The organism is Anaerobacillus sp. 63XJN7_5_ISO-PGPR-S23-430, from assembly GCF_056173695.1.
Genome location: NZ_CM149686.1, coordinates 3,626,368 through 3,684,038 on the forward strand (window position 1 = coordinate 3,626,368; position 57,671 = coordinate 3,684,038).

44 protein-coding genes (2 of these 44 only partly in view) are annotated in these 57,671 nt (G+C 41.7%); 8 read left to right on the forward strand and 36 right to left on the reverse strand.

Annotated features, from left to right (window positions below; translation table 11 throughout):
• The 8 genes from AC0VYJ_RS18915 to AC0VYJ_RS18950 form a co-directional block, all read right to left on the reverse strand.
• A protein-coding gene (locus AC0VYJ_RS18915) for a sugar phosphorylase (RefSeq protein WP_475365884.1) crosses the window boundary here: on the reverse strand, positions 1-1,091 show its 5' portion. The gene continues 637 nt to the left of window position 1, outside the view; 1,091 of the gene's 1,728 nt are visible here — the first part of the coding sequence; the start codon lies at positions 1,089-1,091; the stop codon falls past the left edge of the window.
• Between the two features lie 142 nt (positions 1,092-1,233).
• Positions 1,234-2,427: a CdaR family transcriptional regulator gene (locus AC0VYJ_RS18920; protein ID WP_430245788.1), complete on the reverse strand. Its 1,194-nt coding sequence runs from the start codon at positions 2,425-2,427 to the stop codon at positions 1,234-1,236.
• Between the two features lie 157 nt (positions 2,428-2,584).
• A complete protein-coding gene (locus tag AC0VYJ_RS18925; protein WP_303534152.1) occupies positions 2,585-3,451 on the reverse strand; it encodes a transglutaminase family protein in 867 nt (288 codons plus the stop codon).
• Positions 3,448-4,413 carry an alpha-E domain-containing protein gene (locus tag AC0VYJ_RS18930; RefSeq protein ID WP_475365885.1) on the reverse strand — a complete coding sequence of 322 codons (966 nt, stop codon included), beginning with the start codon at positions 4,411-4,413 and terminating at the stop codon, positions 3,448-3,450. The genes AC0VYJ_RS18925 and AC0VYJ_RS18930 overlap by 4 nt, the downstream gene beginning before the upstream one ends.
• Positions 4,394-5,872 carry a circularly permuted type 2 ATP-grasp protein gene (locus tag AC0VYJ_RS18935; RefSeq protein ID WP_475365886.1) on the reverse strand — a complete coding sequence of 493 codons (1,479 nt, stop codon included), beginning with the start codon at positions 5,870-5,872 and terminating at the stop codon, positions 4,394-4,396. Before AC0VYJ_RS18935 ends, AC0VYJ_RS18930 begins: the two co-directional genes overlap by 20 nt.
• 243 nt (positions 5,873-6,115) lie before the next feature.
• Positions 6,116-6,937 (reverse strand): carbohydrate ABC transporter permease, encoded by an 822-nt coding sequence (locus AC0VYJ_RS18940; protein ID WP_475365887.1) that lies wholly within the window; start codon positions 6,935-6,937, stop codon positions 6,116-6,118.
• The gene (locus tag AC0VYJ_RS18945) at positions 6,937-7,902 is read right to left on the reverse strand and encodes a carbohydrate ABC transporter permease (protein WP_475365888.1); all 966 of its coding nucleotides are present in this window, start codon (positions 7,900-7,902) and stop codon (positions 6,937-6,939) included. Before AC0VYJ_RS18945 ends, AC0VYJ_RS18940 begins: the two co-directional genes overlap by 1 nt.
• A gap of 59 nt (positions 7,903-7,961) precedes the next feature.
• Entirely contained in the window at positions 7,962-9,260 is a 1,299-nt protein-coding gene (locus tag AC0VYJ_RS18950; RefSeq protein WP_475365889.1) for an ABC transporter substrate-binding protein, read from the reverse strand.
• A gap of 206 nt (positions 9,261-9,466) precedes the next feature.
• Here AC0VYJ_RS18950 and AC0VYJ_RS18955 point away from each other — a divergent pair, with 206 nt between their 5' ends.
• Positions 9,467-10,066, forward strand: a complete 600-nt coding sequence (locus tag AC0VYJ_RS18955) for a YdcF family protein (RefSeq protein WP_475365890.1) — start codon at positions 9,467-9,469, stop codon at positions 10,064-10,066.
• A gap of 30 nt (positions 10,067-10,096) precedes the next feature.
• Here the strand turns inward: AC0VYJ_RS18955 and AC0VYJ_RS18960 are convergent, their stop codons facing one another.
• The 8 genes from AC0VYJ_RS18960 to AC0VYJ_RS18995 all read right to left on the reverse strand — a co-directional run bounded on the left by AC0VYJ_RS18960 (position 10,097) and on the right by AC0VYJ_RS18995 (position 23,389).
• A complete protein-coding gene (locus tag AC0VYJ_RS18960; protein ID WP_475365891.1) occupies positions 10,097-11,653 on the reverse strand; it encodes a response regulator in 1,557 nt (518 codons plus the stop codon).
• A complete protein-coding gene (locus AC0VYJ_RS18965; RefSeq protein ID WP_430245774.1) occupies positions 11,646-13,094 on the reverse strand; it encodes a sensor histidine kinase in 1,449 nt (482 codons plus the stop codon). Before AC0VYJ_RS18965 ends, AC0VYJ_RS18960 begins: the two co-directional genes overlap by 8 nt.
• On the reverse strand, positions 13,091-14,089 hold the full coding sequence (locus AC0VYJ_RS18970; RefSeq protein ID WP_475365892.1) for a sugar-binding protein: 999 nt from the start codon (positions 14,087-14,089) through the stop codon (positions 13,091-13,093). Before AC0VYJ_RS18970 ends, AC0VYJ_RS18965 begins: the two co-directional genes overlap by 4 nt.
• A gap of 214 nt (positions 14,090-14,303) precedes the next feature.
• Positions 14,304-17,690, reverse strand: coding sequence for a hypothetical protein (locus AC0VYJ_RS18975; protein WP_475365893.1), 3,387 nt, complete (start codon positions 17,688-17,690; stop codon positions 14,304-14,306).
• A 172-nt stretch (positions 17,691-17,862) separates the two neighbouring features.
• Positions 17,863-19,629: an ABC transporter ATP-binding protein gene (locus AC0VYJ_RS18980; RefSeq protein ID WP_475365894.1), complete on the reverse strand. Its 1,767-nt coding sequence runs from the start codon at positions 19,627-19,629 to the stop codon at positions 17,863-17,865.
• Positions 19,604-21,340, reverse strand: a complete 1,737-nt coding sequence (locus AC0VYJ_RS18985; protein WP_475365895.1) for an ABC transporter ATP-binding protein — start codon at positions 21,338-21,340, stop codon at positions 19,604-19,606. Before AC0VYJ_RS18985 ends, AC0VYJ_RS18980 begins: the two co-directional genes overlap by 26 nt.
• 147 nt (positions 21,341-21,487) lie before the next feature.
• Positions 21,488-22,450, reverse strand: coding sequence for a mannose-6-phosphate isomerase, class I (manA, locus tag AC0VYJ_RS18990; protein WP_475365896.1), 963 nt, complete (start codon positions 22,448-22,450; stop codon positions 21,488-21,490).
• 12 nt (positions 22,451-22,462) lie between these two features.
• A complete protein-coding gene (locus AC0VYJ_RS18995) occupies positions 22,463-23,389 on the reverse strand; it encodes an ROK family protein (RefSeq protein ID WP_430243446.1) in 927 nt (308 codons plus the stop codon).
• Positions 23,390-23,673: 284 nt separating this feature from the next.
• Here AC0VYJ_RS18995 and AC0VYJ_RS19000 point away from each other — a divergent pair, with 284 nt between their 5' ends.
• Positions 23,674-24,264 (forward strand): DUF5317 domain-containing protein, encoded by a 591-nt coding sequence (locus tag AC0VYJ_RS19000; protein ID WP_430243444.1) that lies wholly within the window; start codon positions 23,674-23,676, stop codon positions 24,262-24,264.
• 177 nt (positions 24,265-24,441) lie between these two features.
• On the forward strand, positions 24,442-26,280 hold the full coding sequence (locus tag AC0VYJ_RS19005; RefSeq protein WP_475365897.1) for a diguanylate cyclase: 1,839 nt from the start codon (positions 24,442-24,444) through the stop codon (positions 26,278-26,280).
• A gap of 64 nt (positions 26,281-26,344) precedes the next feature.
• Here AC0VYJ_RS19005 and AC0VYJ_RS19010 read toward each other — a convergent pair whose 3' ends face one another.
• From AC0VYJ_RS19010 to AC0VYJ_RS19020, 3 genes are all read right to left on the reverse strand, one after another.
• Positions 26,345-26,644: a TIGR04104 family putative zinc finger protein gene (locus AC0VYJ_RS19010; protein ID WP_475365898.1), complete on the reverse strand. Its 300-nt coding sequence runs from the start codon at positions 26,642-26,644 to the stop codon at positions 26,345-26,347.
• Between the two features lie 58 nt (positions 26,645-26,702).
• Positions 26,703-27,320, reverse strand: coding sequence for a pyroglutamyl-peptidase I (pcp, locus tag AC0VYJ_RS19015; protein ID WP_194218684.1), 618 nt, complete (start codon positions 27,318-27,320; stop codon positions 26,703-26,705).
• A 106-nt stretch (positions 27,321-27,426) separates the two neighbouring features.
• Complete coding sequence (locus AC0VYJ_RS19020; protein WP_430243437.1) at positions 27,427-29,100, reverse strand: sigma-54 interaction domain-containing protein; 1,674 nt, start codon at positions 29,098-29,100, stop codon at positions 27,427-27,429.
• A 363-nt stretch (positions 29,101-29,463) separates the two neighbouring features.
• Here AC0VYJ_RS19020 and ahlS point away from each other — a divergent pair, with 363 nt between their 5' ends.
• From ahlS to AC0VYJ_RS19035, 3 genes are all read left to right on the forward strand, one after another.
• Complete coding sequence (gene ahlS / locus AC0VYJ_RS19025) at positions 29,464-30,309, forward strand: AhlS family quorum-quenching N-acyl homoserine lactonase (protein WP_194218682.1); 846 nt, start codon at positions 29,464-29,466, stop codon at positions 30,307-30,309.
• Positions 30,310-30,322: 13 nt separating this feature from the next.
• Positions 30,323-31,525 (forward strand): iron-containing alcohol dehydrogenase, encoded by a 1,203-nt coding sequence (locus tag AC0VYJ_RS19030; protein ID WP_475365899.1) that lies wholly within the window; start codon positions 30,323-30,325, stop codon positions 31,523-31,525.
• Between the two features lie 100 nt (positions 31,526-31,625).
• Positions 31,626-31,790 (forward strand): hypothetical protein, encoded by a 165-nt coding sequence (locus AC0VYJ_RS19035; protein WP_475365900.1) that lies wholly within the window; start codon positions 31,626-31,628, stop codon positions 31,788-31,790.
• An 89-nt stretch (positions 31,791-31,879) separates the two neighbouring features.
• On the opposite strand, the gene AC0VYJ_RS19040 is transcribed toward AC0VYJ_RS19035, so the two are convergent.
• From AC0VYJ_RS19040 to AC0VYJ_RS19085, 10 genes are all read right to left on the reverse strand, one after another.
• Entirely contained in the window at positions 31,880-32,788 is a 909-nt protein-coding gene (locus AC0VYJ_RS19040) for an AEC family transporter (protein ID WP_283153556.1), read from the reverse strand.
• A gap of 97 nt (positions 32,789-32,885) precedes the next feature.
• Positions 32,886-34,319 carry an aldehyde dehydrogenase family protein gene (locus AC0VYJ_RS19045; protein ID WP_475365901.1) on the reverse strand — a complete coding sequence of 478 codons (1,434 nt, stop codon included), beginning with the start codon at positions 34,317-34,319 and terminating at the stop codon, positions 32,886-32,888.
• A 20-nt stretch (positions 34,320-34,339) separates the two neighbouring features.
• Complete coding sequence (locus tag AC0VYJ_RS19050) at positions 34,340-35,230, reverse strand: class II fructose-bisphosphate aldolase (RefSeq protein ID WP_475365902.1); 891 nt, start codon at positions 35,228-35,230, stop codon at positions 34,340-34,342.
• A 15-nt stretch (positions 35,231-35,245) separates the two neighbouring features.
• Positions 35,246-35,977: a GntR family transcriptional regulator gene (locus tag AC0VYJ_RS19055; protein WP_283153553.1), complete on the reverse strand. Its 732-nt coding sequence runs from the start codon at positions 35,975-35,977 to the stop codon at positions 35,246-35,248.
• On the reverse strand, positions 35,967-37,130 hold the full coding sequence (locus AC0VYJ_RS19060) for a diphosphate--fructose-6-phosphate 1-phosphotransferase (RefSeq protein WP_475365903.1): 1,164 nt from the start codon (positions 37,128-37,130) through the stop codon (positions 35,967-35,969). The genes AC0VYJ_RS19055 and AC0VYJ_RS19060 overlap by 11 nt, the downstream gene beginning before the upstream one ends.
• 14 nt (positions 37,131-37,144) lie before the next feature.
• Positions 37,145-38,488 carry a sulfoquinovose isomerase gene (sftI, locus tag AC0VYJ_RS19065; protein WP_475365904.1) on the reverse strand — a complete coding sequence of 448 codons (1,344 nt, stop codon included), beginning with the start codon at positions 38,486-38,488 and terminating at the stop codon, positions 37,145-37,147.
• 93 nt (positions 38,489-38,581) lie between these two features.
• Positions 38,582-40,624, reverse strand: a complete 2,043-nt coding sequence (locus tag AC0VYJ_RS19070; protein ID WP_475365905.1) for an alpha-glucosidase — start codon at positions 40,622-40,624, stop codon at positions 38,582-38,584.
• Positions 40,625-40,650: 26 nt separating this feature from the next.
• On the reverse strand, positions 40,651-42,432 hold the full coding sequence (locus AC0VYJ_RS19075) for a solute:sodium symporter family transporter (RefSeq protein WP_475365906.1): 1,782 nt from the start codon (positions 42,430-42,432) through the stop codon (positions 40,651-40,653).
• A 14-nt stretch (positions 42,433-42,446) separates the two neighbouring features.
• Complete coding sequence (locus AC0VYJ_RS19080) at positions 42,447-43,112, reverse strand: DUF4867 family protein (RefSeq protein WP_475365907.1); 666 nt, start codon at positions 43,110-43,112, stop codon at positions 42,447-42,449.
• Between the two features lie 164 nt (positions 43,113-43,276).
• A complete protein-coding gene (locus AC0VYJ_RS19085) occupies positions 43,277-44,680 on the reverse strand; it encodes a zinc ribbon domain-containing protein (protein ID WP_475365908.1) in 1,404 nt (467 codons plus the stop codon).
• Positions 44,681-44,877: 197 nt separating this feature from the next.
• On the opposite strand from AC0VYJ_RS19085, the gene AC0VYJ_RS19090 reads away from it, so the two are divergent.
• Together AC0VYJ_RS19090 and AC0VYJ_RS19095 are read left to right on the forward strand one after the other, a co-directional pair.
• Entirely contained in the window at positions 44,878-45,363 is a 486-nt protein-coding gene (locus AC0VYJ_RS19090; protein ID WP_430243409.1) for a zinc ribbon domain-containing protein, read from the forward strand.
• Positions 45,364-45,378: 15 nt separating this feature from the next.
• Positions 45,379-46,938 (forward strand): zinc ribbon domain-containing protein, encoded by a 1,560-nt coding sequence (locus AC0VYJ_RS19095; protein ID WP_475365909.1) that lies wholly within the window; start codon positions 45,379-45,381, stop codon positions 46,936-46,938.
• A 107-nt stretch (positions 46,939-47,045) separates the two neighbouring features.
• Here AC0VYJ_RS19095 and galE read toward each other — a convergent pair whose 3' ends face one another.
• From galE to AC0VYJ_RS19130, 7 genes are all read right to left on the reverse strand, one after another.
• Entirely contained in the window at positions 47,046-48,029 is a 984-nt protein-coding gene (galE, locus tag AC0VYJ_RS19100) for a UDP-glucose 4-epimerase GalE (RefSeq protein WP_475365910.1), read from the reverse strand.
• A 58-nt stretch (positions 48,030-48,087) separates the two neighbouring features.
• Positions 48,088-50,100, reverse strand: coding sequence for a beta-galactosidase (locus AC0VYJ_RS19105; RefSeq protein WP_475365911.1), 2,013 nt, complete (start codon positions 50,098-50,100; stop codon positions 48,088-48,090).
• Positions 50,101-50,176: 76 nt separating this feature from the next.
• Positions 50,177-51,709, reverse strand: a complete 1,533-nt coding sequence (galT, locus tag AC0VYJ_RS19110; protein WP_475365912.1) for a UDP-glucose--hexose-1-phosphate uridylyltransferase — start codon at positions 51,707-51,709, stop codon at positions 50,177-50,179.
• A gap of 25 nt (positions 51,710-51,734) precedes the next feature.
• Positions 51,735-52,913, reverse strand: coding sequence for a galactokinase (locus tag AC0VYJ_RS19115; protein WP_475365913.1), 1,179 nt, complete (start codon positions 52,911-52,913; stop codon positions 51,735-51,737).
• Positions 52,914-52,932: 19 nt separating this feature from the next.
• Complete coding sequence (locus tag AC0VYJ_RS19120; RefSeq protein ID WP_283153541.1) at positions 52,933-53,922, reverse strand: LacI family DNA-binding transcriptional regulator; 990 nt, start codon at positions 53,920-53,922, stop codon at positions 52,933-52,935.
• A gap of 15 nt (positions 53,923-53,937) precedes the next feature.
• Complete coding sequence (locus AC0VYJ_RS19125) at positions 53,938-56,142, reverse strand: alpha-galactosidase (RefSeq protein WP_475365914.1); 2,205 nt, start codon at positions 56,140-56,142, stop codon at positions 53,938-53,940.
• Positions 56,143-56,155: 13 nt separating this feature from the next.
• Positions 56,156-57,671: the 3' portion of a glycoside hydrolase family 35 protein gene (locus tag AC0VYJ_RS19130; protein ID WP_475365915.1), read on the reverse strand. The gene runs 203 nt beyond the window's last position; 1,516 of the gene's 1,719 nt are visible here — the last part of the coding sequence; the start codon falls outside the window, past its right edge; its stop codon occupies positions 56,156-56,158.

The window sequence follows — 57,671 nt, forward strand, 5'->3', positions numbered from 1 at the left end:
ACTTTATCCGCCATTCTCTGCACTTCAGATGCTGATAGGATACCTTCTACAGGTCGAACACCTACTCCATCATGGGAAGCTAAAAAGTTAAAATAAGTGGTTGTTTCCGTAGTAGCTTCAAGGGATTTGGCCCATTTCGTTAACTCCGATGCATCGCCAGTTTGAAAGGAATGGAGCGTCAATGGAGGTAAAGGGAATTGATAAACAAGATGGGCTTCGTTTGAACCGTCCCCAAAATAACTAATGTTATCTTTATGGGGAACGTTGGTTTCTGTAATTACGATCGTTCCCGGTGCTGCTTCTTCAAGTACTTCTCTCATAACCTGCACTAGCAAATGAGTTTCCTCCAGGTGAATCGATGTCGTACCTAGTTTTTTCCACATAAAGCCAATCGCATCTAATCTTAAAAAGCGTGCTCCTTTCTCAACATAAGTGAGAAGAATATCAAGGACTTCAAAGAGCACACGATCACTTTCGTAATTTAAATCAATTTGATCTTCACTAAACGTCGTCCAAATGTGCTTCTCTCCATTGTTCGTTTCAACTTTTGTTAAAAGAGGAAGTGCGCGAGGACGCGTCACTTTGCTATAATCCGCTTCAGGATCAGCTTCAATAAAGTAATCCTGATAAGCCTCGTTTCCTTTCAAATATTCTTTAAACCAATTACTTTCACTTGAAATATGATTTATAACAGCGTCAAACATTAGATCCGTTTGATTAGAAAGCGCTTGAATATCGTCCCAATTACCAAGCTCTTCATTTATTGTTTTATAATCCATTACTGAAAATCCGTCATCGCTCGTATAAGGATAGAAAGGAAGAATATGCACCGCATTGATTTCATTAGTAAGGTGATCAGATAAAAATTCTCGAAGCGTTCTAAGAGGAACTTCCCCCTCTTCTTTTATAGAATCACCATAAGTAATCATCATAATATCTTTTTCATCTACCCATTTTTTCTCAGGCTCTATTTGCTTTCGCTTATATGATTTAATTAGTTCCATTACTTCAGATGTCACAGAAAGCGCTCTTTGTTCTCCGTATAGTCGCTCTAACTTGTTGTATATGCTCCCTTGAATTGATGTTCTCATCTGTTATGCCTCCCGAATTATGTTCTACTATTAGTTTATTAAATCTCACGAAAGCTTTCTATGTTACAGAGAACTAAAAAAATGCGTATTACACATATGTTTTTAGTACACATAATAAAAGACACTTTTTTCAAAGTGTCTTTTACGTAGGGTTGGATTTATAAAAAGCAAGAGCTACTTGCAGAAGAACAGCATCCTCATAATTTCTAGGGTCATATCCAGTAAATTCACTAATTTTCTTTAAGCGGTACTGAAGAGTGTTCTTATGGATATATAAATCACTCGATGCTTTTTGAATGGAGCCATTTGCTTTATAGAAAGCTTCAAGCGTTTCAATCATTTGATCTTTTTTCTCTAATTGTTCTAAAGGGAGAACCCGTTCAACAAAATCTAATCTCACTTCTGGGGCGAGATCATACACAAAAGATTCAATGCCAAGTTGATCATAGAAAAACAAATTACTCTGCTTTCTGGAATGAAGCAAGGCTTTCTCTGCTTCTTGTACAGACCTTGATATTTCTCGTGGCGTTGTATACATCCTTCCAATACCCGCAGCCATTGTGAAGGGGTAAGAAGATTCGATAGCTTGCTGGATTTGTTCCAGTCGAAATTGAATCTTTCCTTTACGATTCACCTCGGCCACTTGATCATTAACGGATAATAAAAGAATATAACGTGTACTTCCTGTTGGTATGATCACATGCTGACTATTGGGTGGAAACCTCGATTGAATCTCTTGAAGAATATCTCGACGAAAACGCTGAATTTCAAGTTCTCCTTTAACATCAGCTTGGTAGCTTGATAATTTATTATAAATAAGATCATTCATCCCGATCATATCAAGAATGACAGCGACTCTCGGAATATGGACATTGATGCCAAGAATCCATCCTCTTGATGCAAATAATTTATCATTTTCCCACTTTCCATCGATCCATTCATCAATAAACGCTTCTTTCGCTCGATCTTCTAGTTCGAGCTGTTCATCAAAGTAAGCTTCCTTTACAAGAATTTCAGTCATTTTTTGGATTACCTCGCCCATCTGTTTGATTTCTTCAGGGGCTCCGGTAATACCGATCACACCAATAATCTGGTCATGCAAAAAAACGGGGAGGTTTATGCCTTTTCTCGTTCCTTCTAACTCATCATCCTCTTCGATCACTAAACTTTGTTGCCGTTGCAGAACATTATAGGCTCCTTCATGGAAGTGCCCGATACGATTTGGATCAGTACTAGCAATAATTTTTCCTTCACTATCCATAAAATTAATATTGCGACTAATGATCCTCTCTGTTTCTTCTACGATTGATTGAGCTAGCGGAGGTGAAATAATCAACCATTGTCGCCTCTTTTCTGTTTGATTAGCGGTAAAGGTATCGCTTAAGAAAAAAATATCTAATAAACAAAACCTTACATGAATGCTACTACTATTTCCATGCTTTCAAGCTGTTTTAGTGATGGAAGAATTTCTAATATAAAAAACGGGCAGCTTCTTACCCGCTGACCCGTTCTTCTAAATTCTTTACACCTACACTAACGTTAAGCGTGTGAGCTCCGCCGATATATACCCCTTTTAGAGGAGAAATATCACGATAGTCTCGGCCTACTGCAATCCGAATGTGCTGTTCGCGAGCTACGGCATTATTCGTTGGATCAAGGCCAATCCAGGCTAGGCCCGGCACTTTTACTTCAAGCCACGCATGAGTTGCCGCGTCCCCACGGTAAGCGGAATTCTCCCCAATATAAATATATCCACTAACATAGCGAGCTGGAATTCCTCGATGCCTACAGAGCGCAAGCATTAGATGAGTATAATCCTGACAAACGCCTGTACGATGAGTGAGAATTTTTTCAGCGGTCGTTTCAACATTTGTGGCTCCTGACACGTACTCCATCGTGTTATAAATATGTTCATTAAGCTTCACTGCGAAGTCAAGTTCATCTCTAGCATTTGCCCAAAGCTCTCGCGTTTCTTCTTCCATCACGTGCTTGGAGATTGTCGTATAATCCGTTTCGATCATATATTCGGCATGTGCTTGCTTAAAAGATTCTGAATGAAGTTCAGCTAGCTGGTTATCCGTAAGTGGTAAAGTAACATCCAGCGCAAGTGGATGAATTTCAATCGTTGAAATCGTTTCAATTTCAAGATCTTGATGTTCACCCCATAGATAGAACGTTTCAACATAGTTGCCCCAATAGTCGGTATGTCCGTAAGTCTTACTTTCAGGTTGGATGCGAACGCGATAGTCATGAAGCGTTTGTTGCACATCATGAAGTGGTCGCAATCTGAACTGATTAATACTCTGCCTTACTGGCAGCTCATAGTGATAAGTGTTCGTTTGGGTAACTTCATATTTCATGGTATCACAACTTCCCCCAGGTAGTAGGTTTTCGTAATGTGCATGCCGATCGTCATACATCTGTGTTGAAAACTCTGAAGAAACGCATGAGCTCCTTGATTCAAAATTTCTTCGATTGAAAAATCATAAAGATCATTGGCAAGGTGCTCGAGCTCTTGTGCAAGTGATTCTGAATAATGTTCGACATGACCATCTTCAAGCGCGACAAATGCATTTCGCACTTTTTGAATACAGTACATCATTGACCTCGGAAACTCAGCATTTAAAATGAAAAACTCAGCGACATTGCGACTTTTAATCAACGGTCGATACGTTTTAATGTAAGCTTCATGTCCACTCACAGATTGAAGAACTGACCACCAGTGATGATACTCCACAATTTCTGTATTCTGGTAGCTCTCTAAATTTTTGTGATAATAAACATCTAATATGCGAGCTGCCTTCTCAGCTCTTTCCAGGTGTTTACCCATCTCCATGAAAAGATAAGCATCTCCTCGCGGCATTGTTGCTTCAACAATCCCCTGAAATAGAAGAGATTCCTTCTTAACAAATTCACAAATATCGCTAACTTCTTCCATCGTCCATGGCGTGTGGCTTTGTTGCTTTAATTTTAAATAAAAAGAATTAATACTTTCCCATAGTTCATTGGGAATAATTTCTCGAACAGCGCGTGCATTTTCCCTAGCAATAGTTATTGTATTGAGTACTGAATTAGGATTTTTTCCTGAAAACAGTAGAAACTCCATCACATTTCGATCCATCGATCGATCATGTTCTTCATCAAAAACTTCTTGAAATCCGCTTATTTCAATCAGTTCATACCAGTTCTGATTCGTCTCTTCGATTGGATTGGCATTCTCAAGACGACTCGTTAACTTAACCGCGATCAATCGCGCATTATTCTCTGCTCGTTCGACATTTCGGGTTAACCAATAAAGCGAATCAGCTACTCTGCTTAGCATGGTTGTCACTCCCCCCCGTTACAATTGGATTCTCTTCTAGTACCCACGTATCTTTCGCTCCGCCTCCTTGTGAAGAATTGACAACAAGAGACCCTTCCTTGAGAGCGACACGTGTTAACCCACCAGGAAATACGTGAGTCTTCTCTCCACCAAATATAAACACGCGAAGATCAACGTGACATGCAGCAAAGCGGTCTTCTTTAAATGCTGGGAGGCGAGATAATTTAATTGTCGGTTGAGCAATAAATTCAGATGGATTTTTTAAAATTTGCGCTCGATAGGCTTCAATCTCCTCTTCCGTAGCATGAGGACCGATGAGCATGTTATAACCGCCTGAAGCGTTCGTGTGTTTGACGACTAACTCTGACAAATGATCAAGAACATATTCCAACTGATCGTCATATCTCAGAAGATATGTATCGACATTTTTCACTAGTGGCTCTTCCTTTAAATAATAGCGAATCATATCAGGAACAAAATGATAGATCGCTTTATCATCGGCAACTCCATTACCAATACCATTTAATATCGAAACATTTCCCGCACGATACACATCAATGAGCCCTGGAACCCCAAGAAGCGAATCTTCACGAAATTCCAGTGGGTCAAGAAACTCGTCGTCTATTCTACGATAGATCACATCTACCTTCTTCAATCCACGAGCAGTTTTCATAAACACCTGTCGCTCCCTCACAACAAGGTCTCTGCCTTCTACGAGTTCAATTCCTGTTCGCTGAGCAATAAAAGAGTGGTCGTAGTATGCTGAATTATGAACACCAGGTGTTAATAATACAATCGTCGGTGATGTGCTATCATCAGGAGCAAGCGAGGCCATTGCTGAGTGAAGATATGAAAATTGCTGTTCAAGAGATTGAACAGAATATTGATTGAAAAATTCAGGGTAAACTTTTCTCATTACATAACGGTTTTGAAAAACATAAGAGAGGCCAGAGGGATTACGAAGATTATCTTCTAGAACGCGATACTCCCCATTATCATCCCGAATTAAATCAATTCCTGCCATAAAAATATGCTGCCTTCTCGGAAGATCAATCCCTGCCACTTGTTCGAAAAAATGCTGGCAATTGACGATCAGATCCCGTGGAATAATGCCGTCTTTAAGAATGTTTTGTTCGTGATAGACGTCATCAAGAAAAGCATTGAGCGCATCAAATCGCTGCATGAGTCCTCGCTCAAGATGTTGCCATTCGTCTGGTGGAATTATTTTGGGAACAAAATCAAATGGCATTGTCCGTTCTGTACCCTCATTGTCACTATAAACGGTAAACGTAATGCCCTGGCGAAGAAAATCGCTTTGCGCTAGTTCATACCTCGACTGTAATTCTTCCGGAGCTACCTCGTTTAATTTCTCATGGAACGGTTTGCAATGTCCCCTTGGTTTCTTGCCTTCTTCAAGCATTTCATCAAAGTAACCATCTACTTTATACGAATGAAACATCAGCACTCCCCCTCCACTATTATAAGATCACTTATTAATTTTACCATTTTTCTAACTATTCTAACAAATTTCAAGATAAAGCATCGAAATCCCTCTATTTAAGACACTCATTCAAATAAAAATAGCAATGTTATCTCATGATGTTGTTTTCTCGATTTTTGAATCATCCATGTGAAAGGTCATCACAGAACGTAAATGAGTAAAAAAAAGAACAGCATGAGCTGCTCTTATCAAAAGTGGATTTCACCCTTTTACTGATCCCGCAAGTAATCCTTTTACAAAAAACTTACCTAAGAAAATATAAACGAGTAGAGTTGGCAGTGCAGCAAGGAGTGCACCTGCCATTTGTACATTCCATTGAACGATTTGACTGCCGGATAAATTCTGAAGAGCAACCATAACAGGTTGTTGATCAGATGTTGTGATCGTGACAGCAAATAAAAATTCATTCCAGATGTTCGTAAACTGCCAGATTGCGACTACAACAAACCCTGTAATTGATAAAGGCATCATGATGAAACGGTAAATTCCGATAAACCCTGCCCCATCTATTTTGGCAGATTCAATCATCGAATCAGGAATGCTAGCATAGAAATTGCGAAACATAAGTGTCGTAATCGGAATCCCATACACAACGTGAACAAAGATAAGCCCTGCAATAGAATTATATAATCCGATTTCTCTAAGAAACTGAATGAGCGGGATAAGGATACTTTGATAGGGTATAAACATTCCGAACAAAATAACCGTAAATAGCGTATTTGCGCCTTTAAACTTCCACTTTGAAAGTACGTAGCCGTTAAGTGATCCTAATAACGCTGATAGCAATGTAGCTGGGATAACAAGATAGAAACTATTTAATAAGTTTGGAGCAAGCTTCGTAAACGCTACTGAATAACTACTAAAATCAAGTGTTGAAGGTAACTGCCACATTTGACTTAAGGTCACTTCTTCAAGAGGCTTCAGGCTCGTTATGATCATGACGTAAACTGGCATTAAATAAAAGCATGATAAAGCAATAAGGAGAGCATAAAGAAGCGGACGGGTGATCGTTCTAATCGCCATCAAGTTTCCCCCTTTCGACTCGACCACAGATATGGAACGATAAAGATAGCAACAGCGAGAAGCATGACCACAGCAATGGCTGCTCCGTTTGCGTAATAATTACCACGGAACGTCGTTTCGTACATATATACACCTGGAACATCGGTTACAAAGTTCGCTCCAGGACCTGTCATTGCGTAAATCAAATCGAAAATTTTAAGTGAAATATGAGCCATAATAATAATGACACTAACCGTAATCGGGCGAAGGATCGGCATGATGATTTTCCAATATACTTGGAATTCATTCGCTCCATCCATTCTCGCTGCTTCTCGCACTTCTTCAGGCACCCCACGTAAACCGGCAAGATACATGGCAACAGAGAAGCCCGTCATTTGCCATACTGCAGCAATCACAACGGCAATCATCGCTACCGGAATCCCGAATTCAATCTTTCCCCATCCAATTGCAGGGAAAATGGTTGTATCCGTGTACCATTTTGAATCAAGACCAATCTTTTCAAGAAATAGGTTAACACCTGTCGAAGGGTTTAATAGCCATTGCCAAACTACACCCGTTACAACAAACGAAAGCGCCATCGGAAAGAAAAAGATATTTCGAAAGAGTGACTCCTGCTGGATTTTTTGATCAAGAAGAATGGCAAGAAACTGCCCCACCACAATCACGACTAGAATGAAGAGAATCGTAAAAAATAGTGTATTTCGTAAGTCAGCTTGAAAACGAAAATCACTAAACAAGTAGATGTAATTTTTCAATCCAACAAATGAAAAGTCTGGTACAAGTGAATTCCAATTACTCAAAGAGACATAGCCAGTCCATCCGATAAAACCATAAACAAAAACACCTACTAATAGGATGGATGGAATAAGGAATGCAATGGCGATTATGTGATCTTTCGTAAGTGAACGTCTTTTTCGAGTTGTTACAGCTTTAACAGATTGGTTTATCATTGTTTCAGTCTTCATCCTCATCCCCCTTACGATAGAAAAAGGGAGAAGAGCAATCCCTCTCCCCCCATCCTCTTTTACTTAAGATCGCCTGAAGCATCTTCTAGCGAACTAATAAATTGATCCACATCCTGCTGTGTAACAAAGATATTAATCGCCTGGTTCACTTTTGTGACAAAGCCTTCAGGTGCAGCCGATCCGTGGGCAAGACTTGGAGCAAGACTAGCATTTTTAAAGTCTTCAATTGTTTCTTTCCCATACTCATCATAGTTCGAGAGATCGGCATCAACACGAGCTGGAATAGAGCCTTTTAATGGGTTGAACGCATCCTGTCCTTCAACAGAACCAAGAACAGATAAGAATTTCTTAACGTCTTCAGGATTTGAAACTCCCTTTGGTAGACCAAATGTATCTGTAATGACCATAAACATACCGTCTGTTCCAGGTGTTGCCACCCAACCAAAGTCTTCTTTCACCTTTAAGTTAAGGTCGTTCACAAAATAACCCTTTGCCCAGTCTCCCATAACGTTCATCGCCGCTTCTCCATCTGCAACAAGCTGGGAAGCATCCTGCCAATTTCGTGAGCTATGGTCTTCATTCACATAGCTGAGCATCTTCTTAAAGTTCTCAGCGGCTTCCTTTACTTTCGGATCACTAAACGACATTTCTCCAGTGAAAAGCTTTTTGTAATCATCTGCTCCAAGCGTTCCTAAGAGCGCAGTCTCAAACAAATGAGTTGCTGTCCAGGGCTCTTTGTCTCCAAGAGCAAGCGGCGTAACACCAGCTTCTTGTAATTGGTCAGCAGCAGCGAAGAATTCATCAAACGTCGCTGGCGGCTCGACACCGTTCTCTTCAAAAATGCTCGTGTTATACCAAAGAACATTTCCGCGATGAATATTCACAGGAACCGAATAGATATCTCCATCTTTACTAACAAGATCAATTAAATCTTCAGGAAACTTATCTCCCCAACCTTCGGATTCATACAGGTCGTTAAGCGTTTCCATTTTGTCAGCCGCAACCCATCCATCGTTCAATTCAGAACCACCATGAACCTGGAACGTTGCTGGTGGATCATCACCCTGCATGCGACTTGCAAGCACGGCTTTCGCGTTCGTTCCTGCTCCGCCCGCAACTGCTGCGTTTTCTACTTCAATATCAGGGTATTCTTCTTTAAATAAGTCAATTAGCGCATTCAATCCATCCTCTTCACCAGCACCTGTCCACCAGCTAAAAATATCAAGCGTTTCTTCTTTACTAGCACTTCCTTCACTACTGCTATTCGTTTCCCCAGAGTTTGAACAAGCAGAAAGTGGTACAAGAGCGAGGACAAGAACGAGAATCCATCCCGTAAGTTTTTTCAACGTTCCCTTCATACAATCAATCCCCCCGTTTCTTTTATTATATTTACTTTATCAAATTGAATGGCTCCCAACCCATGTAAGCGCCTTCATATTTTTGTTGTTATCTTCACTTTTTTGTGGTCTTGCTCATAAGCTAGTACAGAACTACGAAAGAAAGGATCTCTTGATTAAAAGGAGAAGAGAGTTACTAAGAAATGTCCTAACGAGGTGAAAGAGAAATGATGTTTTCTGAAGTTAATCTGGACAATCTCTCAAGGCAACAAATTACTTCTTTCATGTTCGATAGCATTGTAGATGATGGAAAAGAGGGAGAGTGCATTCTCGTTTTTGGTGCAAAAACGATCCATCGCGTTCAAAAAGCAGCCAGACTATATCATAACGAGCGCGCTCCAAAAATTTTAGTTTCCGGATCTGCAGCAAGATGGGGTAAAGAAGAAGAGTCAGAAGCCATTTGGATGAAAAACCACTTACTTAACTTTGGCGTACCCGAGGAAGATATTCTTCTCGAACTCGAAGCAGCGAATACGACAGAAAACGTCATTGCTTCACTTATGGTACTTCAACGCTCATTTGGGCTGAATCACATCAATAGACTTCTAATTGTGAGCTCCCCCTATCACATGAAAAGGTGTCACTTAACTCTCACCACCTATATGCCGGACTGGATCTCCTATACTCTCTGCCCCGATGACAGAGAATCTGGACAGGGAGACAACTGGTGGAAGAATGATAGAGAAAACGCTAGAGTCATGAAAGAACTTCACTCCATGCAGAAGTATATACAGAAAGGCATTTTGAAGGATCTACCATTCCAATAACAAAAAACCGCTAGTCGGTTTCTTTTTTTGTCATACGTGCAATTGTTCACGGTACTGAGATGGTGAAAAACCTGCTTTTCGTTTAAACACTCGACTAAAATAATTTGGGTCCTTATAACCAACATTGAAACAAATTTCTTTCAAGCTCTTTGAAGGATCAAGCATTTCTCGTTTCGCTGCTGTAATTCTAACTTCTGTAACATAATCTATAAACGTCATACCACTTTTGTCTTTAAATAATTTACTTACATAATAAGGACTAAGATCAACATGCTCAGCTGCTTCTTCGAGTGTTAGCTGCTCATGATAATGTGTGTGAATGTATTGCTTCACCTGTTCAAGACGATCTCCTCCATGAAGCGAACGCCATGTTTGCACACTCTCATTCAATTTCCGAAGCTTTGCTCTGGCTAGATTTCTTGCCTCATTTTCGCTTTCCGCTTGAATGTACTTGTAGGAAGTTAAGAAAATTCCGTTATTTTGTAAAATTCGTTCTGCAACAAGAAAGAGCTCGTTCACCTTTTGAACAAATATAGCAGGCTGTTCACCTGAGATCATACCAAGATACACTTCAAGTTCTTGCATCGCTTTGGTGAAATCACCATTATTAATGGCGTTGATCACGATAGACTCCTGCTCCTGAGTTCCGCTCTGGCGCGGTACGTTAGGAATCTTGCTTTCTTGATAAAAGGCATATGTGACCTCTCGTTGAAAGTCTAGTGTGTTTACAGCATGAAGCGCTTCGCGATAAGATTCAACAAATTGATCAGCTTTCTGATAAGGTCTGCCAACGCCGATACATACGACCTCTCGGAAATCCTGATAAAATTCATGAAGAAGTTGTCTTAACGTAGGCTGTAACTTCGCTTTTAATCGTTTATCCTTCTCCAGAAGATCTTCACTAAAAAGAAAGCAGGGTAAATACGTATCATCCCTCACTCCAATCATCGCCTCACCAGGCACGTTGGATTTCATTTTTTCTTTTACCCACTGAACCATTTCATTGACGATCGCTTTTCTTTCCTCAGGAAATTTAAAGATAACCGCATACCCAACTGTCGTCTGAAAGCCTAACAGCTCACTCCACTCTGAAGGACTAAACTCTGTGACGTGATCCATTAGGATCGCGTTCATCCACTCTCCTTCTAGAAGATGAACAGCTTTTGTCAGCTGTGCTTGTACATGATCTTGCTTCTCAGCTTCTACTCGTTCATTTTCAATTTCGGCTGAGAGACGGGTAATGGCGGAAAAGATCTCTTGCTTTCCCCCTGGCTTTAGTAAATACTCTTTCACTCCCTGCTTCATCACTTCGCGGGCATAGTCAAACGTATCGAACGCGGATAGCATGATAAATTTTATTTCGGGTTGATTTCTCTTTATCGTTTTCACTGCTTCTACCCCATCGATACCTGGCATTTTAATATCCATAAAGACAATCTCGGGCTGAAACTTTTCGGCAAATTCAATGGCTTCTCGTCCATTTTTCGCTTTCTGAATGGTGACTTGATCTCCATATTCTCTTTTAATCATCAATTCGACCGCTTCACGCTCTAACTGCTCGTCATCTACAACCATAATCCTAAGCAAGCTGTTCATCTCCTCTCATCTTCGTATAAGGTAAATTCAGACGAACGGTCGTACCTGAACCTTTTGTGGATTCCACCGTCATCGTGCCTGTTTCCTGATAGTATAATTCAATTCTTTTTTTTACATTTTGCATGCCAAGCCCCGTCGAATGTCCTTGTCTCTTCTCAGAAACCGATCGGCCGTCATTGAAGAGAAGCTGTGTTAGTCTTGCTTTATCAATTCCAACACCATTGTCTGCCACCTCCACAACAACATCATTTTGATCAGAATAGACCCGAATGACGATTTCTCCCCCTTCTTCATACGACTCCACTCCATGTATAAACGCATTTTCCACGATCGGCTGAAGCGTTAAGACAGGGATCATGCAATCAAGAACCTCTTCATCTGCCACTACGTTAAACGTAACCCTTTCACCAAATCGTGACTGCTGGATAAAGAAATATTCTCGAACAATATTCAGTTCTTCTTTTAATGTGACATCCTTCGCTAAATTTCCTAGATTGTAACGAAGAAGTGCGGCAACAGATTCAATGAGCTCACTCGTTTGATCCGCGCCTTCGATATAGGCACGTCTCGAAATCGTATTTAGCGTATTAAAAAGAAAATGTGGGTTGATCTGACTTTGAAGACTTTTGAGCTCCATTTCTTTCAACAGCTGATCTAACTCTGATTTCTGTTTTATCTCTTTAATTAATCCTCGGATGTTCTCTTGCATGCGATAAAAAGTATCCGCTAGTAGCTGTAGCTCATTTCTAGATCTCACAACTACTCTATTCGCCGTAAAGTCCCCTTTCGATAGCTTCTTAGCTGCTGCTGCAAGCTCGTGTATGGGCCTTGTGATACCTCTTGAGAACCAAAATGCCATCAACAAACTAAATAAAATCATCGAAACGAATAATGATATGCCCATCCACTGCAAATACGTACTCTTTTCCTCCATCTGGTTGTAAAACATGCGATAATCCGTTAGCTCAGAATTAATTAATGTTAGCGTCGTTTCTTGGATAAATGCTGAGATTTGGGCTGCTTCATTTAAATGACCTGAATATTGATTAATATCCTGTCGTTGAAAAGCTTGCACTGTAATATCACATTCAAGCAGGAAGCTTTCGATCATCTTTTCATAATTCGTGACGGTTTGATCGTTCGCTTCATTTTTTACCGAGCTAAGAAGCTCGTCTTTTTCTTCAGAGAGAATCTTTCTCTCCATGGCGTATGCTTCTAATTCTTTCTGTGTCCGTTCTGTTAGAAAGGTATTCATCGCCTCATACACTTTATTTGTTTGCTGTGATATTTCGTTCAGCACGATAAAGCGTTCAAAGCTCGTATGGTAATCATCAATAGTTCGTTGACTGCTATGAAACAAATAGAAAGCGACACCATTCATTAAAATGACGAGCATGGTAAAAAAGAGAATAAATTTGCCCTGGATTTTCATGGTAGTTTAATCCCTCCCGGCGTCGTTCTTTCTAGTTGCTTTAAGTCTTTTTTTCTCAATACTTCTGTCATCGTATGATGATACGTTGAAACATCCTTTCCTTCGATAATTTGTATCATTAATTCCACCGCGTTATATCCCATCTCATATGGCTTTTGTTCAACTGTTGCTTCTAACTTTCCATCTTTAAGTAGTTGCATCGTCTCAGGAAGTACATCAAAACCAATAACATAAACCTGGTCGGTCATCCCGATGCTTTCAAGAACCTGCACGATACCGATCGCATCAAGAGCGCTCGTCCCATAAAAAGCATTGATTTCAGGATGTGCTTTTATCATTTCGTACGTTTTCTCCGCTGCTTGTATTCGCGTAATTTGTGAGGCATCGATGGCAACAACATCGACGCGATCGCTATTTTTAATAGCATCTTTAAACCCTTCTACACGAAGCTTTTGATTCGCTGAATCAAACCTTCCCGTAATAATCCCAACCTTTACTTCGTCATTTGTATCTTTAAGAAGCGCCTGACCTGCGAGAAATCCAGCGTAATAATTATCTGTGCCTACATATGCCACACGCTTACTATCAGGAGCATCTGTGTCCACTGTGAGAAAAGGAATTCCTTTCTCTGTGACACTATTGATAATTGTCGCGGATACGTCTTGATTTAATCCCTGTGCCATAATGCCATCAGGTTTAGATGCCGCTGCCATCTCAATCGTTTTGATATGTTCTTCAAGGTTCGCTTGTTTTGGCCCTGTGTATTCAAGTGAAACATTGTAGTTTGTAGCCGCTTCCCGCGCTCCTTCCTCCACAAGTCGCCAGTAATCGTTATCGATCTCCTCCGTTACAAGAACGAAACGATAATCCGGTGCTTTATAGGAGGCAGAAGGGCGATCAGGCGTAATATTGAAAGCCCTTACAGAATAGAAGATAAAAAAAGAAAATGACAAAATCACTAAAAAACCCCCAACAACGTAAATCCAGCGTGCCATCGCTCAACCTCCTTTTTTTGATGGGGGTCAGGTACGTACCTGACCCCCTCAAAAGACACCTGTCCTCGCTCACGAGACTCTCTTACCTTTACGTCATTATATATCGTAGTAGCTTCATAGAATCAACTTGTTTTTCATATAAGATTAGCAGCAAAACAAAAAACTGCCTCTATAAACGGTTCTAAAACACGTTGATAGAAACAGCTTTTGTTCTTTAACGCCATTGCTTCCACTTTTCCATAAACTGTTGTTTTTTTAACTGAAGTAGTGTATTTCCTTCTTTATCTTTATTTTGCTTCTGCCATTCGTAGAAACTTGCAACAGTAATGAGTGTAGCTCCTGCGATTAATAGGTAGGCCCACCATGGCATATTCCCCCAATAAGGTCGCGTTTGCAGAAGAAGGTTCAAAAGAAGAACGCTACATCCGATGACAAAGTATGATTTAATGCGATAGTAAAAACCTGCAAGCACGGAACCAAGGGATAGCCCACCAGCTATGATCGCATCATATATTGTATTACTCATCAAAGCATCACCTACAAGAACTGCTGCTACGATTGAAAGAATGCTCCATTCTATGAAACTCATGATTTGCTTGCTTTGATTCCACGTACGCTTTGATAAATAAATCGTTAACGCAATCCATGGCAATACATAAACTTCTGTCACAATATACTTATTGATTTCAATGTGATGAAGGAGCGTGTAATAAGGGACTAATAATGACAGGGCAGCAATGCTTTTCATTACTTTTGCAGCCAAACCAGTCGGCACTCTCCTTACTTGAAGTGCGAAAAAAACAAAGATAAACAGTGCTCGTAACTCATCAGCCCAGAAAGAGTCGAATGTAAGCTCTTGATAAAGATTAAGTACGGTTAAAAGAGCTGTTACGGAGTACCAATCAATATGCTTTTCCTTCAGTTGCTTTACTCTAAAGGAATAGAGCCTTTTATGAATAAGGAAGCCCGCAGTTAACATCCCTACTGCCACTCCTACAAAAAGAAGCGTTCGCATCTCCATTGTCTCAACGGGGAGAAGAAATACCAGCGTTTGAACGAATAGGAGAGGGATAATCGTGATGATCTGCCAATCAGATTGGTGAATCAAGTAAAGCAGCAGAATCGCATAGAGTAGACCAACACTAAAAGGCACAGAACTGATTTCACTGTATTCGGTTATAAAAGGAAGAAATCCTAAGATAGCAAATGGAACCGCATACCACTTAATCCTCTCTTTCCACCTTCCACCAAGGAAAAACCAAAGCGCAAACATAATGATACTTGATGCAAATCCTGTATACGTGTATGCCTCACCGTCTAAATCAAAAGTATCAACTAACGCCATGTAGAGAAAAGGAAGAACGGTAAAACCTGCATAAAGAAACGTTCGAACCTCCCATTCGATTTTCCTTGTTAGAACGGAATAAGCATAAACGAAAAGGCCAACGATATATAAGACTGGCTCATTCCCCTGCTCTAAAATGGTATAAATGAGAGCGATCGGCAAATAGACATGTCCTAAATAAAAATAACTACGCTGTATAACAACGTCTTTTTTTCCAAGCGTGTCAGCAATCAGGATCAGCAGAACCGCCCCGATAATCCACTGAAACATTCCTTGAATAGGAAATGCTTCCGCAACAGAAAGATAAGCACCCAAAGTAAATACACTGATCACTGGCCATAACGTCTCTTCCTCTGTGCGCTTAAAGATCAGATAGAGTACGCCAATAGCTCCTACCAACAGTCCCGAGCGAACAAATAATTCCTCTACCGTCGCGCCGAACAAGAGAAGCAATGCCAATCCATAGAAGCTGACACCGGTCCAAAAAGCCATTTCCTCCAGGTCTTTTACATTCCTTTTTTGCCAAATAAAATGAGTACCGATAATGAGTAGCGCTGCAATCGCCGTATGGAATGGCGCACCCAAGCTATCTTCATAGAAATCATTTTTCGCCAATAAAGGATAAAGCGCCAACAGCGCAGTTCCCCATGAAATAGAATGCAGTAACGCTCCCGTTTGACGAAGCCATTTCCACTTCCCTTTTCGATAGATCGATAGATGAACAATTCCTAACATGAATAATAGGATACTTTCTAGCCACCATAGCTCGCTAAGAAGACCAAGCAATAGGGAGAGCATCATAGGACCAAAAGAAACGAAGAGCGATCCAGTTTGAATTCTTTTTGTCACGCTCCATGTATTCAAATAATAGCCACCCACATATATCGTTACGCCAGTAAAAAACAAATGAAGCATCACTGTTTCAACCGATGGATTCGTATAAAGTAAACTTATCGCATACAGTCCTGCAGCAGCTAGAAATAGTGGAGCCAAAAAACCAAAAATTCGATAGCGTGATAGATTAGCAAGGTATATATAATTAAGACTAATGAGCAAGTAACCAATCACAAGCAACCAGGACGGATCATCAAAGTGCAAAACCAAGCCTTTGTATGTGATAAAAAAGAATGCACATAGTGATACAGCACCACTTGTCAGTTGGAATGCTTTTCTCATATATGGATTTTGAAGACGATCCACCGACTGTAAGCCAATAAAAATAAAGCCGACAAGTGCGTATAACATAACGTCCGCAGCTTCAAGGAACGAGTGCTCAATAAGCTGATAAATGCCATACACAAGTAAGAACGTAAATACAAAATGATATTCCTTTTGTTTTCCAATAAAAATCATAGAAAGATAAAGAAAAGCCGTCACGATCACATTAAAACTATAAAAAACGTCACTTTCATAAAAGAATAGTAGGAGCAGCGTTGAGAGAATAAGATTCCCCTGCGCATAGATAGGAAGTTCTTTCGTAAAAAGAGCGAAACTCTTTATATTTTTTGTTTGAGCATAGATTAGGAGCAACAGTCCATTAAAGATCACGATTCCAAGATAAAAGAGATCTACATGCGGGTTGAATACCTGGATAAAAAAGGCCGCACCGATGCTTAACGTCACAAAAGAAAACCAAACAAATAAACGTGATTGTTGCCGATTTGCTTGCAGGAAATATAGAGGCAAACAAACCAAAACACCAATAAGACCAAGCACTTCATTCCCATCGCCTCTCACAGATAACCAATCTCCAAAAAGTTGAAAATAACCTGCTGAAAATACGACGATAGGCAGAAATAGGCTTCCGAGAACTAAAAAGGAGAAGGCAGTCTTCTCAATGCGAAGCTTATGTCCACTGAGCCAGCTAATCCCAAAGAACACAGCCGCAATTCCGCCAATGAGCGCGGTCTTCATGATCGATGTCATCACATCCCACGTACTAGTGGCAAGTACCAGCGCACCAAGTAACAAGAACACCACACCAATAACCAAAATCCATGTTAAATTTCGATCTCTAAGCTCCTGTGTTGATTTCACTTTCTTTTCTTTTACAGGATTTGGCGCCTCTGACTTAGTTGGAACTATTTCTCGTGGGACAATTACTTCCTCATGCTTTTCCTCCGCTTCTATAGCCTCATCCATCATTTTTTGATACGCGTTCGAAACAGTACCGTATGTCTGCTCTGATATGTAATCTTTCACCCTGAGCTTTTGCAGCTCAGATTGAAATGCTTTTTCCCTCTCTTCCTCATTCATTTTTCACACCTCCAATGATTAACAACATTTTCCTAATTTGTTTCTTGCTCTTAGTTTACTCATACTCATTTCTTCCTTGCAATATGATTCCTTCTATTTTTCTGTTTATTCACAAAACAAAGCGATTGTCCATGTATGGTGGACAATCGCTTTGTTTTGTCTTTGAGGGGGGTCAGGTACCGACCTGACCCCACAAATAACCTTTCTGCTCTAACAATTCTTCATGTGTGCCCTTTTCAATGATTTCACCATGATCGAGGGCGATAATTTGATCTGCTCGTTGAATGGTATTTAGGCGATGCGCGATAATAAAGCTCGTTCTACCTTCCATTAACGCCCAGAGCGCTTTTTGGATTTGAATTTCAGTTCGTGTGTCAATGCTACTCGTGGCTTCATCGAGAATTAAAATCGCTGGATCGGCAAGCACCGCTCTTGCGATGGAGAGAAGCTGTCTTTGACCATGACTAATTCCCCCTCCATCTTGGTTCAATACAGTATCATATCCTTCTGATAACCTGGAAATAAACGTATGAGCATTAGCGACCTGCGCTGCTTTTTCTACTTCTTCATCGCTTGCATCCAGTCTCCCGTAGCGGATGTTTTCCCGAACCGTTCCGTTGAAAAGAAACGTGTCCTGAAGAACGAATCCCATGTTTTGTCGCAAGCTTTCTCTTGTCACTTTCGTAACATCATGATTATCCACTTCAATCGTGCCACCATTCAGTTCATAGAAGCGCATCAACAAGTTTACGATGGTAGTTTTTCCTGCACCAGTTGGCCCAATAATCGCAATCGATTCACCTGGCTTCGCATCAAAAGAAATATCCGTAAGCGTCGAATCTTCATTATCATAGCCAAATGAAACATTTCGAAACGCCACTTTTCCTTTCGCCTGCTTCAGTGCTACTGCATTTTCCTCATCCGGACGCTCTTCTTTCTCATCCAAAATAGTAAAAACACGCTCAGCACCTGCAACCGCGGATAGTATCGTATTAAACTGATTCGCAAGATCGTTTAGAGGTCTGGTGAAAAGTCGAGAGTATTGGATAAAGGCTACAATCACACCGATCGAAACCATCCCTTTAATAGACAGCCAACCGCCTGCCGCTGCTATGAGTAAAAAACTTAAGTTATTTAACACGTTCATCAATTTAGGTATAAAACCAGAATAGGTCATCGCCCAGAATCCTGAAGTACGTAGCGCTTCATTTTTTTGATCTAACTGCTTTAGCACACGCTTTTCTTGAGAAAATGATTTGATAATTTGCTGTCCAGAGAGCGTCTCTTCAATAACACTGTTCATCTCACCTAGATTACGCTGCTGTTCTTTAAAATAATGTCCTGTTCGGTTCGTGATCCACTTCATTCCGAGAAACATAAGAGGAATGATAGTGAACGTAATTAAAGTAAGCAGCGGACTTAACCACAACATCAGCCCTACCGTACCAACAAGAGTGAGCACACTTGAAAAGATCTGGATCACAGAACTATTTAACGTTCGACTCACATTTTCTATGTCATTTGTTAATCGGCTCATTAGCTCTCCGTGCGTCTTCTTATCGAAGAATGGAATCGGCAAACGATGCAGGTGATGAAATAAATCTTTCCGCATTCGATAGACCGTTTCTTGTGCAATCCCAATCATCCAGTAGTTTTGGAGAAAGGTAGCTGCTGATTGTAATACGTACACCCCGACTAATAGTCCGAGAATGAGCAGTAATCCATTTAAATCAGCTGGTACAAGATATTCATCAATTGCAATGCTCGTTAGATAAGGCCCTAGAAGACTAAATCCTGAACTAAAAAGAACCATCACAATGACGAGGAAAAGCAATCCTTTTTGCATCGATAAATAGCGCCAGATGCGCGCAACAGTTCCCTTCAAATCATCTGGTCGCTTTCTCGCTTGTTTATTAGAGGGTTTGTTGTTTGAACTCATTGGACGCCTCCTCTCCGTACTGAGACACATAAATCTCACGATAAACGTCATTGTTCCGAAGAAGTTGCTCGTGAGTCCCTTCTCCAATAATTGCGCCATCTTCAAGCAAAATAATTTTATCCGCCTCTTTAATTGAACTGATTTTCTGAGCAATTAATAAAATCATGCTTTCACGATGCCTTAACGCTTTTTGTAACTCAGCTTCTGTTTTTAGATCAAGTGCACTTGTACTGTCGTCAAGAATAAGGATTTCCGGATTACGGATAAGGGCACGCGCAATCGATAAACGCTGTTTCTGCCCTCCAGAAAGGTTAATTCCTTTTTGTCCAAGTACCGTTTCATATTGATTAGGAAGCGTCTTAATAAACGAATGGATTTGGGCTGCTTTAGCCGCTTCTTCAACCTCTTTTGCGGTAGCATCTTCCTTTCCCCAGCGAATATTCTCAGCAATGGTGCCGCTGAATAACACAACTTCTTGAGGAACCACTCCCATACGGCTCCTTAATTCATCAATACCGATATCCGTCTCATCCTGTCCGTTGAACGTAATGTGACCTTCTACAGGTTCATACAATCTTGGAATAAGCTGAACCATGGATGACTTACCTGAACCTGTCGCACCCATGACACCAATGAATTGTCCTTTCTCTGCAGTGAAATTTATATCTCGCAGCACATCGTCCTCTGAATCGGGATAACGAAAGCTCACATGGTGAAACTGAAGTTTCTCTAACGCTAATGGCTGAACACCTGATGCTTCTTTGGAAGACGTATTTGTATCCAACACTTCCTCCATCCGATAGGCAGAAGCTCTTGCTCGTGAAAGAAGCATCAAAATAAACGAAAACATGGTTAGCGCTACTGTAATCCGTGTGCCATATGTAATGATGGCTGAAATTTCACCAACCTGAGCTGTTCCACCGACCACTTTCACTCCGCCAAACCAGATTACGGCAACAATTGCCACGTTCATAAGAATCAACAGTACCGGCGTAGCAAGTTCAATCAAGCGAAGAGATGTTACCGTTTGATTCATTAAATTCTCGTTCACTTTTTTAAACCTTTGTTGCTCATGCTTACTTCGAAGGTAAGCTTTAATGAGTCTAACGCCAACTAGATTTTCTCTCATCACTCCATTAACTCGATCAAGTTTTTCCTGTACTGAGCTGAAAAGCGGAACTCCCTTTTTCATCACAAAATAAAGAAAGACAATGACTAAAGGAATCGCGGCTGTTAAAAGAAGGGCGAGCTGTACATCGACAACAAAGGCCATGATTACCCCACCAACCACAAGCAGCGGGGCTCGAACCATAATACGGAGTCCCATAAATACTACGAGCTGCACCTGATTCACATCATTCGTTAGTCTTGTTAAAAGAGATGAAGTGGGGAAACGGTTAAAGTCAGCAAAAGCGAAAGACTGTACCTTTTCAAAGAGAGCTTTTCTGAGGTCAAAGCCGAAATGTTGACTAACGTATGAAGCAAGGTAAGTATTAACGATCGAAGCAATAAATGAGACAACCGTTAAAACAAGCATCCAGATCCCCAGTTCAGTAATGACACTAAGGTTTTCCTTCGCAATACCGTTATCAATAATATCCGCCATAAATAGCGGTAGCCAAAGTTCAACGGCTAATTCAACAAGCATTAAAAGGGCCGCTACAATCGCCGCCACCTTGTATGGTTTAATAAAGGATAGTACTTTTTGCATGGCATCCTCCCTCATCCTACATCCTTTTTCTTAATTTTATATTATACAGGATATTTAGGGCCTCGAACAAAAATGAGCTTTTTCATAATCCCTACGAATATTCATCGGAAATAATAAAGGCCAGCTCACTTTCGAGCTGGCTTAGAACTATGCTTTATTACTTTTAGAAACAATCATTTCAAGATCGCCTTCTAGCTTACAATCTTTCATTGTGGCAGGGATGATTAGATGGTCTCCCTGCTTAACAGAGTGAGAGGTTTCCGAAGATATAATCATGCCTTCTCCACTCAGCACACTAACAAGTAAATAAGGATGATCTTGCGAAAGAGAATATTCTCCATCAAGTTCCCATTTATAAACCGTGAAATATTCCGATGATACAAGCTCAACCTGGTTTAATCCTTCTTCTTCCGTTACGACAGGTGAGAACGGCGGATCTTCATGCGGAATCGTGGATACATCAACCGAGCGTTCAATATGAAGCTCACGTGTGTTTCCATTTACGTCTGTACGATCATAGTCGTACACGCGATAAGTTGTGTCAGAGCTTTGCTGAGTCTCAAGAATCATCGTTCCGGCACCGATTGCGTGAATGGTTCCGCTTGGTACAAAATAAAATTCACCTGGCTCAATCGGAACACGACGTAGTAAACTTTCCCATTCACCCTTTGCAATCATTTCTTCAAAAGACTCTTTTGACTGTGCATGATGGCCAAAGATCAGTTCTGAACCTGGATCACAATCAATAATATACCAGCACTCGGTTTTCCCATAGGATTCACCTTCTACTTCTCTTGCATATGTATCACCAGGGTGAACCTGAACAGAAAGATCACGATCGGCATCCAGAATTTTAATCAAAAGTGGAAAATGCTCTCCGTCTTCATTCCCGAACAATTCACGATGACTATCCCAAACTTCATTTAACTTCTTTCCTGCAAGCGGACCATTTCTTACCTCACTTGGCCCATTCTGATGAGCTGAAATTCCCCAGCATTCTCCAGTCGTTTCTGTTGGAATCGTATAGCCGAATACATCTCTCAGTTTTGTGCCGCCCCAAAGACGATCCTTAAATTCTGGCGTTAGAAAAAGTGGTTCATGTTGGTACATACTATGTGCCCCCTAATTTTCTTTATATTTTTCATTTTCAAAATTCTGCCGGCCATGCATAGCGGCACCAATTATCCCAGCCTTATCCTGCAGATGTACTGGTTCAATCTCTATTTTCCCACGTAGTCCTTCGTATACATAAGAATCTACTTTTTCTTTAAGAAGTGGTAGAATCATATCCTTTGCCTGCATCACGCCACCGCCAAGTATAATAACAGATGGATCAATAGAATGAACGATGTTCGCAATACCTATCGCTAGTGCATCCATAGCTTCGTCAATAATAGCAACAGCTTCCTCATTTTCTTGTTCCGCAAGCTCAAAAACTTCTTCAGCACCACCCGAAATTTCAAGTCGTGCCTTACCTTCTCTTGCAATCGACGTCCCAGAAGCAAGTGCTTCAAGAGATCCTGCGTTCATGTTGGCATGCTTTTGACCTCCAGGCTTAATGATCATATTACCGACCTCAGCACTGTAGCCATGCTCGCCTTGAATAAGGCGATTATTTTGAACGTAACCCCCACCGATCCCCGTACTTACAGTTATGTAAAATGAGCTTTCGCGACCCTTTCCTCCTCCATACAATGCTTCACCAAGAGCAGCAGCGTCAGCATCATTCACAAGATACGTAGGGATACCAATCGCTTCCTCTACCATTTCTGTAATCGGAACATCTTGCCAACCTGGAAGATTAGGCGGTGATACAACAACTCCATCAAAAGGATTAAGCGGCCCGGGTGAACCAATCCCAATAGATACAGCTGAATACGCTTTTTTTACTTCTTTTATTAGTTCAACCATTCTAGTTATAATCGATTCGTAACCTAAGCTTGCCTCTGTAGGTATTTGTTTTACTTGTAGTATTCGTCCGCTCTCGTCTACGAGACCGACGCGGAGATTTGTACCGCCAAGGTCAACTCCTATATATACATTTTCCAACATCCTACCTCCCAAACTTTCTTTTCTATATATTATCACGAATTTTCACTTTATAATAAACTAAACAGCGATTACGATAGAATCTCCAATTTTAGATATGAAAGAACTAGAATGAAGACAAAGTTATAAGATGGCTATATCAATGATCCAAGCATTAAGAAATCAACAATATTAACGCACCTAGTCTAACAGATTGGAAATTAATATATTATTTCAGAAAATTCTTCCTAATCATCCAAACCTCTGCTAAACTATTAATAAAACTACACAAATCGGGTGACTCAATGGTTTTTGACGGCATTTTATTATCTATTCTTGTCGGGTACCTACGCAAAGGTAGCTTAAAAGGCTTTGCTTTTCTTTCCTTTAAAGCAGGTTGGATCTTCCCCCTGTTGCTTCTTATTGAAATTGGCATTTTCACATTCCAATCTTCCTATTCCTGGCTCGGCACGCTGAGCGCACCACTCTTTATGGTTATTTATATTGTAGGACTCATTTTTCTTTGGTTAAATCGTAAAATGAACATCGGCATTATGCTTCTTTTCATAGGAGTGCTCCTTAACTTTATCGTAATGGCGATCAATGGAGGGCGAATGCCGGTATCACTTGAAGCGGCAAATATACTTGATCCCGCATATGCAGAAGCCATCAAAAATGGTCTCTATGGAAAACATGCAGTCCTAACCGACAGTACTGCCTTTGGGTTTCTCGGTGACATCATTCCTATTACTGATCCTTATCCAAAAGATCAAGTCATTAGTATTGGCGACATCATTATGAACATTGGTATTTTTATTTTCATCCAGCGCGTTATGGTTAAGTCCAAACATCCAGAAGACCTCATCAAATCACCTGCGCCTCAAAAAGGAATATGAAGGGAGGTGACGTTCATGGAACGTAAAGAGGGCATTAAGCTAACAGGCATCCTTGTGAATATCGCTATCATTACTACTGCTGTTATCGCACTAACTTCTGGATTTAAATTGGTTTAATCAAGATGGAGAGGCATTGCTTCTCCTAAAAAACTAAATTTAAATGAGAGTGATCGAGACATGAAGGGCATATTTCAGAAATTCACTAATGTTGTAAGCGTGTATATTACACTGGCATCTATCACAGGGATTTCTTTATTTCTCACTCAGTACTTCTTGACATATACACCTCTTAACTGGAGTCTGGCCTTCACGTTTGTAGCGGCAATTTTACTATTGAATCACTATACAATTCTATTGCCACCAAGCGGCAATTCCCTATCAATGGATTCAGCGATCTATTTGGCAGTCCTATTTGTATTTGGTATTCATATGGCGCTAACCATCTTGTTACTAACCTCGATCATCTATGCTCTTTATAAAAAAAGCGTTGTTTGGTGGAAGCATTTATTTAATTTCTCTATTTATAGCATCATGATTATTGGAACGTATGAAGCTTTCTTTCTATTTGGTGGAACTATCGGAACACTATCATTTTTTAATGTAACTTCGTATATGCTTTCGCTTAGCGTTTATTTTCTGCTGAACGTGTTATTCATTGGGTTTTTCTTTGTTTTAACCGCCACCGAGAATCTTCTTCAAATTGTTAAAGGAATGTTAAAGGAAACCATCTCAAGTTATTTAATCACGTTAATTCTTTCCTTGAATCTTGTCCTACTCATGAAGCAGCAAATTATACTTGGCGTTCTATTATTTCTAACTGTAGCCGTGCTACTCTCCATTTCCTTCAAACAATATTTTGAGCTCTATCAAGAAGTATCCCAAAAAGCGGACATTGATCATCTAACAGAACTATACAATCATGGCTATTTCAAATCTCTTTTGGAAGAAGAAATCAAAACAGCAAAACTAGCAAATCAGCCTCTATCAATCGGTTTGATCGACCTTGATGACTTCAAGAAATACAATGATCAGCACGGGCACCTTCAAGGAGATAAGCTTCTTAAACACTTCGGAGCAGAATTGAAAAAGAGTGCGAGCGACGCGTTTACAGCTGCTCGCTATGGAGGAGAAGAGTTTGCACTGCTAATGCCCGGTAAGACGGAACTCGAAGCCTATCAATTCATCAATCATTTTCGAAAAGACATCAATGATCAATATTTCGAAGGAGTCGAAGTGCTTCCACACGGCTGTCTCTCGTTTTCTGCAGGAATCATCCAATACAACCAGGACATGTACGATTCCTCAGAAGTCCTTGAAAAAGCCGATCAAGCGATGTACTATGCCAAGACTAAAGGAAAGAACAACGTTTGTATTTTTGACGCTGATAATGTACCTGCTAAAACCTTTTATAATAACAAAGAAATGGAATTATTGGAGCAGCAGCTAAAAATCTTTCTTTATAAAGATGTGTACACGTACAAACATAGCAGAAGAGTTTATGAATATGCGATTGAGTTCAGCAACAAGCTTAACTTGAATAGCAATGATCAGAAAATACTTGTCATGGGAGCACTCATTCATGACATCGGAAAGCTTGAGATTCCTCGTGACGTTATCAACAAAAAAGGAAAGCTTACGAAGGATGAGTGGGAGATGGTTCAGAAACATGTCATTTGGGGGAGGGAAATTGTATCAACAAACCGCGAGCTAGCTGATCTTCTTCCACTCGTTGAACTTCATCACGAACGTTATGACGGGAAAGGCTATCCGTACGGATTAAGCGGAAAAGAAATCCCTCGACTTGTTCGCATGTTAACAATTATCGATTCCTTTGATGCCATGACGACTGAGCGCCCCTATCAAAAAACAAAGTCAATTAGTGAAGCGATAGACGAATTACAAAAATGTGCTGAAACGCAGTTTGATCCCGAACTTGTTCATGCGTTTATTGAGGTGATTCATTCAAGTCCACTGCACAAGCATTCAATTGAACAACCAAACAAAATCAGCATTTAAAAAAGCGAATGTGGCCGCATTCGCTTTTTTGTTTCCGTTAGAAACGCTTCACATTTTATTTTCGCTACCATAACGGCTCATTATTATCAGTTACTTCAAAAAAATATGGAAGAATGAAGACCGTACCAACCGCCATCACGACTTCGATTGGGATAATGACTGAAATGGGAACTTGGAATGCGATCATTGGTAACCATAGAAGCGCAACAATACTTGGAATAACAGATAAGTTATTCCTTGCCCGACGTGTTAAATACTGTTCCCTATCACAATAGGGACAGACAACAGCTTTTTTAAACGAAAACAACATAAGGAACGATTCTTTCCACGTCCACTCCGAATGACATTGCTGACAAGTTGTCATTTTTATGACCCCCATACTACTTATACGAACTCAACGTCATGAGAGTTTCAAAATTCTGTTAATCTCCTTCTAAATCCGATAAAGCATGAATCATAATCTTAATGGCGTCTCGTATGCTAGTGAACGGAAAACCAGTATGTGCTGAATGATGGAGCGTCATCTCGAATGTAGGTGGAACATGAACGAATCCTGCTGGGATATCGATGTCTTTTTGTTCAAGTGCATACAAAACGCTATACATCACGTTGTTACATAAATAAGTTCCAGCTGTATTGGATATTTCTGCAGGTATACCATTTTGTACAAGTGCCTCAGTCATCTTTTTAATAGGAAGAGTTGAGAAATAAGCTGCCGGTCCACCTTCCACGATTGGCTGATCTTCCGGCGCACGCCCCACATTATCTTCTACACTATCATTCACATTAATTGCAATTCGCTCAGGCGTTACTTTTGTTCGGTCAGCGGCAAGTCCAAGCATGATCACAGCAATCGGTTCACATTGTTCAACATACTCAATCAGCATTTCTGATGCTCGCTCATAATCAACAGGAAGAACACGTGAGATAATTTCATAGCCTCCTATCACTTCCTCATCCAATTCCTTGACGATTTGCTCAGTTGGATTATGACGATGTTCAAGAAAAGGCTCAAAACCAGTCAACAATAGCGGTCTCATTCTCTTCTCCCCTTTCGCTTAATAACAAATTACTCCAAATAATCTGAACACTTATCTTTCTATTACCTCTTTCAAACCGGTTTAACCTTCAAATTATAGTCATTTTTTACCACCTTTTCATTTTCTTCACAAGCGTTGAATGATCAATCCTTAATTCCTTAGCTGCAGAACGAAGAGATGGATGTTGTTGAATCGTATCTAATATGATTCTCTTTTCAAAACTTCCTACTCGCTCTTTCAATGAAAGTGGTTCGCTCCCTTTTATACGATAATCCGTAATATGGACTGGTAAATGATGCGGTTCAATAGAGATGGTAGGAACAGATACGACAAGGCTTTCAATCATATTTTTCAGTTCTCGAACGTTTCCAGGCCAGCGATAAGTAAGCAAGGCGCTACGTGTTTCCTTAGTCATCCGTTTTTCAATATGATATTTCGAACAGAAATAAGAAAAGAAATGATCTACCAATACTTCAATATCATGGACACGATCAGCTAACGGAGGAATAGAAATCTCAATAACTTGAAGCCTGTAATAAAAATCTTCGCGAAATGAACCTTTCTCGATTTCTTCTAACAACTGTTTATTTGTAGCAGAGATGATCCGAATATCAAGTTTAATCGGTTTATTTCCACCAATCCGATAAAACTCGCTCTCTTGTAAAACCCTGAGAAGTTTCACTTGGAGAGAAACAGGCATCTCCCCTACTTCATCAAGCATAACCGTCCCACCCTGGGCCAATTCGAGCAAACCGATTTTTCCTTCCTTACGCGCTCCAGTGAACGCGCCTGACTCATAACCAAATAACTCTGATTCTAATAAATGTTCAGGGATAGCTCCACAGTTCACTTTAATAAAAGGCTTGTCCTTCCGATCACTTTCATAGTGAATTAAATTAGCCACAACTTCTTTACCTACGCCTGATTCTCCAGTTAATAATATGCTTGTAGGGTATGGAGCTACCTGTTGTACTTTCTCGTAAATGAGGCCCATTTCTTTACTTCGAAAAACAACCTTGTCAGCTACCCCTTTCAATTGAAGGGAATACCTATTTTGATTCAACTCGGAGAAAGTTTTGGCACGATCAAGCTCAGAGCGCAAACCGTTTAATTGTGTGATATCTCTTACGCTTGTTACCACCAATTCGATCTCGTGATTCTCATCAAAAACCGGACTTCCCGTCACGATAACGTCCTTCTTACCCCCGATTTTTTGTAGAATGGACACCCGCTCTTTTTCTTTTAGTACAAGCAAAGAAACGGACTGATCGATATACCCTTCTTGCATTAAATCTTTCATATGTCGCCCAATTAATTCAGAGCGCGGAAAGCCGGTCATTTCTTCATATGCTGAGTTAACGTAAATCGTCGTTCCCTCTTTATCCACAACATATAATCCGTCTGTCGAAAACTCAATAATTGATTCAAACTGTCGCAGCAAATCGCGGTAGTGTTTCACTTCCGTAATATCCTGAATGATACTAATGACGCCAATAAGCTCTTCGTCCTGATATAGAGGCGTTCGATTGACAACACATTCACGATCAAACAGATGCAGACGTTCACCTATTAAACTATGCTCGTTTTCAAGTACTTCGCTGATTCTTGAATTTGGAACGAAAGCACGAATAGTTGCCCCTTTCCAATGCTGTACACGAAGAAGGTCTTCAGCTGATCCATTCATGTAAATAATTCGTTCTTCTCGATCTATCATAACAACCCCATTGTGTAAGGAAGAAAAGACCTCTTCCCAACCAGTTGTTTTGGCTACATTCAGCATAAAACCCACCTTTCAAATGGTGAAATTTATCAACTTATGGTGAACTACGTCACCACTTTATATTCAATCTATTCAGACAAATACCTGCCTACTGGTGAAAAAAATCACCTAACAATTGATGATTTGTCTAAAAAGGCTATGTTGTCAGCTTTTAAAAGTTGGCACCAAACTTGCATCACTAAAAGTCGTAAGGAAAGAGCTAACTGTGCTATCTGAACGCACCCACACCAGACCATTACTTAAGAAAGAAGTATTCCAAAGATCATCTGTATGGTCTCAATACCCTTAGCGTTAAAAAGCTAGCGTCTCAGCCCTTGAATGAAATTTTTCACAATTTATACCAACATAATAGGAGGAATATGAATGAACATTATTAACAAACACCCGAAATTGTACGTAATGGATAATGGGCGTATGAGTATGGATAAAAACTGGATGATTGCGATGCACAATCCCGCTACGATTACGAATCCCAATGCCCAAACTGAATTTGTTGAATTCCCTATTTACACAGTTCTAATCGATCACCCGGCCGGCAAGATCCTTTTTGATACAGCTTGTAATCCAAATTCGATGGGACCAGAAGGCCGTTGGACAGAAGCGACACAGCAAACTTTCCCCTATAAAGCTAGCGAGGAATGCTACCTTCATAACCGCCTGGAGCAGCTGAATGTACGTCCTGAAGACATTAAATTCGTTGTCGCTTCTCATCTCCACCTTGACCATGCAGGATGTCTTGAGATGTTTACGAACGCTACCATTATTGTTCATGAAGATGAATTGAACGGAACCCTTCAGTCCTATGCGCGTAATCAGAAAGAAGGCGCCTATATTTGGGGGGATATTGATGCATGGATTAAAAACAATCTTCAGTGGCAAACCATTAAGCGAAATGAAGACAATGTGCAACTTGCAGAAGGTATTAAAGTATTAAACTTTGGCAGTGGACACGCCTGGGGAATGATTGGTCTGCATATTCAGATGCCGGAAACCGGTGGAATCATTCTCGCCTCAGATGCCGTCTATACAGCCGAAAGTTTTGGGCCACCTATCAAACCACCTGGCATTATCTATGATTCTCTCGGCTACGCAGCATCAGTAGAAAAAATCCGACGACTCGCAAAGGAAACGAATAGTCAGGTATGGTTCGGTCATGACTCAAACCAGTTTAATAATTTCCGTAAATCAACAGAAGGCTACTACGAATAAAAGGAGGATTTGAATGACTTTTTCCAAACTCGTCTTCACCCCACTAAGCTACACTGGCTGGGGATCACTTGCACAGCTCTTACCTGAAGTTGAAAAGTATGCTGTAAAGCGAATTTTGGTCGTAACTGACCCTGTATTAAATGATATCGGTATCGTAGATCGCGTCAGCATTCCTTTAAAAGAGGCCGGATATTCAGTCGATATATATACTGATATACAGCCAGAGCCACCGCTTGCCATCGGCGAAAGACTCGTCAACTATACGAAAGAAAATGCATTTGACCTCGTTATAGGACTCGGAGGAGGAAGTGCGCTAGATCTCGCGAAATTAACAGCTGTTCTGTCAGTACATGAAGGTTCTGTTTCTGACTACCTCAACTTATCAGGAAGCAGACAGATAACCGATAAAGGTTTGCCAAAAATATTAATTCCAACAACTGCCGGTACCGGGTCAGAGGTTACAAATATATCTGTTCTTTCACTCGAAAGCACAAAAGATGTCGTCACACACGACTATCTTCTAGCTGATGCAGCCATCGTTGATCCCGAGTTAACCGTTTCCGTTCCAGCAAAAGTGACCGCAGCAACCGGTGTCGATGCGCTTACCCATGCGATTGAGGCTTATGTCTCGATTAACGCTAGCCCGACAACGGATGGCCTCGCTCTCCAAGCAATTAGGTTAATTAGTCGCTCGATCAGACGTGCTGTTTCGGATGGAGAAGACCGCGAAGCACGAATCGATATGAGTAACGGAAGTTATATCGCTGGCCTTGCCTTTTTTAATGCTGGCGTAGCAGGAGTTCATGCTCTTGCCTATCCTCTTGGCGGGCAATTTCATATCGCTCATGGTGATTCCAATGCCGTTCTTCTTCCTTACGTGATGGGATATATTCGAAAAAGTTGTACGAAACGAATGGGAGATATTCTGAATGCACTTGGCGGTAACTCACAATTCCTTTCAGAAGAAGAAGCCTCGTATGAGTGCGTACGAATGCTAGAAAGACTCGTTCAAGACGTTGGCATCCCAAGTACTCTTGGTGGATTCGAAATTCCAGCTAACGCCCTGGAGTCCTTAACAGAAGATGGCCTGAAACAAAAAAGACTGCTTGCAAGAAGCCCTCTCCCTCTTCATGAGGATGATATTCGCGCGATCTATCAATCAGCATTTAAGGGAGAAATTGTTGAATCATCCCCTACTACTATTCAACATCCATAAAGTCATTCAAGTTATAAAGCCTGCTTACGCAGCGGGCTTTATGATTGATTTCCCCTTTCATAGGGAACACCACTTAAAAATGAATTAGGTGGTGTCACTCTTGGGTTACTTTTTACTTCTTATTCTATCAGTTACCATCATGATTTTTCTTATACGAGTACCGCTAACCGATCGCTTCCCTCCTGCTATTCGCAAAATGGGCGTGATCTTTCTTGGATTAATATCGATTATCTTTCTCGCATTATTGATTGCTTCATTTATTTGATGATCAAAAAGGCGAAAGAGTCCGCTGTGAGTGGACACTTTCGCCTTTTTTGTTTGTAGTGGGGGTCAGGCTCGCGCCTGACCCCCACTTTATACAAACGTCGTCGCTAAATAAATGACCACCGGCATCGTCGCTAAGCTCGACACGGTGGAAACAAGCGTTGCGCTTGAAACGTTTTGGGGTTCAGTATGAAACTGAATCGCGTACATTGTCGTGTTCGCGGCAGTTGGGGTAGCAGCCATTATTATCATAATTTGCTTTGTTAATGGATCAACAGGCATAAGAAGCACAATGCCAGCGGCAATCAGCGGAGCAACCATAAGCTTAAGTGATAATGCCGTTGATAGCTTGCGCCAGTCAATCGCCCGAATACGAATGTTCGCAAGCTGCATACCAAGCGTCACCATAATAACGGGAATAGCCGCATCCGCAATTAAATCCACGCCATCACTTATTGTACCCAAAGGAAGATGTAACCATTGAAACAACAGCCCGACAATGGCGCCGTAAACCATCGGCATTTTCCTAACAGCTTTTAAAGCTGCCTTTATCCCATCGTGGTCTGGACTTCCCTTTGCGGCATAATATACGCCAAGTGTGCTCATTAACAGTTGCTGCAACACCATTAAAACAATTGCTGTTTCCATCCCGACTGCCCCAAAAAGAAAGAGAACAAGCGGTGTTCCGTAATTTCCGTTATTCATAAACGCGCTCGATAAAACCAATCCGCATCGTTCTGATTCGGTATAGCCATATAGTTTAGAGAGAATGCTCACGATCCCAATAAGCGCAAAGCAAAGTCCAAGCATGTAGATCGACAAATAACCATAGGAGGAATCAATTTCTTGCTCATAAAATGTTCGAAAAACGAGAAGCGGAACGAGGACATATAAAGCGAGGTTTGAAAGCACCCTTGTCTCCAAGTTAAGAAAACGTTGCGCAATATATCCGACTCCAAATACGAAGAAGATCGGCAGCAATATGGTTATGATCGACATCTTCATTCTCCTTCAGCTTCTTCAAAGGATAGCGTGCCCTGGAATACGAATAAAACAGGATGAAAGGGAACTGATAAAATCAGCCCCCTTTCTTCGCTTATCCGTTAAAAACGATAATTTTTTCTTCTGTCATTTCTTCAATCGCATAGCGTGGACCTTCTTTTCCTGTTCCGCTTTTCTTCACACCACCATATGGCATATGGTCAACGCGATAACCTGACGTATCGTTAATAATCAGTCCACCCACATGTACCTCATTGATCGCTTTTAACGTAAACGCTAGGTCGTTCGTGAATAGGCCAGCTTGAAGGCCATATTCCGAATCATTCACTCTCGCAATCACTTCATCGGTGGAACGGTACGTGCTTACGGCAACGACTGGTCCAAAAACTTCCTGGCGACATACTTTCATATTATCATTTACATTCGAAAGAATAGTAGGTTGGTAGAAGACGCCATTTCTTTCTCCGCCTGTTTCAACAGTAGCTCCCTGCTCAACCGCTTCGTTCACCCAACTTTCTACACGAATGGCTTCACGCTCAGCAATCATCGGCCCAACATCGGTTGCCTGATCCATTGGATCTCCTAAAACAAGGCCTTCTGTTACTTCCTTCATTTTTGCAAGGAACGGCTCATAAACATCTTCATGAACATAAACGCGTTGAACAGAAATACAAACCTGGCCAGCGTTATTAAAACTTTTCTGTGCGGACTGAGTAGCAGCTGTTTCAACATCTGCATCGTGATGCACAATTGTTGCGGAGTTATTTCCTAACTCAAGCGCTACTTTACGTAAACCAGCTTTTTCGCGAATATGCTGACCAACGCGAGGGCTTCCCGTAAATGTAAACATGTTCACGTCCTGGTTAGATAGAAGCCATTCACCTACTGTAGCCCCGTCCCCAGTGACAAGGTTCAGGCGGCCTGCCGGAAGACCTGCTTCTTCCATAATCTCTGTTAACAGAATCGCACAAACCGGCGTAACTTCAGCTGGTTTTAGTACAACACTATTCCCGGCGGCTAGCGCTGGGCCAATTTTGTGGCAAACAAGATTTAGCGGCACGTTAAACGGCGTAATCGCTGCGACAACACCAATCGGAAACCGTCTCGTATAAGCTTGACGCTGTTCAGACCCTGGCGCTGACTCCACTGGGATTCCTTCGCCGTGGATCCGTTTGGCTTCCTCTGCTGAAACTTCCAAAGTTAAAGCAGCTCTTCCTACTTCACCCTTACACTCGGCTAATGGCTTACCAACTTCTTTCGCCAGCACTTCACCTAGTTCATCTTGACGAGCTCTGAGCACTGCAGCTGCTTTAATAAGTACCGTATATCGTTCATAAGGAGAAAAAGTGGTTTTCAAAGCTTCCTTGGCAGCTTGGACCGCATCTTTTACATCTTGTTCTTCAGCGGCAGCCGTTTTGGCCGTTATTTCTTGGGTATATTTATTTAGCACATCATCCGTTGTCGTTTTATCTCGCCATTCTCCGTTAATGTATAATCCGTACGTTCGTACTGAAGTTTGCGTTGTCACTTTAACATCATCCTCCCTTTTTATAACGTTACTACCTTTTTCTCTGACAAAAGTTCTTCTGCTTTTCCTTGACTTCCAAATACGCGAATTTTTTCTTGTACTTTTTCCTTCATTCGTAAACGGCCAAGACCAAGTGAGCTCGCGAGCACAATGTCATTTTGATTTTCGCCAAAAGCTTCTTGCACGCCTCTAGTGAAAGCTTGACGTAGCTCAGTATCAACATTGATTTTCGCAATACCTAGAGAGATCGCGCGCTGTACTTGCTCATCTGGCACATCTGAACCGCCGTGAAGAACGACAGGGCGCTCGACTGCCGCCACAATTTCTTTCAGTCGTTCGAATCGAAGATTTGGCGTTTCTTTATAAATACCGTGTGCTGTTCCAATTGATACAGCGAGATAATCAACATCTGTCGCTTCTACAAAAGCAACAGCTTCTTCAGTAGTTGTAATAAGGGCGTCCTTTTCATCAACGGTAATATCATCTTCAGTTCCACCGATTTTACCAATCTCACCTTCAGAACCAATGCCTAGTGCTCTTGCAATGTCGACCACTTTCCTCGTTGTCGCCGTATTTTCTTCAAACGATAAACCTGAACCATCGAACATAACGGATTGGAAGCCCATTTGAACAGCTTGCATCGTTTGTTCGAACTGACGACTATGATCAAGGTGAATCGCAACAGGAACATCAAATTCTTTTTCGTACGTATCAATTAGACCTTTTAATGCTTCCATACCTAGCGTTTGAATCACCTTTTGTCCAACTTGAATCATAATTGGTGCTTTTTCCTCAGCAGCTGCTTCAAAAATTGCTAGCACTGTTTCCGCATTATGGGCGCTAAAAGCACCTACCCCATATCCGTTTTGAAAAGCATGATCCAGCATTGTTTTTCCGTTAATAAATGGCATAACCATTTCTCCCTTCTATCGCTTCAATTCAATATTGTAGTGGTACTGATCACTTCGGTATTTCGTTTTGGTGTATTCTATTAGATGGTCATTTAGTCCATAGCTGAGACGTGTCATTTCCAGTAGCGCTTCACCCGGCCGTATCGCCAAAGAATCCGCTTCATCCAACGTCGCATTAATCGCTGCAATTCGCTCCTGTGCTTTGTTTAAATAAATCTGATAGTTTTCGAGTATTTCATAGTATTTCGCTTCATTTAAATCATGTTGAATTAGTAGCTTGCCAATCGATTCTGGCCAGCATGTGCGTTCAAGCGCAACTGGCGTCTCATCAGCAAATCGTATTCGTTCTACAAGTAGAATAGGTGACCCCTCTGCCACTTGAAGCATTTCACTTTCATGGAAAAGGTTATACTTGAATTCAGCTCGGATAACTTTTGACGAAGGAACTTGACCTTTTTCCATTACTTCTTCCGCAAAACCTTTCAGCTGCCCAAGATTCCCAACCAATTGATGAGGCTTGACGATGGTCCCATGGCCCTGCTTTTTCTCAAGCAGTCCATTCTGAACGAGAATCGTAATCGCCTGACGAATTGTTGTTCGACTCACACCGAATTCCTTAATGAGCGCTTGCTCTGTTGGAATGAGCGTATTCGATTTCCACGCACCAGTCTGAATGCGCTCAATAAGGACATCTTTGATTTGGAGGTAAAGAGCATCCCCATTTGGATCAATCTGATTAATCGACATAGATCTCATTCCCCTTTATAGGTGGTGGATACGTCGCAAGATCTTCTCCAATGAGCGGCTTCAACCATTCATAGTAAGCCTTCTTATTTTGAATGAACGCATCAGGCAACACACGTTCACCAGCTGCGACAACTTTTTCAAGTTCAATCGGAAGCATTCTCACCGAATAACGATGATGAGCATTCCTTTGAATTGAAACCATAACGTTTGATAATCCTTCACGAATCCATTCAGCGCCAACTCTTCCAACCGTATAAGCTTCTTCTCGATCAACATCTGATATGACTGCGGAGAAGCTTCGCTGATTCATTCCTAGGAGTTCAGCCCTTGTCATAACGCTTAGCTCATTTTTTAAAAAGTGAGCCACTTGACTTGAAATGCCACCCAGTATTGTTCTGCCATCCACATTTCCTCTCTCAACCTGACCACTATTCCCAAATAAAACACCTTCACTTACAACGACTGTTGCGTAACCAAAGCGGTTCAAAGCCGTATTTACATTCTCAAGAAGGACTTCTTTTTTTATAGGGCGCTCAGGTATAGCGATAAAATGAGGACCTTCTTCTTCATATTCTTGTAATAACCCTGACGCTGCGGAAAGCCAGCCGGCATTTCTTCCCATCGTTTCAAGAACCCTGACCTTTTCAAAGTTCTGCATCGACGCGAGATCCCGGCTCATATCTCTTGTGGCCTGAGCGACATATCGTGCTGAGCTTCCAAAACCAGGCGCATGATCCGTCCCTCCAAGGTCATTATCAACCGTTTTAGGGAGTCCAAGAACCTGAAGCGAAACGTTTTGCCTTCTCGCTTCGGCTTCTACTTTGGCTAGCGCCTCCATCGTTCCATTACCACCGATAAAAACAAGCACATCGACACCCTGCGCCTGGAGCAAGCGCACACCATTTTCAATATGCTCATCTGTTAACGGAAAGCGTCCAGAACCAAGGCACGCACCCGGGACATCCTGATGTAGATGAACGCGACTAAGCATCTCACTATCTCCGTCAAGATACATTCCGTGCGCAAGTCCTTCATAACCATTTTGAATAAAAAGCAGGGCATGATCTCGTTCGATTTCCTTCACAAACCCTGCGAGGGTAGCATTAATGACGGCCGTAGGTCCCCCGGCCTGGCCAATGGCGACCTTTTTCATGCAACTGTCTCCCTTCAGTTCTTCGTATAGATCGTCGTCTCAAGCCCAAGCTGCTTACCAAGTTCAACAAGCTCATCCGCAACATCATCATAAATAATGGCGTAATGTGGTTCGAAGCCCTCTTCCATTAAGCCGTATAGCGTATCATTTATTTCCGTTTCCAGTTCCACTTCGACAGACGTACCATTGAAGCGCTGCGGCGTATCCAATGCGTTCCCCCTCATAACCAACAAGCGATAACCTTCTGGCGTATAACCAACTCGGAACATCGTTACGCGACCTGGCTTTAAACCGAATTCCATCGTAAAGCCGAGCTTACGGTTTGGATGAACGCCAGGTCGAGCGCCTTGATCAGGATGTGCAAGCGAATACGCGCCTGCGCCGCAATGCCAGAACACAACTGAATTACTCGCCTCGTTCACGTGAACCATATCACCAAGGTATGGGGCGCTTCCTGTTAGCTGCTGAAGAATAAACATCGAAACGGAACCATGAATATCCGATTCACACGATGAAACCACACCGTCTTCTGTAAATTGAGAAAGAGTTGAGCATGCTGCAGCGCCAAGTTCATTGAAAAAGTCAGGCCAACAACGTATCGCAAGCGCCGAAACATCTTCCGCATCAATTTGCTCCTGCACGTACGTTGTAAACTGAGCAAATCGCTGAACGGTTTCTTCGTTACGATTTAGCCCAATCACCTGCTGCTCCGCTCGTTCAATCGCGCCTTCCCATCTTTCCCGAGGGAGCTTCACACATTCCTCAAACGCTTTGTTTAAATCAAAGTTTTTCACTGTCACACCAAGCTGTTTTTGCAAGGCTTCTTCATCCGTTCCTGAAAAGAAAAAGCCTGGAGGATGCTCCCCGATCACACCAATGGTGAGATCTTTGAGATCTTCAATCACCTTTTGAACCTTTAGCTGAATCTTGATTCTCTTTTGCACCTGCGCTTCATCGCCATTCCCAAATACAAAGCTAAATGGATGATTCGCACATCGAAGCACATGACTTGTGCTATTGCCGCCGGTTAAGGAGTTTAAGCGAAGTCTCCCGCCAACACTTGGTTCACGAACGGACCAGACAATCACTGGCGCTTCTACTTTTTTAATGAGGGCCTCAATGAATTCACCGTCCGCAAACGTGACGCTTTGATAAATACTAGCAACAATGTCTTCGCTGTTAACGTTTTCAAGAAAAGTTTCTAGATCTTCAGGTGATGTGATGATCTCTTCAGGCTCAATCACATTTGCCGTCACACTATGAAGAAATTCTGAACTTTTCTTTCTTTGTAGTTCCCCCGCTTCAAGATCAAACGTTTTTCTACCAATTGGTACATATAGAATGCTTGTTTTAGCCACGATTGGTCACAACCTTTCTCCTCTGTTTGTTACAAATACTATATCATACATTATTATGTTTTAAAATAGGTAGTAACCTTTATATTTACTTTCTTATTTTAACTCAAGGGCTGCTTTTTGGAATACGTCTGCATAAGAAGAACCCTTTCGATAGAAAACAGGAGTTTCTCCGATTGGAGCCTTTACTTCAACTCGTCCTCCACCCATCTCTTTGCCACTCCATAAATGAACCCATTCATCTTCAGGTAAGTACACGGACCAGTTTTCTTTTCCTTCTTCATAAACCGGGGCGACAACCATATCTGATCCAAGCATATATTGATATTGAATGTCATAAGAGGCTAGATCATTCTCATATTCCATAAACAATGGACGTTGCATCGGTATTCCTTTTTCAGCATTTTCTTTGCTCAGCTCTTTAAGATAAGGCTTAAGTGCTGTATAAACGTTCGTCATTTTCACAAAATGCTCAAGCGTCTCTTCGTCTTGATCAAACTGGAAGCAATCGTCAGGACGGTTGCCTTCGTGCGTTCGCATGACGGGAGTGAATGCCGCCATATCAACCCAGCGAAGCAACAGTTCTTTGTTCCGCTTGTTCCCATGAAGACTTGTATATCCGCCGATATCACTATGGTGAACGCCATTCCCACTCATTCCAGCAGATAATGCAGCTGGAATAACAGATGCAAGACCATCGTCAAGGCTCCAATCGACACTTTGATCACCAGCCCATAGAAGTGGACAATACCCCTGACTTCCTGAGTATCCTGCGCGCATAAAGTAAACAACATCGCCCCATCGTCCAGCTTTCTTTACAGCATTGTGATTCACTTTTGCCCACATCACTGGCCAAGCATTGTGCATTTTTGTAGCAGATTCACCATTGTGAAGTCTTAGATCAGTCGGCAAGTACTCACCAAAATCGGCCATCCACCCGTCCATACCAAAATCAATCATGTTCTTTTGAATGACATCTTCGTACCATTCACATGCTGCTTCGTTTGTAAAGTCGACCACGCCGCAATAAAACTCACCAAAGTCAACGATATAATCACCGCCATCTAACGCTGTAGCAAGATAGCCGTTGTCATAAGCTTCACGGTAAAGATCACCTTCCACAGCGACATAGGGGTTAATATAGCCCATAAAACGAATCCCTTTTTGCTTCCATTCTTTCACTTTTTGGTCAAGCTCCGGGTACTCCTCTGGATTCCATTTCCAATTCCACATTAATCGCTTACCGAATGACGTCACACGCTTTCCCTGCCAATCTTGACACCAAACAGCACCGATTTTCATCCCTTTACCAATAGCGCGATCAAGCTTATTTTGTACTCGTTCTGTTCCTCCTTGCATTCCGAGCCAGATGCCATTATACGTCCACTCAGGCAGCTCGGGTTGTCTGCCGAGACGAGAAGTTAGTTTTTCAACGAGATCCTTATATGTTTGTCCCGTTTCAAAAAGAATCGAGGCTGGCGCTTCCCAGATATGCAACTCATGAAAATCGTCTCGTTGAAAATCAAAGTCTGCAAAAGCAGTTGTCTCTACATGGCAATAATATTTATTCGTAGATACATAGGTTGGTTGCGGATAATTCGTATTGTAATAGTCACCACCAGCTTGATCTTTCACGTCGGCCTGCCAAGTTGTATACGTAGATTTATTCCGCCCCACACCAGGTTCAGACGTCCATAAAGGGAAATTCTTTCCCCTTAAATTAAAGTAGGAAAGCTGTTCCCCACAACCGTAAATCTTCTCATCTGCATCGGCTACAACGCGAACCCAGAAGCGATTAAAAAGTGGATCGACGAGCTCGAAAGAAACGCGAAGTCCATCTTTGTCCTGCTTTAATACCATTGTTAGTAATTCATGATCATGAGAGAAGTGACGAAAGCCGATTCGACACGTCTCGCCTTCATACCGCACTGTGGCATAACGAAGAGCTACTCTTTCCACTACATAATCCTTTATTTTAAAATTCCCTCTATACATATCAATCGTTTCTTCACCGCTACCAATGAAAATAAACGGGCGGGCAGGTGAATGCCGAAACAATAAGCGACGGTCAAAATAAACTTCGAATTCTTCTCCATTTTGCTTCACTTCAAAACCAGGTTTAGTCTTTAGTGTATTCAATGTAATTCCCCCTACCTTCTTTTCGTTTAAGCACTTCTAAATTTTTTCTCAGCGTTTACCGCTTCTTCATGTTTTCTTGTTACAAAACCTGAATATTTTTTATTCCAGGATTTTAATGCGAAAAGATAACAAAGCGTTCCGACTACAGCCGCACCTAGTATTGATGGCCAGAACCATGCTGAAACCATTCCACCTGCATAAGCAAGTCCAATAGGTGAGAATAGGATATAAACCATAACAACGAGACTAATCAGAACAACAGAGACTGGAATCGTAAACTTCCATGGAACCATATCAACCTTAGGGTTTGCTCTAAATTCATACGCTTCAGGAAGAGGACTAATGCGACCGACGACCATCATGATAGCGACTTCAATAAGGAAAAGAATCGCCGAGATATGAATAAAGTTCATCGTAATCTCAATGCTAAATAGCTGGTTTAATCCCCATACAAGCATGTAGTACGTAATCACATGGAAGATAATCGCGATTTTTGCACCAAGCGCAGGAATGCGTTTGGAAACTATCCCCACAAGAACAATCGCAATGATCGGTATGTTAAAGAATCCTGTAAAACGGCGAATCAAATCCCATAATCCATCAGGTGCGTTCATCAGCATTGGCGCAATGAAAAAAGAGACAAGTGCGAGAACGCTTCCAAAATACTTACTGACATTGATTAGTTGTCGATCTGTTGCATTTTTATTAATACCTGCTTTGTATACATCAAGCGCAAACATCGTAGCCGCACTATTTAATAGAGAGTTAAAACTTGAGAACACGGCACCAAGAAGCACAGCTAGAAAGAGTCCAGACATAAATGTAGGTAGCAAATTTGATACAACCGTTGGATAAGCTAGATCAACAGGATCCATTGAACTGCCATAAAGGTGAAAGGCAATAACACCTGGAATCATCATCATAAACGGAACAGTTAATTTATAAAATCCTGATAAAAGAACTCCTTTTTGTCCTTCAGCAAGGTTTTTCGCCCCAAGCGTTCGTTGAATCACGTACTGGTTTGTTCCCCAGTAGAACATATTCATAAAAATCATACCGGTAAAAATCGTTGAAAACGGAACAGAATCCGTACTTGAGCCAATTGCATTTAATTTCTCAGGGTTTTCTGTCGTAATGGTTTTTATCCCATCTAACATGTCGCCATTTCCAAGTGCTATAAAACCTAGTACTGGAACAATTAATCCAATAAAGAGAAGACCAATTCCGTTCAGGGTATCGGAGACTGCCACCGCTTTTAATCCTCCGAAGATCGCATAGATGGCACCGATAATACCAATAACCCAAATCACGAGCCAGACAGAGGATTGAAAGGAAATACCGAGTAGCTCCGGTACATCAAAAAGTCGAAGAATAGCAAGCGCTCCTGAATACAGTACTGATGGAATCGTTACAAACATATAGCCAAGCATAAACAGAATAACTGTATATCTACGAACGCTTTCATCATATCGTTTACTTAAAAACTCAGGTAATGTTGAGAAGGCTCCGCCAAGATAGCGCGGCAGCAAAATTAATGCCATAATGACAATTGCAAAAGCCGCCGTTACTTCCCAGGCCATGTTGGAAAGATTTGTTCTATAGGCCTGTCCATTCAAACCAATTAACTGTTCTGCTGATAAGTTTGTGAGCAAAAGAGATCCTGCAATAAATCCTCCTGTTAACCCACGACCTGCGAGAAAGTAACCATCCGAGTCATTAACTGAATTTCTTGTTTTTAAGTATGAAACCCAAGCAACAAGTGCCATGAAAAAGACGCACGATACTAATGTGAATGTAATACCAGACATGAGCTTGTCCTCCTTTATAGCTTGCTGTAAGCAACTGTTATATTTTCACCGACTATTCCTTCGTGTGCGCCCTGTGCCATAAAACGTTCATGTTCACGATGAGCAAGAAGCCATTTATTTTTCATGAATAGAAGCGGATCGTGCCCTCTTTGCGATTGTGCTAATGGTAAATTTGTGCCTTCAGGTAAGATCACCGTACATTTAAATCCTTCATCACTTACTTTACAAGGAGCAAGGTGAAGCGTCGTTTGGTACATTTCAATCGCGGTGCCCTCTGGAACATAAAATACCTGGATGTTCTTCACATCGTATGTATGATCCACAACGTCATTCATATGTCCTAGTAGGAGCACAAAATCCGTCACTGCCACGTTTATTTCGCTGCCCTTATGAAACTCAAGTCCTCCAAGAGAAGAATTATTCCCGTTGCAGTACCCAATTTGGACCGGCATCCCTCCATAGTAGCTGTTCTCGATGAACTTTTTGATACGATCATCCTCAAGTTCTTCTTTTGAAGGAACGTACTGATTTCCTTGTTCAGGAATAACCGTTTCCTTCATTAACTCCGACATTTGTTCATATGGGAAATCATGAAGAATTCTGCCATACGTCTTAAAAGCTGCCGAGTCAACCGACTGCACATCCAGATTTGGATTCCGTTCCTTTACTATTTCAATCATAGCCGAACCTCCGATATAAGTAGTAATGTTTATTTAAACATCATAACCTTTTATAACATTATATTGTAAACGTATTCATGATTGCAATGGTTTTTTTGAAATTATCAGTAATTTATATCACAGAGGTGGTCAGGTACGCGCCTGACCTCCTCTGCGATACCACTTTAATATACCACAGCATTTGTTAAATCGATGTTATTCACTTCTTCTCGACTATCAATCAACCATTCCCCTCCGCTTTTTACAAGTTTATAATGAAACGCACTTGAGGTTACCTCTGTCTTCACATTGCTCTCGCCTCGGTCATGGTTCGCTGAATCCATCGTAATGAGAACGTCGATTTCTGCTTTCTTTCCGGAAGAATCGATGTAGAGGCTGTCGAGGTCAAAAGCTGCTTCTAACACTTCTCCCGTAAAGGCCGCATTATTTTCTTTCACAGAAATAAAGCGATCTTCAAAATACGAATTTAGCTCAGGTGTTAGATTTGAAAAGTAGCCCGTATCTAAATTCTCATAAGCCATTATCCAGTCATATAAATACGTGTTTACTGCCGCTATTACAGCATTCGTCTCATCATGACCACTCTCTGGAACATCGATTGCCACTTCCTTCTCGATCACTACAGGCTCTTGTTCACTATAATCAATAACGAAATAAACATCATCACCTTCAAATTGAACGGAAGGACTTTTAACTACGCCAGCTTCGAAGTTTTTTTCTGCATGCATCACAACCGAACCGTCTGTTGGATAGGGACCTATTTGACCGGTTTTGCTAATCGTTTCCCCGGTATCTTTCCCATTAATAAACAAGCGAGCATCCTCATAATTGGAATCAGGTGTTAGAAACGCACCGTTTACAGGAAGGTCGACTTCTAAATGTTTGCCCGGTTTAATCAATTCTACTTCCGCTTCTCCCCGCATCTTATAACCTTCATTTTCTAACTTTGTTTCAAAATGATAGTCACCTGGAAGGAACGGACCCATTTTATTCCCCTTTTCTCCAATTGTGCCGCTATCTTCCTCGTTAATAAATAGAGCTGTTTTAGCGAATTGTGTATGAAGCTGTACGTAAATAGGTACAGGTGAAATGACATAATCATTGAAAAGATAAAAAGTTTTCCCTTCCTCTACTAATTCCAATTGGATAAGCAAGTCTTCGTTCCGACTCAGGAGTGTATGGTCCTCTATCGCTCTTGCTTGTCGTTCTAAATCTTGAAGCAACAGTGTTCGTTGATCTGGATGATTCTTTAATAACGATACAAAACTCGCAATCTCAGCTTCATGCGAAAGGACAGGATTAACCTTTGGAATAGCTTCCCCGATCGCTTCATAATCCTCTTGCAACAGAGCCTCTCGAAATTGATCAACTGCACGTTCAGGAGAAGATATCCAACTTAATGTAAAAAAACTGCCTATTAGTACGATCATAATTCCTACAACGATTGCTCCCCATAACAGCCACCCATTTTTCTTTACCTGTGCAGGAGCTGTTCTCGTTACCTTTTGTCCACATTTTACACAAAATGCACCGGCCTCTTCCCTATTGCAGTGATGACACCAATTCATCTTCCCACCTCCACCCATTATTCCAAATCATATGGGAGAGATTTCTAATTATGACCACTTTTCCCTACTATTTTCCTATGCATTTTTTAACATGATTAAGGACTTTGTACATAACTATGAAAAAGTACGTGAAAAGCACAAGCTCCCTGAAAATCCTGACAAGAAACTTTTATTTCACTTAATAAGGAGGAATGATAATGTCAGATTTGCAAACTAAAATAGGCGGAGGACTATCAAAACTTCAAGATGGTCTTCAGCAAGGAAAAAGCAAGCTTCAAACAGCTCAGGAAGTTTCACAACTTAAGAAAAACGCGAGCGATGCTGCCACAAACCGAACAAGAATCATTAGTCAGCTTGGCGAACTCACCTATCGTTTGATCCGTAAAGGGGAGATCCAACAACCCGAATTAAATGAACAAGCTGAGCGCCTTCTTCAATATGATCTAGAACTCTATCAAGCGAACAGAGCTTTAGAGAGTCAATTGCGAAAGGAACCGGGTGGTGACGTATGTGAGTGCGGAGCAGCCGTTAATGAAGAGGATACGTTTTGCGGCAGCTGTGGCAATCGAGTTCAATTATCAGAAGCACCAATACCAGTACCGACAGTTCAATGTACCACCTGCAAGGAAGAAATCCCTGAGACGGCTTTATTTTGTGGGTGTTGTGGTTCGAAAAACGGCTAGGAGGTGATCAAAGTCATGTACTGTACAACGTGTGGTAACGAAGTTCCGTTTGGTGATAATTATTGCCCCTTTGATGGGACATTTCAGCTTCACACAGAACATCACACCGTCACGACTGCATCACCTAAGTTTTGTTCAGATTGTGGTACATCGAATACTTGTGATCATCCCTACTGTATTCAGTGCGGTTCTTTTCAACTCACTCTCATTCCATTTAAAGTAGAACGCGTAAAAGAAAAAGTAACAGCTCCCTCGCACACGATACCAGATCTTAGCGCCATTAATAAAAAGCTTGCGATACTATGCGGTTTTCTCGCATTTCTAGTTGTTGGTATTATGTCGTTTATTGTATCGGAGGGATTTCAGCAACAAGCCGCTACTTTTCAGCAAACCCTTGAAGAATTCACTGAGTTAGGTCCAACGGGAGTAATTAATGAATTTTATTATTACTTTGGCAACGAAAATTCCGAGTTAACTGTAGAACCTTTTTATGGAATGACAGACTACTGGATGTCAGCTCACCTTCTCAATTCAACCCTTTCTTTCAACACGCAAGGGGCGGGAAATTTATTGAGCGGAGAGATCGAACTCCATTCAGGAATGCTCATTCTTTTATTACTACCTCTCATTGCACTACTGCTTGCTGGATATATGTATGGACGAAAAACAACGTGTACCCTCCAGCAATACTGGCTTTCTTCACTTCTTATCGGAATGATTTACGGATTACTGACAGCGATGATCGCTCTTTTCGCTGGATTCAACTTTGAAGCTTCTGCACAAGAGGGTGGAATCGTTTCGAGTTTATCAATTGAAAATAACTATCCGCTTTTGAAAGCTTTATTTGGTGGTTTATTCCTTGGAACAATCTTTTCGTTTATTGGTAGTTTGTACGGCAGTCGTTCAATGAAAGAATTAACTTCTTCTCCCCTTAAAGAAGGAGTGCGCACACTCACACTAGGGGTCTCCATCTCAATCGTCTTGATGATTCTCTTCCTTTATCGCTTTATGTTCGAAGATAACTCACTTATTAGCTTTCAAGATATTCCGGCGAGTTATTTTCTTATCATCGTTTTTCAAGGAGGGTTTCTTCTATGGAACACACTGAACCTTTCTTCCCTTACCTTCGATATAAATATTCCAGGCGAGAAATTTCAAATGATCTATTCAGTACTTGGTGGGATGAAGATCGAAACAAATGAATCTTTTTATATTTTCACCTACTTATTTAGCGACCCAGGTAACACGAAGATTTACATGATGATTGGTTTGCTGATTCCAATATGTTTATTCATTTGGGCAGGTTATCGGATGCACCAGGGAGGAGCGATTCAGTTCCATCGCATGATTATCTTCGGCTTGCTATACGCCTTTATGATGTCGCTATTAGCAGCAGGCTTGAATACAGGATTCACCTTTAATTTGGAGAGCTTCGCCGGAGAAATTAGCGACATAACAGAAGTCCCGTTTCTATTCATTGGTTTCTCGGCAATTGCTACATTTTTTAAGTGCTTTACCTACTCAACTCTCCTAGCCATTTGTGGCGCCTATTGGAAGAGATACCGAACACAATAAAAAGGGACTGTCTTTCGTTCCTATTCAGTCCTCTGAGGGTGGACATTTCCTTCTTTTTGTCTTTTTAGGGGGTCAGGCTCGGGCCTGACCCCCTTACATTTTTCCCCTCACTCATATCCATTCGGATTATTTTGATGCCAGCTCCAGGCATGAGATACAATCTGCGCGAGCTCTGGGTATACTGGCTTCCAGCCAAGTGCGCTCATTGCTTTCGACGAAGAGGCTATCAGTGTCGCTGGATCTCCGGCACGGCGTGGCGCTACTTCTGCTTCGATCGTTTTTTCTGTCACGATTCGACACGTATCAATCACTTCTTTAACCGTAAACCCTTTTCCATTTCCAAGATTGTATACGCCGCTCTCATTCGTTTCTTTCATCTTTTTCAAAGCAAGGTAGTGAGCCTGCGCAAGGTCAAGCACATGAATATAATCGCGCACACACGTGCCATCCTTCGTATCATAATCATTACCGAAAATAGATACCTTTTCTCTTTGACCAAGTGCAGCTTGTAGAACAATTGGTATAAGATGAGACTCGGGTTGATGATCTTCCCCAATTCTTCCTTCCGGATCAGCACCAGCAGCATTAAAGTAGCGAAGAGAGGTTGATTTAAGCCCATAAGCATCATCACACCAGCGAAGCATCTTCTCAATCGCTAGCTTTGTTTCGCCATATGGATTTGTTGGATTGGTAGCGTCACTCTCTTGAATCGGCGTACGTTCTGGATTCCCATAGGTGGCCGCTGTCGAAGAGAACACAATGTACTTTACATCGTGTTCAACTAACTTTGAAACAAGCGCCTGAGAACCCGCTACGTTATTTCGATAATATTCAAGCGGATTCGAAACACTTTCTCCAACTAGCGAGCTCGCAGCAAAGTGAATGACAGAATCGATCGAATGATCGGCGAAAATTTGATCAATCACTTTCCCATCTGTTAAGTCCCCTTTATACAAAGGAACGTCAAGCACAGCTTGCTCGTGACCTTTTGTTAGATTATCCAGCACGACTACGTCTTCTTTTTGCTCACGCAAGTACATAACCGTATGGCTACCAATATAACCGGCTCCACCAGTAACTAAAATCGCCATGTTATTCCCTCCATTTAGTAAAACTTCGTCGATATCCATCGTTATTTCCCGGAAAATACTAATTAAGCTTTAGTACAGACGATCCAAGCGGTTTAATAGACATTTCTCCACTAAATTCATCATGAGAAACGGCATCTACCCAGGTTCCTTTCGGCAATGTTAGCGAACCTTTTTCGTCCGTCGAATGATTCACAACACATAAGAATACCGCCCCGTCTTGTCCTGTACGTGTGACAGCTTCTACGTTTTCACTTGAACCGATCGTTGTTACGTCTGTTTCTTGGAAAACTTCTGCATAAAGAGCATCCATTATTTCCTCCTGGAGTGCAGAGCCAATGTAATAGACCGTGCCTTTTCCATATGTGTTTTTTGTAATCGCCGCCGTTTTTTCGTAGAAGCAAGAGCGATATTCAGCAAGTACTTCCGCAGTTGTCGGCTCAACAAGATCACACCAGATGGAAGCAACGGAGCTCATATCTTTCATTGCACCTTGAACGCCTTCAACCTCGTTGTTTTGTCCGAGCTGAAGTGATTCATATTCATTAATTTCTACTCCTGCAAGCTCACGTAATGCGCCTGGCAACGTATCTTCTACAACAAAGTTATTCTGTTCCTTCACACCGGCGCGATAGGATAAGATCACCGTTCCACCTTGCTCAGCAAAACGTGAAATTTTGTCGTTTACAACTGGGTCTGTAAGGAAATAAACCGGTACAACGAGCACTTTGTACCCATCCAGCTTGCTTTCTTTCGTCACAATGTCCGTCATGGCATTCATACGGTGCGCAGGGCTATAGAAGCGGAGGAATTCTCGCTTGTATTCAAATGCATTGCTTTGTGGCTGAATACCCCATGCCCAGGCGTTCTCTACATCATAATACACAGCGACATCCGCCTGGTACTTAGACGCAATCCAATCATCTCCAAACACGCTAAGAGAATCGATTACTTCTTTTACTTCATTATATTTACGCTTTGGCTTACCATCATGATCGAGCACACCATGGCAAAACTCTTCCGTCCCAAAGCGTGCCGCACGCCAGCGGAAATAAACAATTGCTTCCGCTCCACGAGCAATCGCCTGATACGTCCAAAGTTTAATATGACCTGGACGAGGTAAGTAACCGATGCGACTCCACCCTTGCGCTCCTGAAAGTTCTTCCATTACCCAGAAGCCTTTTCCACCCTTTGAAGAGCGACAAAGGTCGTGTTGATGTGCGATCGCAGCAGGCGCAATCGGTTCTGGTAAACCGCCCCATACCGGATAGTTATCAAATGAAATGAAGTCAAGATCCTTTGCCATATCCCATTGATTAATCGCTAAGTCTGTAAATACGAAGTTATGCGTAATCCACTGATCCGAGCGAATATGTTTACGAAGAATGTCAGTTTGAATCTTATTATAAGACGTATACGCATCCGCACAGAAACGATCAAAATCAAGAAGCAAGCTTGGATTATGTTCCTGTAATACTTTACGAGGCACAGGAATTTGTGACCACGCTGTATACGTTTGACTCCAGAAAACCGTACCCCAAGCTTCATTTAAAGCATCAAGCGTTTCGTATTTTTGCTGTAGCCAAATTTGGAATGCTTTTTGATCCACTTCTCCATAGCTTCGATCAGATTTTTCATGACCGTATTCATTGTCTACTTGCCAGCCAATAATTCCTTCGTGCTGACCATAGCGTTTCGCCATTTTCTCAACAATCTTTGCTGTCAATTCTTGATATACTTCACTGTTCACGGTATAGTGACGTCTCGCTCCGAATGAAATGACTGTCCCGTTAGGATCCACAGGTAAAATTTCTGGATACTTTTCAACCATCCACGCAGGCGGCGTGGCCGTTGGTGTCCCAAGAACTACCTCGATGCCGTTACTTGTCATTAGGTCGATCGCTTCATCATAAAGCGAGAAATCAAACGTTCCCTCCTCAGGCTCCATCAGCTGCCAGCCGAATTCAGCAATTCGAACGACATTCACACCGAGTTCTTTCATCAATCGTACATCTTCTGTCCAACGCTCTTTCGGCCATTGTTCCGGGTAATAATCAACACCTACATACATCATGTTAGCTCCTTTTACCGATCTATTTTTTTGAGTATTACATCAATGAGAAAAGAAGCCCGCCAGAATCGGCAAGCTCTTATTGGTTTAAATGGTTGTTAAACTCATGTGTAAAGCGGTCAAATGCTTCCTGACCTGAAGCCGTTCGTTTAAAAACGCCTGCATGGCTTAAAATATTGGAGAAGATCAACCCAACCTCATGACGCAATCGTCCCTGTACATTCGATGCATTCAGGTCTGAATACTTCTTAAGAAGAGAATCAGCCCATGTAACATGTTTCTGAATGCGATCATCTTGCTTAATACTTTCTAGCGGATTTTCACTTATAAGAGATTCACCAAGCAAGTGAAGCTCTTCTTGTAATCTACCAGGAAGCACAGCTAGCCCCATTACTTCAATTAAACCGATATTCTCTTTTTTTATATGATGCACTTCTCCATGGGGGTGAAAAAGTCCCATTGGATGCTGTTTCGTTGTTCGATTGTTCCGGAGTACAAGATCAAGCTCATAGCGCTCGCCATTTCGACGAGCTATAGGTGTAATCGTGTTATGAGACTCATTACCTGTAACCGCGCGAACATCAACACTCTCATCACTATATCCCTTCCAGAATTGAAGAATCGCATCAGCCAGTTCACCAAGTTCATCTCGATCGTTGCTTTGAAGTCGTAGCACAGACATCGGCCACTTCACAATGCCTGCCTTCACGTTCGGATAAGCTGATAGAACGACGTTTCGCTCCATCTCTGCTTTCGCCATCGGGAACTCATGCTTCCCTCCCTGGAAATGATCATGACTTAATATCGAACCGCCTACAATTGGTAGATCAGCATTCGAGCCGATAAAATAATGAGGAAACTTGCCAACAAACTCTAGTAGTCTGTCAAACGTACCTCGTGAAATTTTCATCGGCTCGTGTTCACCGTATAACACAATCGCATGTTCGTTATAGTAAACGTAGGGAGAGTACTGCAAATACCACTGTTTCTCTTCAAGGGTTATAGGGATCATCCTAAGATTTTGTCGCGCAGGATGAGTTAATCGTCCCGCATACCCTTCGTTCTCTTTACAAAGCAGACACTCAGGATAGCCGCTTGACTTCATCGTTTTGGCTGCCGCAATCGCTTTCGGATCTTTCTCTGGTTTAGAAAGGTTGATCGTGATTTCCATCTCACCATACTCTGTTTCCGTAAGCCAGTCTTCATTTTTTGCTATGCGATCGGTACGAATGTAATGAACGTCTTTTGAATATTGATAAAAGTTAGCCGTTGCTGCTTCAGGGCCGGCATGTTCATAAGTCGCTTCAAACTTCTCAATCACTTCTGAAGGTCGCTCGGTTAAACACCCCATAATTTTTGTATCGAGCAAGTCACGATAAGTTACCGTATTTTCTATTAGTCGATCATGATCATATGCCCAATTCAGGATGCGATCTAAAATAGAAACAGGGCTATCTGGAATATCCGCAGGAACATCACTTGTATCAATCTCCTCAAGCTGAAGAACTTCTAGAATTTGATTGCGAACATATGATAAATCCCACTCACGAAAAAGATGTTTATTCAATCCGTATTGGAGGAGACGGTTAATCTCTTGATCGATGTTCGTCATGGTTTCTCTCCACTCCTCTCCAGAATTACAGTGCTTCCGAAAGCTGATTTATTTCTCTTGCTCCTGCACCTATTTCCACAACGTAAAATTCAGGTGTTAAGCCCGTTTTCTCTTTATATGTTTTCGCTACATTAGTTTGGAATGATGTTAAAAATTGATCCTCCACAATGCTGATCGTACAGCCACCAAATCCTGCCCCAGTCATCCGAGAGCCAATCACACCTTCTTCTGACCATGCAGCTTCTACTAAAGCATCAAGCTCAAGACCAGTTACTTCATAATCATCGCGCAAGGAAACATGTGACTCATTCATTAACTGACCAAATGCTCCAATTTCTCCAGCCTTTAAACGTTTAGCCGCTTCAATCGTACGAACGTTTTCATAAACTGCATGTTTCGCACGTTTCTGATCAATCAGATTTGTGATGTGGTGTTTATGCGCTTCAAACGAGTCAATTGTTAAATCACCAAGTGATTGAATCGAAACATGTTCTTGAAGCTCGGCGAGTGCCCGCTCACATTCAGAACGTCGCTCATTATATTTTGAATCAGCAAGCCCTCTTCGTTTATTCGTATTTGCAATAACGAGTGAAGCTTTTTCTAGAACTACCGGGCTGTATCTATAAGCAAGCGTGTTGCAATCAAGAAGAACCGCTGCTTTTTCTTTCCCCATCCCAATGGCAAACTGATCCATGATGCCACAGTTTACGCCTACAAATTCATTTTCAGCACGCTGACTCATCTTCACCATTTCTACCATCTCAAGATGAAGGTGATTTAGTTCATTTAATAGAACAGCCGTCGCAAGTTCGATTGACGCTGAAGACGAAAGTCCCGCTCCATTCGGAATGTTTCCAAAGTAAAGGACATCAAATCCGCTAACGTCATAACCTGACTCCTTAAAGATCGAAACAACGCCTTTCGGGTAATTCGCCCAATCATGTTCAGCATCATACGCAAGACTTGTTGAATCAACTGTCATCACACCTTGCGTTTTGAAGTTCAGCGAATAAAACCGAATAAGATTATCTTTTCTTTTCCTAGCAACGGCATAGGTACCAATACTAAGCGAGCATGGAAAAACATGTCCCCCATTATAATCCGTATGTTCGCCAATTAAATTGACGCGCCCTGGCGAGAAGAAGCTTCTTATCTCGCCACCTTCTCCATACATCTCTCGAAATGTTTCGTATAGGGTTTTCATTAATTTCACCCGGCCTCGTTTATTTACTGCTCTTCCGCAGCTTCAGTTTTGTCGACATCGTCACTTTTTTGGCTACTTTCCTTCTCAATAGACGCTCCATCAAAAGGCCAACAGCCGTTTCACCCATCAGTTCTGTGTACACTTTGACCGTACTCAAAGCAGGATAAACATACTTCGAAACGCTAATGTCATTCACTCCAATTAAGCTAACGCGATCAGGAACAGCTACGCCGTTCTCATGAAGAGCGCGGAGACACCCAATCGCCATTGTGTCATTTCCTACAAAGAACGCAGTCGGTAGCTTCTCTCCAAGCTCTTCGATCGCACGATTCATAAGGGAATAACCATCATCTACCGTAAACGATCCTGTGTACACGTAAGATTCATGATCCTGATCACGTTCCGTCATATAGCGCTTGAACGTGATTTCGCGTTCATCAACAATTTCAGCACTAGCATCTCGAAATGTTTCTCTGCCACCAATGTAGCCAATTCTCTCATGACCTTTACTCGCAAAATAATCGAGCACTTTTTTGGTCGCCTTTTCAAAATCAACGACAACCGCGTCGTACTTTTCATTGTCTGGATCATAGTCAACGAATACGATATTAGGGGTGACTTTATTTAATGAAGCTATTTCTTGACTACTAAATTTACCTACGGCTATCATGCCCTGAATGTTTTCTTTTTCTAATTCATCATAGTTATCTTTAAAAATTTTCACAAGTTCAAGCCGCTCTTCCTGACAGCGCTGCTCGACTCCTAGTCGAATCGACATGTAATACAGGTCATTCAACTCTTCCTTTTCGGTATACCAATGGATAATTGCAATTTTCGGTGTTAGTGATTTTTTTCCGCGTTTTTTACTATAGGAAAGCTCTTCTGCCACTTCGAAAATCCGCTTTTTCGTATCATCTGAAACAGATAACGTTTCATCGTAGTTAAGGACGCGTGAAACAGTCGATGGTGAACATTTCACTTTTTGTGCGATGTCCTTAATCGTTGCCATGGTCATCATCCTTTTTTATTCTGCTTTTAAATAAAACACTTTCGATTGAAAGTCACCACCGCGCTCAGCTTGCTCGCCATTCGCTCCATTGAACTCAACCGGAAGCGGAATGCCGTGCTGCATCAGTTCATCTCCGAAGTATGTCTCCTCATCGACGTTATAATGACGATCAGGAGCTAAACCTTTTAATTTCACAAACTGATTGGTGCGTGGATTCGGAGTGCTTGATGATTTATACCAGCCAACAAGCGCTTCATTTCGATTCGACGAAACGACCATCCAGGCCGTTTCATTGCTTTCAAATGGACTTTGTAAGCGAATGAAATCACCATCACGGATAAGCTGTCGAAATGACTGGTATCGTTTAATTTGTTCTTTTACAATTTCTTTTTCTTCATCAGACAGGGTTGAAGGATCCAATTCATAACCAAAGGTTCCAAAATACGCAACATCTGCCCGCATTGACAGCGGAGTTGAACGAAGCGTTTGGTGGTTTGGAACGGCTGATACGTGAGAACCCATGCTATAGATAGGATAAGCGATAGAGGTACCATATTGGATTTTCAGACGCTCCACCGCGTCTGTATCATCACTCGCCCATGCTTGTGGGGCGTAGTAAAGGAGAGCCGGATCAAAACGACCACCGCCGCCCGCACACGATTCAAACAGTACATTTGGAAACTCTGATGTTAACCGTTCATAAAGATCATAGACACCGAGAATGTAACGATGGAAAAACTCTCCCTGGTGCTCTAAACCTGCAGAGTAGGCCTCCGTAATGTTCCGATTCATATCCCATTTAATATAATCCAGATTTGTCGACTCAATGATCGTTTTCATTCGTTCGAAAATATAGTCCACTACTTCTGTACGCGTATAATCAAGTACGCGCTGATTCCGGCCAAGCGTAAAGTGCTCACCTGGAATACCTACAGCCCATTCAGGATGCTCTCTGTAGAGCTCACTATCAGGACTAACCATTTCAGGCTCAAACCATAAACCAAATTGCAATCCCGTTTCCTTCACTTTTTCAGCTAGAGAGGCAATGCCATCTGGGAGTTTGTTAAGATCAACCGTCCAATCTCCTAGTGAAGATCGGTCATTGTTTCTCTTCCCAAACCAACCATCATCAAGGACGAAAAGTTCAACACCAAGTTCTTTTGCCTCTTTCGCAAAATGAATAAGCTTCTCTTCATTAAAATCAAAGTAAGTAGCTTCCCAGTTATTAATTAAGACAGGACGCTCTTTCTTTTTCCACTGTTCACTAATCAACTGATTGCGGTAAAGATGATGGAACGTTTGGCTCATCCCGTTCAATCCTTGATCAGAGTAAACCATAATCGCTTCTGGTGATTGAAACGATTCACCCGGACTAAGATTCCACTGAAAACCAAGCGGATGAATACCAAGCTGCGCACGTGCCACGCCATAATGATCTACTTCCGTTTGCGCTAGAAAATTGCCGCTATACACGAACTGGAACCCAAACACCTCACCCGTATGTTCTGTTGCATCTATTGCTTTTAGTGCAAGAAATGGATTGTGATGATGAGAGCTTGCTCCACGAATACTCGAAACGGACTGAATGCCCTGCTCTAATTTCCTCGTTTTCACGTGACGCTCACGGGCCCATGTTCCTGAGAGGTGCACCATTTCCATATCAGCATAAGGAAGATCAACAGACAGTGACATCATTCGATCAATGGATAGCTCGCTATCTGTTTTGTTAATAAGACGCGCGTTCCTCGCAATCACAGATTCATTTTCAAAAATCGTGTAACTGAGATGAAGCTCAACCTTCTGATACGTATCCTCCAACACAATAAGTAACGTCTCCGCTTCTTGCGCATTCGCATAAGTGGCCGGCAAACCTTTCAAGCGAGGCTTCCCTTTCACTTGCTCATGGGATTTGTAAGCAAAGTTCGCTACAGGCTTATGACCTGCTGACACCATAAAGGCAGGCTCTCGAAAATCTCCTTTTCCATAGGCAGGGTACTCCTGCCTAATTGTTTCAAGCGAAAAAGCCGCGTCGTTCTCATATGAATGACAGCTAGCCGGCGTTGGATTGTTGGTGTTCTGAAAATGACGATAATCACGATCAGGACGAAGCGCTTTTCCGAAATACAAATGACCGAGCTGACCATTTTTTAAAATATGAAAGATGTAGCTGATCTTTCCATTTGTTAGATGAAACTGCTGTTGGTTAATCAGAATGCTCATTGCCATCGATCCTTTATCCGAGTTTAGGTTCGTTCACTAGTTTTACGCTGCTTGCAGTATGTCCTTCTAATTCCAGAACGACAATTTCATTTGTACCTTCATTTAACAGTGGACCTGGCAAGTAAAGGCGCTGCTGTGGTCCCATCGTTTGCCAGTAGCGACCAAGACTAAAGCCATTAATATAAACATTCCCTTTTGTAAACCCTTCCAAATCAACAAATGTATCATAGCATTGATCAGCATGAAATTCGCCTTTGAAATATTTCGGATAACGTTCTCCTGATGAATACGTCTTCGGTAAACGATCTCCTTCAATTTTGATCATTTCCCAGTCAAACCAATACTGGTTGTTTAGCCAGAGATTCTGCACAATCCCCTTCTGGTCAGATAGATGTTTTCCATAATTCACTCTTCCAAGGTTTTCAACAAGTATTTCAAGAGCATTTACTTCATTCGGAAACGGGATCATAACCGATTTTGACTCATCATTTACTGAAATCGTCGCCTCATGTTTCCCATTGACGTAAAGAAAAGCTCGATCATGAATTGGCGTTGTATCAAGCTCAAACGTTCCAGTGTCGTTAATCGACGTTCGATAAAGCGTGTAGCCGAAACTCTGATCAATCTTCTCCATGCTCCGTGGTGCAACGTGCTCTACCCTGGTTCCTACTTCTTGGAGAACATCGAACAGGCTTGCGCTCTCCACTAGCTTCACTTCTCCATAGCTTTTCGTCTCAACTTTAGAAACGTCTTCAATCGAAACGTCTGCTACGCTTTTCAACACCTCCGCCATTGCGAGATACTTGTCTGTCACGTCGCCCCATTCTGTTAAAAGCGAATCGTAGTCATAGCTAGTAATCGTCGGAGCATATTTTTCGTAATGATTCGCACCGTTATAGAAACCAAAATTTGTTCCACCGTGGAACATGTAGAAATTCACAGATGCGCCCATATCCATTAACTTCTGGAACACTTCCGCTGCTTCCTTTGCGTCACGTGTATGATGCTCGCCGCTCCAGTGATCAAACCAGCCGATCCAAAATTCCGCGACCATTTTAGGTGAATCAGGTTTTATCGCTTCAAGTGCCGCAAAGGCTTCTTCTGGCCTTGAGCCAAAATTCAGCGTCGTTATGACATTATCCATTGAACCTTGTTTAATGAAATCCGGTCCGTCTGATGTGAAGTAAAACGTATCAATGCCATGTTTCTCGTACTGTTCTTTATGAAACTCAAGATAGTTCTGATCGTTGCCATATGCGCCATATTCATTTTCAATTTGAAAGGCAATCACCGGACCGCCGTTCTTTTGTAAGAAAGGCTTCAACCGTGGAAGAAGGTCATTAAAGTATTCCTCTACATGTTTTAGAAAAGCAGGATGACTACAGCGAAGTGCCATGTCATCTTCTTTTAGTAGCCAAGAAGGAAGTCCCCCCATTTCCCACTCTGCACAAATATAAGGAGAAGGACGAACAATAACATAAAGCCCAACGTCCTGTGCTTCAGCTATGAACCGCTCCACATCAGCCATT

Excerpts from the sequence above, each read along its gene's own strand:
- AC0VYJ_RS18925 (WP_303534152.1), bottom strand. The coding sequence starts at position 3,451 with ATGAAATATGAAGTTACCCAAACGAACACTTATCACTATGAGCTGCCA.
- AC0VYJ_RS18930 (WP_475365885.1), bottom strand. The coding sequence starts at position 4,413 with ATGCTAAGCAGAGTAGCTGATTCGCTTTATTGGTTAACCCGAAATGTC.
- AC0VYJ_RS18935 (WP_475365886.1), bottom strand. The coding sequence starts at position 5,872 with ATGTTTCATTCGTATAAAGTAGATGGTTACTTTGATGAAATGCTTGAA.
- AC0VYJ_RS18940 (WP_475365887.1), bottom strand. The coding sequence starts at position 6,937 with ATGGCGATTAGAACGATCACCCGTCCGCTTCTTTATGCTCTCCTTATT.
- AC0VYJ_RS18945 (WP_475365888.1), bottom strand. The coding sequence starts at position 7,902 with ATGAAGACTGAAACAATGATAAACCAATCTGTTAAAGCTGTAACAACT.
- AC0VYJ_RS18950 (WP_475365889.1), bottom strand. The coding sequence starts at position 9,260 with ATGAAGGGAACGTTGAAAAAACTTACGGGATGGATTCTCGTTCTTGTC.
- AC0VYJ_RS18955 (WP_475365890.1), top strand. The coding sequence starts at position 9,467 with ATGATGTTTTCTGAAGTTAATCTGGACAATCTCTCAAGGCAACAAATT.
- AC0VYJ_RS18965 (WP_430245774.1), bottom strand. The coding sequence starts at position 13,094 with ATGAAAATCCAGGGCAAATTTATTCTCTTTTTTACCATGCTCGTCATT.
- AC0VYJ_RS18970 (WP_475365892.1), bottom strand. The coding sequence starts at position 14,089 with ATGGCACGCTGGATTTACGTTGTTGGGGGTTTTTTAGTGATTTTGTCA.
- AC0VYJ_RS18975 (WP_475365893.1), bottom strand. The coding sequence starts at position 17,690 with ATGAATGAGGAAGAGAGGGAAAAAGCATTTCAATCTGAGCTGCAAAAG.
- AC0VYJ_RS18980 (WP_475365894.1), bottom strand. The coding sequence starts at position 19,629 with ATGAGTTCAAACAACAAACCCTCTAATAAACAAGCGAGAAAGCGACCA.
- AC0VYJ_RS18985 (WP_475365895.1), bottom strand. The coding sequence starts at position 21,340 with ATGCAAAAAGTACTATCCTTTATTAAACCATACAAGGTGGCGGCGATT.
- manA (WP_475365896.1), bottom strand. The coding sequence starts at position 22,450 with ATGTACCAACATGAACCACTTTTTCTAACGCCAGAATTTAAGGATCGT.
- AC0VYJ_RS19000 (WP_430243444.1), top strand. The coding sequence starts at position 23,674 with ATGGTTTTTGACGGCATTTTATTATCTATTCTTGTCGGGTACCTACGC.
- AC0VYJ_RS19005 (WP_475365897.1), top strand. The coding sequence starts at position 24,442 with ATGAAGGGCATATTTCAGAAATTCACTAATGTTGTAAGCGTGTATATT.
- AC0VYJ_RS19010 (WP_475365898.1), bottom strand. The coding sequence starts at position 26,644 with ATGACAACTTGTCAGCAATGTCATTCGGAGTGGACGTGGAAAGAATCG.
- pcp (WP_194218684.1), bottom strand. The coding sequence starts at position 27,320 with ATGAGACCGCTATTGTTGACTGGTTTTGAGCCTTTTCTTGAACATCGT.
- AC0VYJ_RS19020 (WP_430243437.1), bottom strand. The coding sequence starts at position 29,100 with ATGCTGAATGTAGCCAAAACAACTGGTTGGGAAGAGGTCTTTTCTTCC.
- ahlS (WP_194218682.1), top strand. The coding sequence starts at position 29,464 with ATGAACATTATTAACAAACACCCGAAATTGTACGTAATGGATAATGGG.
- AC0VYJ_RS19030 (WP_475365899.1), top strand. The coding sequence starts at position 30,323 with ATGACTTTTTCCAAACTCGTCTTCACCCCACTAAGCTACACTGGCTGG.
- AC0VYJ_RS19040 (WP_283153556.1), bottom strand. The coding sequence starts at position 32,788 with ATGTCGATCATAACCATATTGCTGCCGATCTTCTTCGTATTTGGAGTC.
- AC0VYJ_RS19050 (WP_475365902.1), bottom strand. The coding sequence starts at position 35,230 with ATGCCATTTATTAACGGAAAAACAATGCTGGATCATGCTTTTCAAAAC.
- AC0VYJ_RS19055 (WP_283153553.1), bottom strand. The coding sequence starts at position 35,977 with ATGTCGATTAATCAGATTGATCCAAATGGGGATGCTCTTTACCTCCAA.
- AC0VYJ_RS19060 (WP_475365903.1), bottom strand. The coding sequence starts at position 37,130 with ATGAAAAAGGTCGCCATTGGCCAGGCCGGGGGACCTACGGCCGTCATT.
- AC0VYJ_RS19075 (WP_475365906.1), bottom strand. The coding sequence starts at position 42,432 with ATGTCTGGTATTACATTCACATTAGTATCGTGCGTCTTTTTCATGGCA.
- AC0VYJ_RS19080 (WP_475365907.1), bottom strand. The coding sequence starts at position 43,112 with ATGATTGAAATAGTAAAGGAACGGAATCCAAATCTGGATGTGCAGTCG.
- AC0VYJ_RS19085 (WP_475365908.1), bottom strand. The coding sequence starts at position 44,680 with ATGAATTGGTGTCATCACTGCAATAGGGAAGAGGCCGGTGCATTTTGT.
- AC0VYJ_RS19090 (WP_430243409.1), top strand. The coding sequence starts at position 44,878 with ATGTCAGATTTGCAAACTAAAATAGGCGGAGGACTATCAAAACTTCAA.
- AC0VYJ_RS19095 (WP_475365909.1), top strand. The coding sequence starts at position 45,379 with ATGTACTGTACAACGTGTGGTAACGAAGTTCCGTTTGGTGATAATTAT.
- galE (WP_475365910.1), bottom strand. The coding sequence starts at position 48,029 with ATGGCGATTTTAGTTACTGGTGGAGCCGGTTATATTGGTAGCCATACG.
- AC0VYJ_RS19105 (WP_475365911.1), bottom strand. The coding sequence starts at position 50,100 with ATGATGTATGTAGGTGTTGATTATTACCCGGAACAATGGCCGAAAGAG.
- galT (WP_475365912.1), bottom strand. The coding sequence starts at position 51,709 with ATGACGAACATCGATCAAGAGATTAACCGTCTCCTCCAATACGGATTG.
- AC0VYJ_RS19115 (WP_475365913.1), bottom strand. The coding sequence starts at position 52,913 with ATGAAAACCCTATACGAAACATTTCGAGAGATGTATGGAGAAGGTGGC.
- AC0VYJ_RS19120 (WP_283153541.1), bottom strand. The coding sequence starts at position 53,922 with ATGGCAACGATTAAGGACATCGCACAAAAAGTGAAATGTTCACCATCG.
- AC0VYJ_RS19125 (WP_475365914.1), bottom strand. The coding sequence starts at position 56,142 with ATGAGCATTCTGATTAACCAACAGCAGTTTCATCTAACAAATGGAAAG.